General features: G+C 42.3%; 45 protein-coding genes, 4 tRNA genes and 1 pseudogene (2 of these 50 cut by a window edge). 42 read left to right on the forward strand and 8 right to left on the reverse strand.

Annotation, left to right across the window (positions count from 1 at the left end):
- Positions 1-49: the 5' end (the start) of a bifunctional 2-C-methyl-D-erythritol 4-phosphate cytidylyltransferase/2-C-methyl-D-erythritol 2,4-cyclodiphosphate synthase gene (locus tag BANH1_RS02665; RefSeq protein ID WP_083878113.1), read on the reverse strand. Its footprint begins 1,145 nt before the window's first position; 49 of the gene's 1,194 nt are visible here — the first part of the coding sequence; its start codon is at positions 47-49; its stop codon lies beyond the left edge, outside the window.
- 34 nt (positions 50-83) lie between these two features.
- Positions 84-533 carry an iron-responsive transcriptional regulator RirA gene (gene rirA, locus BANH1_RS02670; protein ID WP_015397894.1) on the reverse strand — a complete coding sequence of 150 codons (450 nt, stop codon included), beginning with the start codon at positions 531-533 and terminating at the stop codon, positions 84-86.
- 169 nt (positions 534-702) lie between these two features.
- Between rirA and BANH1_RS02675 the strand changes: the two genes are divergently transcribed.
- The 7 genes from BANH1_RS02675 (at position 703) to BANH1_RS02705 (ending at position 11,750) form a co-directional block, all read left to right on the forward strand.
- Complete coding sequence (locus BANH1_RS02675) at positions 703-2,964, forward strand: sensor histidine kinase NtrY-like (RefSeq protein ID WP_015397895.1); 2,262 nt, start codon at positions 703-705, stop codon at positions 2,962-2,964.
- Between the two features lies 1 nt (position 2,965).
- Positions 2,966-4,324, forward strand: a complete 1,359-nt coding sequence (ntrX, locus tag BANH1_RS02680) for a nitrogen assimilation response regulator NtrX (protein WP_015397896.1) — start codon at positions 2,966-2,968, stop codon at positions 4,322-4,324.
- Between the two features lie 3 nt (positions 4,325-4,327).
- Positions 4,328-5,704 (forward strand): Trk system potassium transporter TrkA, encoded by a 1,377-nt coding sequence (gene trkA / locus BANH1_RS02685; RefSeq protein ID WP_015397897.1) that lies wholly within the window; start codon positions 4,328-4,330, stop codon positions 5,702-5,704.
- Between the two features lie 825 nt (positions 5,705-6,529).
- The gene (clpP, locus tag BANH1_RS02690) at positions 6,530-7,159 is read left to right on the forward strand and encodes an ATP-dependent Clp endopeptidase proteolytic subunit ClpP (protein ID WP_015397898.1); all 630 of its coding nucleotides are present in this window, start codon (positions 6,530-6,532) and stop codon (positions 7,157-7,159) included.
- Between the two features lie 219 nt (positions 7,160-7,378).
- Positions 7,379-8,653, forward strand: a complete 1,275-nt coding sequence (gene clpX, locus BANH1_RS02695; RefSeq protein WP_015397899.1) for an ATP-dependent Clp protease ATP-binding subunit ClpX — start codon at positions 7,379-7,381, stop codon at positions 8,651-8,653.
- A gap of 162 nt (positions 8,654-8,815) precedes the next feature.
- On the forward strand, positions 8,816-11,239 hold the full coding sequence (gene lon, locus BANH1_RS02700) for an endopeptidase La (RefSeq protein ID WP_015397900.1): 2,424 nt from the start codon (positions 8,816-8,818) through the stop codon (positions 11,237-11,239).
- 232 nt (positions 11,240-11,471) lie between these two features.
- Positions 11,472-11,750, forward strand: a complete 279-nt coding sequence (locus tag BANH1_RS02705; protein WP_015397901.1) for an HU family DNA-binding protein — start codon at positions 11,472-11,474, stop codon at positions 11,748-11,750.
- A gap of 678 nt (positions 11,751-12,428) precedes the next feature.
- Here BANH1_RS02705 and trmFO read toward each other — a convergent pair.
- On the reverse strand, positions 12,429-13,853 hold the full coding sequence (trmFO, locus tag BANH1_RS02710; RefSeq protein WP_015397902.1) for a methylenetetrahydrofolate--tRNA-(uracil(54)-C(5))-methyltransferase (FADH(2)-oxidizing) TrmFO: 1,425 nt from the start codon (positions 13,851-13,853) through the stop codon (positions 12,429-12,431).
- Between the two features lie 167 nt (positions 13,854-14,020).
- Between trmFO and BANH1_RS02715 the strand changes: the two genes are divergently transcribed.
- From BANH1_RS02715 to BANH1_RS02740, 6 genes are all read left to right on the forward strand, one after another.
- Positions 14,021-14,103: transfer RNA gene (locus BANH1_RS02715), tRNA-Leu, on the forward strand.
- Between the two features lie 133 nt (positions 14,104-14,236).
- Positions 14,237-15,664 carry a trigger factor gene (gene tig / locus BANH1_RS02720; RefSeq protein ID WP_015397903.1) on the forward strand — a complete coding sequence of 476 codons (1,428 nt, stop codon included), beginning with the start codon at positions 14,237-14,239 and terminating at the stop codon, positions 15,662-15,664.
- A 127-nt stretch (positions 15,665-15,791) separates the two neighbouring features.
- Positions 15,792-17,291, forward strand: coding sequence for an Asp-tRNA(Asn)/Glu-tRNA(Gln) amidotransferase subunit GatB (gene gatB, locus BANH1_RS02725; RefSeq protein WP_015397904.1), 1,500 nt, complete (start codon positions 15,792-15,794; stop codon positions 17,289-17,291).
- A gap of 197 nt (positions 17,292-17,488) precedes the next feature.
- Positions 17,489-17,887 (forward strand): NADH:ubiquinone oxidoreductase subunit NDUFA12, encoded by a 399-nt coding sequence (locus BANH1_RS02730; protein ID WP_015397905.1) that lies wholly within the window; start codon positions 17,489-17,491, stop codon positions 17,885-17,887.
- A gap of 85 nt (positions 17,888-17,972) precedes the next feature.
- Positions 17,973-18,395 carry a DUF2155 domain-containing protein gene (locus BANH1_RS02735; RefSeq protein WP_015397906.1) on the forward strand — a complete coding sequence of 141 codons (423 nt, stop codon included), beginning with the start codon at positions 17,973-17,975 and terminating at the stop codon, positions 18,393-18,395.
- Between the two features lie 65 nt (positions 18,396-18,460).
- Complete coding sequence (locus BANH1_RS02740; protein WP_015397907.1) at positions 18,461-19,201, forward strand: rhomboid family intramembrane serine protease; 741 nt, start codon at positions 18,461-18,463, stop codon at positions 19,199-19,201.
- Here BANH1_RS02740 and BANH1_RS02745 read toward each other — a convergent pair.
- The gene (locus tag BANH1_RS02745) at positions 19,191-20,030 is read right to left on the reverse strand and encodes a TrmH family RNA methyltransferase (protein ID WP_015397908.1); all 840 of its coding nucleotides are present in this window, start codon (positions 20,028-20,030) and stop codon (positions 19,191-19,193) included. The two genes, BANH1_RS02740 and BANH1_RS02745, sit on opposite strands and share 11 nt — an antisense overlap.
- Positions 20,031-20,235: 205 nt before the next feature.
- Between BANH1_RS02745 and BANH1_RS02750 the strand changes: the two genes are divergently transcribed.
- The 15 genes from BANH1_RS02750 to BANH1_RS02820 all read left to right on the forward strand — a co-directional run bounded on the left by BANH1_RS02750 (position 20,236) and on the right by BANH1_RS02820 (position 38,404).
- A tRNA-Tyr gene (locus tag BANH1_RS02750) sits at positions 20,236-20,319 on the forward strand.
- A 32-nt stretch (positions 20,320-20,351) separates the two neighbouring features.
- Positions 20,352-20,425: transfer RNA gene (locus BANH1_RS02755), tRNA-Gly, on the forward strand.
- 171 nt (positions 20,426-20,596) lie between these two features.
- Positions 20,597-21,772 (forward strand): elongation factor Tu, encoded by a 1,176-nt coding sequence (gene tuf, locus BANH1_RS02760; protein ID WP_015397909.1) that lies wholly within the window; start codon positions 20,597-20,599, stop codon positions 21,770-21,772.
- A gap of 44 nt (positions 21,773-21,816) precedes the next feature.
- A tRNA-Trp gene (locus tag BANH1_RS02765) sits at positions 21,817-21,892 on the forward strand.
- A gap of 214 nt (positions 21,893-22,106) precedes the next feature.
- The gene (gene secE / locus BANH1_RS02770; RefSeq protein WP_015397910.1) at positions 22,107-22,319 is read left to right on the forward strand and encodes a preprotein translocase subunit SecE; all 213 of its coding nucleotides are present in this window, start codon (positions 22,107-22,109) and stop codon (positions 22,317-22,319) included.
- A gap of 20 nt (positions 22,320-22,339) precedes the next feature.
- Positions 22,340-22,870, forward strand: a complete 531-nt coding sequence (nusG, locus tag BANH1_RS02775) for a transcription termination/antitermination protein NusG (RefSeq protein ID WP_015397911.1) — start codon at positions 22,340-22,342, stop codon at positions 22,868-22,870.
- A 153-nt stretch (positions 22,871-23,023) separates the two neighbouring features.
- Entirely contained in the window at positions 23,024-23,452 is a 429-nt protein-coding gene (rplK, locus tag BANH1_RS02780) for a 50S ribosomal protein L11 (protein ID WP_015397912.1), read from the forward strand.
- A gap of 4 nt (positions 23,453-23,456) precedes the next feature.
- Entirely contained in the window at positions 23,457-24,155 is a 699-nt protein-coding gene (gene rplA / locus BANH1_RS02785; protein WP_015397913.1) for a 50S ribosomal protein L1, read from the forward strand.
- A gap of 368 nt (positions 24,156-24,523) precedes the next feature.
- The gene (gene rplJ, locus BANH1_RS02790) at positions 24,524-25,042 is read left to right on the forward strand and encodes a 50S ribosomal protein L10 (RefSeq protein ID WP_015397914.1); all 519 of its coding nucleotides are present in this window, start codon (positions 24,524-24,526) and stop codon (positions 25,040-25,042) included.
- 101 nt (positions 25,043-25,143) lie between these two features.
- Positions 25,144-25,515 (forward strand): 50S ribosomal protein L7/L12, encoded by a 372-nt coding sequence (gene rplL, locus BANH1_RS02795; protein WP_015397915.1) that lies wholly within the window; start codon positions 25,144-25,146, stop codon positions 25,513-25,515.
- A gap of 280 nt (positions 25,516-25,795) precedes the next feature.
- Complete coding sequence (rpoB, locus tag BANH1_RS02800; protein WP_015397916.1) at positions 25,796-29,944, forward strand: DNA-directed RNA polymerase subunit beta; 4,149 nt, start codon at positions 25,796-25,798, stop codon at positions 29,942-29,944.
- Positions 29,945-30,113: 169 nt separating this feature from the next.
- Positions 30,114-34,325 (forward strand): DNA-directed RNA polymerase subunit beta', encoded by a 4,212-nt coding sequence (gene rpoC, locus BANH1_RS02805; RefSeq protein ID WP_015397917.1) that lies wholly within the window; start codon positions 30,114-30,116, stop codon positions 34,323-34,325.
- Between the two features lie 301 nt (positions 34,326-34,626).
- Complete coding sequence (locus tag BANH1_RS02810; protein ID WP_015397918.1) at positions 34,627-35,013, forward strand: MerR family transcriptional regulator; 387 nt, start codon at positions 34,627-34,629, stop codon at positions 35,011-35,013.
- A 975-nt stretch (positions 35,014-35,988) separates the two neighbouring features.
- Entirely contained in the window at positions 35,989-36,678 is a 690-nt protein-coding gene (locus BANH1_RS02815; protein WP_015397919.1) for a nitroreductase, read from the forward strand.
- 343 nt (positions 36,679-37,021) lie between these two features.
- The gene (locus BANH1_RS02820) at positions 37,022-38,404 is read left to right on the forward strand and encodes an L-serine ammonia-lyase (protein WP_015397920.1); all 1,383 of its coding nucleotides are present in this window, start codon (positions 37,022-37,024) and stop codon (positions 38,402-38,404) included.
- A gap of 489 nt (positions 38,405-38,893) precedes the next feature.
- Here the strand turns inward: BANH1_RS02820 and BANH1_RS02825 are convergent, their stop codons facing one another.
- A complete protein-coding gene (locus BANH1_RS02825) occupies positions 38,894-39,172 on the reverse strand; it encodes a hypothetical protein (RefSeq protein ID WP_015397921.1) in 279 nt (92 codons plus the stop codon).
- Between the two features lie 32 nt (positions 39,173-39,204).
- Positions 39,205-40,551, reverse strand: a complete 1,347-nt coding sequence (locus BANH1_RS02830) for a D-alanyl-D-alanine carboxypeptidase (protein WP_015397922.1) — start codon at positions 40,549-40,551, stop codon at positions 39,205-39,207.
- A 614-nt stretch (positions 40,552-41,165) separates the two neighbouring features.
- Here BANH1_RS02830 and clpA point away from each other — a divergent pair.
- A complete protein-coding gene (clpA, locus tag BANH1_RS02840; protein ID WP_015397924.1) occupies positions 41,166-43,517 on the forward strand; it encodes an ATP-dependent Clp protease ATP-binding subunit ClpA in 2,352 nt (783 codons plus the stop codon).
- A gap of 7 nt (positions 43,518-43,524) precedes the next feature.
- Here clpA and BANH1_RS02845 read toward each other — a convergent pair whose 3' ends face one another.
- On the reverse strand, positions 43,525-43,947 hold the full coding sequence (locus BANH1_RS02845; protein WP_015397925.1) for an HIT family protein: 423 nt from the start codon (positions 43,945-43,947) through the stop codon (positions 43,525-43,527).
- Positions 43,948-44,073: 126 nt separating this feature from the next.
- Positions 44,074-44,538, reverse strand: coding sequence for a RidA family protein (locus BANH1_RS02850; RefSeq protein ID WP_015397926.1), 465 nt, complete (start codon positions 44,536-44,538; stop codon positions 44,074-44,076).
- 140 nt (positions 44,539-44,678) lie between these two features.
- Here BANH1_RS02850 and BANH1_RS02855 point away from each other — a divergent pair, with 140 nt between their 5' ends.
- The 13 genes and pseudogenes from BANH1_RS02855 to BANH1_RS02915 form a co-directional block, all read left to right on the forward strand.
- Positions 44,679-45,503 (forward strand): cell envelope integrity EipB family protein, encoded by an 825-nt coding sequence (locus BANH1_RS02855; RefSeq protein WP_015397927.1) that lies wholly within the window; start codon positions 44,679-44,681, stop codon positions 45,501-45,503.
- 159 nt (positions 45,504-45,662) lie between these two features.
- On the forward strand, positions 45,663-46,505 hold the full coding sequence (gene rpsB / locus BANH1_RS02860; protein ID WP_015397928.1) for a 30S ribosomal protein S2: 843 nt from the start codon (positions 45,663-45,665) through the stop codon (positions 46,503-46,505).
- Positions 46,506-46,663: 158 nt separating this feature from the next.
- Entirely contained in the window at positions 46,664-47,587 is a 924-nt protein-coding gene (gene tsf / locus BANH1_RS02865) for a translation elongation factor Ts (protein WP_015397929.1), read from the forward strand.
- A gap of 138 nt (positions 47,588-47,725) precedes the next feature.
- The gene (gene pyrH / locus BANH1_RS02870; protein ID WP_015397930.1) at positions 47,726-48,445 is read left to right on the forward strand and encodes a UMP kinase; all 720 of its coding nucleotides are present in this window, start codon (positions 47,726-47,728) and stop codon (positions 48,443-48,445) included.
- A 37-nt stretch (positions 48,446-48,482) separates the two neighbouring features.
- Entirely contained in the window at positions 48,483-49,043 is a 561-nt protein-coding gene (gene frr, locus BANH1_RS02875) for a ribosome recycling factor (RefSeq protein ID WP_015397931.1), read from the forward strand.
- Between the two features lie 22 nt (positions 49,044-49,065).
- Positions 49,066-49,785, forward strand: coding sequence for an isoprenyl transferase (locus BANH1_RS02880; protein ID WP_015397932.1), 720 nt, complete (start codon positions 49,066-49,068; stop codon positions 49,783-49,785).
- Positions 49,786-49,861: 76 nt separating this feature from the next.
- Positions 49,862-50,677, forward strand: a complete 816-nt coding sequence (locus BANH1_RS02885; RefSeq protein ID WP_041583204.1) for a phosphatidate cytidylyltransferase — start codon at positions 49,862-49,864, stop codon at positions 50,675-50,677.
- 17 nt (positions 50,678-50,694) lie between these two features.
- The gene (rseP, locus tag BANH1_RS02890) at positions 50,695-51,843 is read left to right on the forward strand and encodes an RIP metalloprotease RseP (protein WP_041583206.1); all 1,149 of its coding nucleotides are present in this window, start codon (positions 50,695-50,697) and stop codon (positions 51,841-51,843) included.
- A 199-nt stretch (positions 51,844-52,042) separates the two neighbouring features.
- Positions 52,043-54,439, forward strand: coding sequence for an outer membrane protein assembly factor BamA (gene bamA / locus BANH1_RS02895; RefSeq protein ID WP_015397935.1), 2,397 nt, complete (start codon positions 52,043-52,045; stop codon positions 54,437-54,439).
- 66 nt (positions 54,440-54,505) lie between these two features.
- Positions 54,506-55,552 carry a UDP-3-O-(3-hydroxymyristoyl)glucosamine N-acyltransferase gene (lpxD, locus tag BANH1_RS02900; protein WP_015397936.1) on the forward strand — a complete coding sequence of 349 codons (1,047 nt, stop codon included), beginning with the start codon at positions 54,506-54,508 and terminating at the stop codon, positions 55,550-55,552.
- Between the two features lies 1 nt (position 55,553).
- A complete protein-coding gene (gene fabZ, locus BANH1_RS02905) occupies positions 55,554-56,021 on the forward strand; it encodes a 3-hydroxyacyl-ACP dehydratase FabZ (RefSeq protein ID WP_015397937.1) in 468 nt (155 codons plus the stop codon).
- A gap of 22 nt (positions 56,022-56,043) precedes the next feature.
- The gene (lpxA, locus tag BANH1_RS02910) at positions 56,044-56,868 is read left to right on the forward strand and encodes an acyl-ACP--UDP-N-acetylglucosamine O-acyltransferase (RefSeq protein ID WP_015397938.1); all 825 of its coding nucleotides are present in this window, start codon (positions 56,044-56,046) and stop codon (positions 56,866-56,868) included.
- 3 nt (positions 56,869-56,871) lie between these two features.
- Positions 56,872-57,671: pseudogene (locus BANH1_RS02915) on the forward strand (LpxI family protein) (it continues 77 nt past the right edge of the window).

Consider the following 57,671-nt stretch of genomic DNA (forward strand, 5'->3'; position numbering starts at 1 on the left):
CTGTCCTTTTACCTCGCCCAGCGGCCAATATCACAGCTGCAATAGAAATACTTAATCTCCTTTCAAAATTTTATATCCGTTGGCTATCTTTCCGTTTTTTTATCATCACCAATTTTAAATGGAAGCTGCAGAGACGATTTCTGCAAATCAGCGATAGATGTCATTGATAATACATCAAAAAAAGAATTTAGTGCCTTTTTAAGTACGGTATTTAAGTTACAAAAATTCACTAATGGACAGTTACTAACTGTATTATCAAAGCATTCTGCCATAGAGAAATTATCTTCTGTTATTTTTACCACATCCGCCACTGAAATTTCTTCTGCAGGTTTAGCCAATTTGACTCCACCATTGCGTCCTCGTACCGTTTGCATAAAGCCTGCCTCAACCAATGGTTGAAGAACCTTAAATAGAAAAAGCTCGGAGATGGCATGCGCTTTGGCAATTTCTGGAATGCGACTCAAGGTATTTTGATCAGCTGCGCAATACATGAGCATCCGGAGTGCATAATTCGTTTGTTTGGTTAACCGCATCTCATCTCCTATAAAAATGTTATGAAACGCACTTTGATTTTAGGTCTATTCAAAAAATATTGAATTTCTTTCTTAATTTTCTGGATTGGTTATATTTTAAACATAGTCCTGTCAATTTTTATCATAGGGGGTTGTGCGAAAGCAGCGAGATAAGTAACGTGAGATAATTATGGATACAATGTTTGTGACCAATCTCCAAGATATAGATCAAGATGCTTATAATGATGAGCCGCGCCGTCTGAGTAGTGTGTATACATTTTTAGGCATTACGATGATAGTATCGGCTTTGCTGACGGCTTCTGCTTCATTTATTATCCTTATTGGACTGACACCTATTGTTCCCAACAGAGCTGTGACATTTGTTCTCATAGCGATTAATAGTATTTGGATTTTTGGCCTTGTAATCATTGTTTTCTATGAGATGATCCCCATCATCCGTGCATGGCGGTCAAAGCGCGCTGGTTCACGCCTCCATGTGCGCCTTATTTCATTGTTCGCGCTTGTTGCGACGTTGCCAACTGTCGCTGTAGCTCTTGTATCAGGGCCCGCGCTTAACTTAGGGCTTGATCGGTGGTTTGATACGACAACTCGCCAAATTGTGGGTTCTTCTATCGATCTAGCGAACGCTTACGCAGATGAAATGCTCCAAAATTTGAAGAATTTATCCTACGCTATGGCATTAACACTGGATAATAAAAAGCTCTTAGAGCGTAATCCAGCTGAATATCGAACGCAATTGACACGCCACGCTGCAGGCCGCAATCTTCGTGGTGCTTTTTTATTAAGCTCGAGCGGGGCTGTTTTTGTATCGAGCGAACTCGGTGACGAAGATAAATTGCCTATTCCACCACCCTATCTTATTGGCCAGGCAACGGGCAATAGACCTTTTTCTTTTCAACCGGGGGTTCATGATTATTTCGGCGTTATTTTAAAATTTACTAATATCCCAAATACGTTTTTGTACGTAGTACGTGACGTTGATAAAAATGTTTTATCTGCTTTGCGGTTAACGGAAATTAATACAGAACGTTATCGTGCTTTAAATGAAAACCGCCTTCCAACACAAATAGCGTTTGGTATGCTTTATTTGTGTCTTTTTTTGAGTTTGTTTTTATCGGCTATTTGGTCTGGTATTGCTGTCGCTGATCATTTAGTGCGTCCCATCCGACTTCTTATTGGTGCAGCTGATGATGTGGCTTCCGGGAATATGGAAGTTTTTGTGCCGGTGCGCGCAAAGGACGGCGATATTGGTCAATTATCAAAGACGTTCAATTATATGGTGAGCGAACTTAAGAGCCGACGTAATGAATTGATTGCAGTCCGTGATCAAATTGATGAAAGGCGGCGTTTTTCTGAAGCTGTTTTATCAGGTGTGACAGCAGGTGTGGCTGGAATTGATGATAACGGCGATATTACAATTATTAATCGGTCTATCGAGGCAATGTTTAATATCCGTTCTAAAGATGTTATTGGACAGAACCTCTTGTCATTGAGTACCGAAATTGACCAGGTTTTTAAGCTTGTTCGCTCATTAAGTCGTAAAAATCACAGTGAGCAGGTGACTTTAAGCGTTGCAGGGCAGGAGCGTGTTTGTAATGTGCAAATTACTATGGAAGAAGAGGATGGTCAGAGGCAATCTTGGGTGCTAACGATTGATGATATTACGGACCTTGTAGAAGCACAACGTTCATCGGCGTGGGCGGATATAGCCCGCCGTATTGCGCACGAAATCAAAAATCCACTCACGCCTATTCAGTTGTCAGCTGAACGTATTCGTAGACGCTACGGTAAAATTATTATACGAGACAGAGAAGTTTTTGATCGGTGTATCGATACAATTATTCGACAGGTCGGCGATATTGGGCGTATGGTTAATGAATTTTCTTCTTTTGCGCGTATGCCTAAACCGCAAATGTGCGCTTTAGATGTAAGGGGGTTATTGCGTGAAGCATGTTTCTTGATAGAAGTTGTTCGCCATGATATCCATTTTGAGCTAGATTTAGGAAATACACCACTTATAGGTGAGTTTGATAATCGTCTCATTGTTCAGGCATTTGGCAACGTCATAAAAAATGCAGGTGAAGCAATTGATTCAATTAGGCGAGAGAAAGGTACTGACGGCCATATTCTTATACGTTCTTACCAACGAGAAGAGCATATAGTTGTGGATATTATGGATAACGGTAAAGGGCTTCCTAAAGAGCAAAGACAGAAATTGTTAGAACCTTATATAACAACGCGGGAAAAAGGTACGGGGCTTGGCTTAGCTATTGTACGCAAAATTATCGAGGATCATGGTGGCTATATGGAATTGCATGATGCATCAGATAATTTTTATGAAGGCCGTGGTGCGATGATCCGCATGATATTTTCAGCATATATAAAAAAAGATAATGCCACACAGGCCGTAAGTCATAAGATAAGGGAATGAAATGGTGTCAGATATCTTAATTGTTGATGATGAAGCAGATATTCGTGAGCTTATTGCTGGTATTTTAGATGATGAAAGTTATGAAACGCGCATCGCGTGTAATTCAGATGAAGCATTAACGCAAATCAGTGAACGCGTCCCGAAGCTCATTTTTTTGGATATTTGGTTGCAAGGAAGCCGTCTCGATGGCTTGGCTTTGCTTGATGAAATCAAAACTAGATATCCTACTCTTCCGGTGGTTATGATCTCTGGTCATGGCAATATTGAAACGGCTGTTTCTGCTATAAAACGAGGGGCCTATGATTTCATCGAAAAGCCCTTTAATGCTGATCGTCTTTTACTTGTTGCTGAACGGACTCTTGAAAATTCGAAATTAAAGCGCGAGCTTTCGGAGTTACGGCAACGATCAAGCGAGGCGCCGGAATTGCTCGGGAAATCAACAATTATGAAGCATTTACGCCAAATAATAGAAAAAGTAGCGCCAACTAATAGCCGTGTCATGATTACTGGTCCTTCAGGTTCGGGGAAAGAAATAGTAGCACGCGCTATTCACGCGCTTTCAGCGCGTTCTAACGGACCATTTGTCGCGATAAATGCTGCAACAATTACCCCAGAAAGAATGGAAATGGAGTTGTTCGGCAATGAAATGGAAGGTGGTGAGCGTAAAATAGGCGCACTAGAAGAGGCTCACGGAGGAATATTGTATCTCGATGAAATTGCGGATATGCCGCGTGAAACTCAAAGCAAGATTCTTGAAGTTTTGACCAGTCAGACATTTGAGAGGGTTGGCGGCACAAAGCGTGTAAAAGTGGATGTCCGTGTAATTTCTTCGACAGCGCAAAATCTTGAAAAATTAATTTCTGCGAGACGATTTAGAGAGGATCTATTTCATCGTCTTTCCGTTGTTCCTATCACTGTCCCACCGCTTTCTTCACGTCGCGAAGATATTCCCGAACTTGTGCATCATTTCGTTAAGACGATATCACAGCAAGTTGGTATTAAACCACGTGAAATCGGTGATGATGTTATAGCTGTTTTGCAGATGCATACTTGGCCGGGAAATGTGCGGCAGTTACGCAATAATATTGAGCGTCTGCTTATTCTTGCACGTGATGATAACGGGCCTATAACGACGGAATTACTTCCTATTGAAGTGAGTGATTCTTTGCCACGCGTTCAGATAGATGCGGATGAGAATATAATGGACTTACCTTTGCGTGAAGCACGCGAATTGTTCGAAAAGAGGTATTTAACGGCGCAGATTGGGCGCTTAGGCGGAAATATATCGCGCACTGCTGAATTTATAGGTATGGAGCGTTCAGCTTTGCACCGTAAGCTTAAAGCGCTCGGAGTTTCATAGATCATGCGTGTTATCATTTGTGGGGCGGGACAGGTCGGTTATGGGATAGCAGAGGGTCTGGCTGCAGAAAATCATGACGTCACTGTTATTGATACTGAAGCGAGATTGGTCGAAAAAATTCGCGATACGTTAGACGTTAGAAGTCTCGTTGGCCACGGTTCACAGCCTGAGGTGCTTTTGGCTGCAGGTGCTGACGAAGCTGATATGTTGATTGCAGTAACTTTATTTGATGAAGTCAATATGGTGGCTTGCCAAGTCGCCCATTCATTGTTCGATGTCCCAACTAAAATAGCGCGTATCCGTTCGCAAGCATATTTGGATCCACGTTATAAAATGCTTTTTGCAAGGGAAAATATTCCTATTGATGTGGTTATTTCACCAGAAGTTGAAGTTGGAGAAATGGTTTTGCGCCGTATTGCTTTGCCTGGAGCAATAGATGTCCTTTATTTTTGTAACGACGATATTGTTGCATTGGCTTTGGAATGTACGGAGGATTGCCCGGTTATTAATACACCTTTACGGCAATTAACGGAGCTTTTTCCTGATCTTCAGACGACGGTTGCTGCCATTAAACGTGGCTCAGAATTATTAATAGCGCATTCAGATACACAATTACGAGTTGGTGATATCATCTATCTCATTGCTGCTCGCGATCAGGTGCGTCGCGCGCTCGGACTTTTTGGCCATAAAGAGCAGGAAGCGCATCGTATAGTTATTGCGGGCGGGGGGCATATTGGCCTTTACGTCGCTCAGGCTATTGAAAAGCGCCTGCATAAATTAAGGTTAAAAATTATAGAGTCACACAGAGAGAGAGCGTTGGCAGTCGCTGATCAACTTGAAAAAACAACTGTTTTATACGGCAACGTGTTAGATCCTGTGATCCTGCAGGAAGCTGGAATTGATCAAGCAGATCTAATTATTACCTTAACTAATCAGGATCAAGTTAATCTTTTGAGCGCTATTATAGCAAAAAGGTTAGGATGCAAGGCGAATATGGTGTTGATTAACAATATTGCTTATCAGGAGTTTAGCCGCGCAGTTGGAGTGGATGCACACCTTAATCCTCGTAGCGTTACTATATCAAAAATTTTGCAACAAATGCGTCGCGGACGTATTCGTGCTGTCCACTCAATTTTTAATGGTGATGCAGAAATTATTGAAGCTGAAGCGATGCAAACGTCTGTATTAGTTGGTAAATCGTTATCAGAGATCAATTTGTCAGATGGTTTGAGGATTGGTGCGATCTATCGCAATAAAATGATAATACAGCTTTCAGCAGATACTCGCATTTTACCTGGCGACCGAATAGTAATTTTTGCTCTTGCTGGTAGTGTTCATGATGCCGAGCAATTGTTCCGTGTAAGTTTAGAATATTTTTAATACATTGCTTGTGAATATTTATACTTTTGGGTATATAGGGACCATGAGGGTGATTATTTCGCTCGGCGCAGTGGTTGGTGCGAATCGACGGATTAAGCCGCGGCGGTGCGTGGCCGCCTGCTGCTTTTTTTAGATTTTCTAATTGTTAGGAGCGGCTATTCGGTTTTCGGCCTCTTCACGTTATGTTAATAAGGCGTTAATAAGGAGGACTAAGCATAGGTTCTTACCTCTTTAGTCGGCTTTATCTAGAGGCAACGCAAGTTTAGTTAGCAAGAAAAAGTGTCGTGGGGTTATTTTTTGCTCGGCGCTCTGTTGTGGAAGCGTTTCAGTATTAGTGATTGTTGGTCGACGTGGCTTTAAACGCCAACGCTATTTTTGGGTCCTGTCGTGGTTTATGGAAGAAGAATTATCGGTTTTATCAAGAGGATTGCAAACTATAATTTTAGCAATGATAGTGCTGTTAGGTTAGCTAAACGATATAATCCCGCGGAGAGAAACGGAATTTTATCGTTGAAGGAAACAAAAAATTGAATGAATTTTTGATATAAAACCGATAAAGCGATTTTTGTTTAGTGGGATTTTGTGTCTACAGAAAGGCAAAAATCTTTCAGAGGTTTCGGGAAGAAAATTTTCGCTATTGGGTGAATATCGTGCATTTTTGGTGTGCCGGACCCGTTTACGTATGGATTGTTATTGGCATTTTAACGATTTTTAAGTCTTATTTGAACGAATCGGTTGTGGCTTGCGTAAGAGAGTGCTGCTAGCCTATAGGTGGCGTTGTTGAATGCGTAAATAGAGATTCTTATATTGATGGAAGTAAAAACAATGAGAGATCAAACAAAAACGGCCTTGAGTCTCGTTCCTATGGTTGTTGAGCAAACTAACCGCGGGGAGCGGGCTTACGATATTTTTTCCCGCCTTTTGAAAGAGCGAATTATTTTTATTAATGGTCCTGTTGAGGACGGTATGGCAATGCTTGTTTGCGCGCAGTTACTTTTCTTGGAAGCAGAAAATCCTAAAAAAGCTATTAGCCTTTATATTAATTCTCCAGGCGGCGTTGTGACATCCGGCATGGCGATTTATGACACTATGCAGTTTATTCGCCCTCCTGTTTCGACGCTATGCATGGGGCAGGCAGCATCTATGGGATCTTTACTTTTAGCAGCCGGGGCAAAAGGACACCGCTTTGCATTACCTAACGCGCGCGTTATGGTACATCAGCCGTCAGGCGGTTTTCAAGGTCAGGCTTCTGATATAGAACGGCATGCGCGAGATATCATACAGATGAAACAGCGTTTGAACCAAATTTATGTCCAACATACAGGTCAAAGCTATGAAATTATAGAAAAGACCCTCGATCGCGATCATTTTATGACAGCAGAAGAAGCCAAACAATTCGGCTTGGTTGACAATGTTATACAATATCGCGCAGAAACTGAAGAGGGAAAAGATTAAATTTTTTTATAGAAAAAATAACTATTTGTGAGGTATGCAAGGAACACTTTTAATTAGTTGCTAGAATACCGATGTAGAGTACCGATTTTATAGAAAGCTATCGGAAAGATATCTAAAAATGTTACGGCGCTTTTAGTTTGGTATATGTCTTTGATTGTGATTAAAGAATTTTTTTTGAAAAGACGAAGCATCTGTGTCCTGAGGTGAAAGGAAAATAAAATGAGCAAAATTAGCAATAGTGGGGGCGAATCAAAAAATACTCTCTATTGCTCGTTCTGTGGCAAAAGCCAGCATGAGGTGCGTAAGCTCATTGCGGGGCCTACTGTATTTATCTGTGATGAATGTGTAGAGCTTTGTACGGATATTATTCGTGAAGAAAATAAATCTTCTGGAGTGAAAGCGCGTGATGGTGTTCCTACTCCTCAAGAGATTATAACAGTCCTTGATGATTACGTTATTGGTCAGCGGCATGCAAAGCGCGTTCTTTCCGTCGCTGTCCATAATCATTATAAACGGCTTGCGCATCAATCTAAGAGCAGCGATATTGAGTTAGCAAAATCAAACATTCTTCTTGTCGGACCAACGGGGTGCGGTAAAACCTATTTAGCGCAAACATTGGCGCGTATTATTGATGTACCTTTTACTATAGCGGATGCGACCACTTTGACTGAGGCGGGTTATGTAGGCGAAGACGTTGAAAATATTATTTTAAAGCTCCTTCAATCTGCTGATTATAACGTCGAACGTGCGCAGAGGGGCATCGTATATATTGACGAAGTTGATAAGATTTCTCGTAAAGCTGATAATCCCTCTATTACTAGGGATGTTTCGGGTGAAGGTGTCCAGCAGGCATTGCTCAAAATTATGGAGGGAACAGTTGCCTCTGTTCCTCCACAGGGTGGGCGTAAACACCCGCAGCAAGAATTTCTTCAGGTTGATACAACGAATATTTTATTTATTTGTGGGGGGGCTTTTGCTGGTTTGGAGAGGATTATTTCGGGGCGCGGTGAAAAAACTTCAATTGGTTTCTCCGCAGTAGTTAAGGCGCCAGATGAGCGTTGTGTCGGTGAGATTTTTCGTGATTTAGAGCCTGAAGACCTTATAAAATTTGGTTTGATACCAGAATTTATTGGGCGCCTTCCTATTATAGCTACCTTAGAAGATTTGGATATTTGCGCACTTGTCCAGATTTTATCACAGCCAAGAAACGCGTTAGTTAAGCAATATCAACGTCTTTTTGAGATGGAAGATGTTGAGTTATCATTCCACGAAGATGCTTTACGGGTTATTGCCAAGAAAGCGATCGAGCGTAAGACCGGTGCGCGTGGTTTACGTTCTATTATGGAGAAGATTCTTTTAGAGACCATGTTTGAGCTACCAGCTCTTGAGGGTGTCCAAAAAGTGGTAATTTCAAGCGATGTGGTTGAAGGAAAAGCCCGTCCCCTTTACATTTACTCAGAGCGTTCAGAAGAGAAAGAAAACGTATCGGCGTGATGTTATATATGGTATGAATAGCAACAGTGAGTACTGTTGCGGGGTATTATAACATTGTGCTTGATTTATACGTCTGCAATTACCACCTCATTTATTATAGGCAGGTGGTTTCTGAAAATGGTTTATGTAGGGGATGGATCGTAAGTTCCGGAAAGGAAGAGTATGCAATATATTGATGAAAAAGCAGGTGGGGTAAAAGAGGGGCTTTATGCTGTTTTACCACTGCGTGATATCGTTGTCTTCCCGCATATGATTGTTCCGCTTTTTGTCGGACGAGAAAAATCGATTCGCGCTCTTGAAGAGGCGATGTCGGTAGATAAGCAGATATTATTGGCGACACAAAAAAGTGCTTCCGATGATGATCCACAATCGGGGGATATTTACGATATTGGTACTTTCGCTAATGTTCTTCAACTTTTAAAACTCCCTGATGGGACTGTGAAGGTTTTGGTTGAGGGAATTACACGTGCAAAAATTAGCAAATTTACTGAGAATGAAGATTATCATCAGGCTTATGCATACGTCACTGAAGAGCCCAAGGGGGATGAAATTGAGATTGAAGCTCTTTCACGGTCAGTGATTGCTTATTTTGAAAATTATGTAAAACTTAATAAAAAAATTTCTCCTGAAGTTGTAAGCGCTATAAGTCAGATCGATGATCCTTCTAAGCTCGCAGATACTATTGCCTCGCATTTGGTAATTAAGCTTTCAGAAAAGCAGGAAATGTTGGCACTGTTGCCTGTGCGTGACCGTCTGGAGCGAGTTTTGTCTTTCATGGAAGGAGAAATTTCCGTTTTGCAAGTTGAAAAACGTATCCGCTCGCACGTCAAACGGCAAATGGAAAAAACGCAGCGGGAATATTATCTCAATGAACAGCTGAAGGCTATTCAAAAGGAGTTAGGAGCAGGTGATGATAGCCGCGATGAGCTGTCGGAGTTAGAGGAACGTATAAAAAAGACCAAGCTTTCAAAAGAAGCACATGAGAAGGCTGGAACAGAGCTCAGAAAATTACGTAATATGTCTCCTATGTCCGCAGAAGCGACGGTCGTGCGCAACTATCTTGATTGGCTTTTGGCTATACCTTGGGGCAAAAAATCAAAAATTAAAAACGATTTAAGTTTTGCCGAAAAAGTCATGAATAATGAGCATTTTGGTCTCGAAAAAGTTAAAGAGCGGATAGTTGAGTATTTAGCAGTGCAAAGTAGGGCATCAAAAATAAAGGGTCCCATTATTTGTCTGTTAGGTCCTCCTGGTGTAGGAAAGACGTCGCTTGCGCGTTCTATTGCAAAGGCAACAGGCCGCGAATATGTCCGTATTTCGTTAGGAGGTGTTCGGGATGAGGCTGAAATTCGCGGACATCGTCGAACTTATATCGGATCTATGCCTGGAAAAATTATCCAATCTATGAAAAAGTCTAAAAAATCTAACCCACTTTTCTTGCTCGATGAAATTGATAAAATGGGACAAGATTTCCGTGGGGATCCTTCGTCGGCTTTATTAGAAGTTCTTGATCCTGAGCAGAATGGTACATTCGTTGATCATTATCTGGAGGTAGAATACGATCTTTCAGATGTGATGTTTGTAGCAACTGCAAATACACTTAATATTCCAGGTCCATTGGTGGATCGGATGGAAATTATTCGTATTGCTGGTTACACTGAGTGTGAAAAGATGGAAATTGTTAAACGGCATCTTTTACCGAAAGCATTAAAAGATCACTGTCTGTCTAAAAAAGAATTTTCTGTTTCTGATGATGCAATAAGGTCGATTATCCAATTTTATACACGTGAAGCGGGTGTTCGTAACCTTGAGCGTGAGCTTATGAAGATGGCGCGTAAGTCGGTCACAAAAATTCTTAAGACTGGCCAAAAGTCTGTTGGAATCACAGAAAATAACATTAATGATTTTTTGGGTATCAGGCGTTACCGCTTTGGCCAAACCGATGGTGAAAATCAGATTGGTGTTGTTACCGGGCTTGCGTGGACTGAGGTGGGTGGAGAGTTGTTGACCATCGAAGGTGTCATGATGTCAGGTAAAGGCAAAATGATTGTGACAGGAAATCTGCGTGATATTATGAAAGAATCGATCTCTGCGGCGGCGTCTTACGTGCGCTCCCGTGCCGTTGACTTTGGTATTGCGCCCCCGCTTTTTGATAAACACGATATTCATGTGCATGTTCCAGAAGGTGCCACACCGAAAGACGGTCCATCAGCAGGAATTGCGATGGTGACGGCTATTGTATCAGTTTTAACAGGGATAGCTATTCATAAAGATATTGCTATGACTGGTGAAATTACTTTGCGCGGCCGTGTTTTGCCTATTGGTGGTTTAAAAGAAAAATTGCTCGCGGCGCTTCGAGGAGGTATTAAAAAAGTACTCATTCCCGAAGAAAACGCAAAAGATTTGGTTGATATTCCTGATGATGTCAAAAATAGCATGGAGATTATCCCTGTGAGTCATGTAAGCGAAGTTCTTAAGCACGCTTTGATTCGTTTCCCGGAACCTATTGAATGGACAGAGTCTTCTGCAGTATCCACAGCTGTTAGAACAGAAGGTGATAATGAGAGTATACAGATTGCACACTGATTCATTATTTTGATTCGTAATTGTGTCTTTGAGGGTAGTGATAGCTTTCTCAGAAGGTGGGGGGCCGCTAATTTTTGGAAAAAAACGAAAAATTCCGTGAATAACTGTGATTATCACTAAGAAAACAAGACTTTGAAGAAAAATAAGGCTTCTGTTTGCTGTACTTTTCAATAAACTACCCGGTGGCCGGTGAGTTTGTTTTGTCCGGCATTATAGGGAAAGGAAATATTCGATGAATAAAAGTGAATTAGTTAGCTCCGTTGCTGAAAAAGTGGGTATCTCGAAAGCACAAGCTGGTTCTGTTGTCGATGCTTTTATTGCCTCTGTAACAGAAGCTTTAGCTTCAGGCGGTGATGTTCGTCTTCCGGGCTTTGGCTCTTTTGAAGTTTCTCATCGCGCTGCTACAAAGGGCCGTAACCCTTCGACAGGCGCTGAAATTAATATTCCAGCACGTTCTGTACCCAAATTTTCTGCGGGTAAAAGTCTTAAAGAGGCCGTTAATAATAAGTAATTGGAATTGCGTTCAAAAAACCCGTTTACAAACAAATGGGTTTTTTAGGTGTGCTTTATGAGTTTTTTGTGTAAGGTTTTGTGGTTCACGGTAACTTAGGAAATTTTTTAAAGATCTTTATCAGGCGCCCGGCCCGTACGTGTGTGACGTGTTTTATTTAAATGTTTTGAATGAAATAGTTGACTGTGGCGATGGACGTTCGTTGTGAATCGCGTCTTGCGATGTCGGTTAGGCTCAAAGCGCGCGGTAGTCGATTTACGCAGCTGAAATCTGTAGTTCGTGATCGGGGTGGTGGGATTTACGGTCAATCAGGGTATTTTCTTTGCCATTTTCCGTAATTATGCACCGGAGTTTGAGATATCTTTAGTACCTCTGGGCTATTTTGGTGGTAGTAGGCTGGGTGTAGGGGCGTTAGTATCGTTATCTCAGGGACACAAAGATTGACTTGGTGTTTTAAGAATTTAGACTGCCGGTAAACAAATTTGCTGGGAGGCTTTTCGTTTGCGACGTTATAACTAAGACAGGGGAAGTTATTAAATTTATCATTTAATATAATCTTCATTCTATCTCAAAGAGATAGCAAATGTTGTAAAGCAGAATAAGTTCTTTAATTTTTGTAAAGAAGCGGATCGAGCTTCTTGATAGTCCCTAAAAAGGATCAATGAGTATTTTTCAAAATCAAGGGTAATGATCGGTTTTGGGATCATTTCGTTTCCCATTTTTTAACCACTGAATACAGTCATTTAAAGCTCGGGCGGTTATAGCTTGTTTTTTTGCTAGCTTCCTCTCTTTGCTTGATAAGCGTTGTTTTAGATGATCAGTAAAGTCGATAGGTGGGAAAAGGCCGAAATTAATATTCATCGGCTGGAATGATTGCCCTCCTGCTTCTTCAGTAACAATATGTCCGCCGGTAATATGGTTCAAAAGAGCTCCAAATGCGGTTGTTAGTGGGGGCAATGAAGGGCGAGTACGGTTATATTCAGCGGCAGCAAAACGTCCAGCTAGGAGTCCTATCGCAGATGATTCCACGTAGCCCTCGCAGCCCGTGATTTGTCCAGCAAAACGTAATTGAGGCTTTTGTTTTAAACGGAGAGTTTTATCAAGAATAATCGGTGAATTGAGATAGGTATTGCGATGCATTCCACCAAAACGTGCAAATTCTGCTTGTTCGAGACCAGGGATCGTTCTGAAAATGCGAATTTGTTCACCGTATTTTAGCTTTGTTTGAAAGCCGACCATGTTATAAAGGGTACCAAGCTGGTTGTCTTGACGCAGTTGCACGACGGCATAGGCTTTAACCGCAGGGTTATGAGCATTAGTGAGCCCCGTAGGTTTCATAGGGCCATATCTCAGGGTTTCGAAACCGCGTTCGGCCATAATTTCGATTGGTAGGCATCCATCAAAATAGGGAGTGCTTTCGAATTCACGAAATTCCGTTTTTTCCCCGCTCCTCAATGCTTGGACGAATGACTCGTATTGTTGTTTATTAAGAGGGCAATTAAGATAATCTTTTCCAGTTCCCTCGGGGCCGATTTTGTCGTAGCGAGATTGGTACCAACAAATATCCATATTAATACTATCGGTGTGAATAATGGGCGCAATGGCATCAAAAAAAGAAAGCGCTTTTGTGCCTGTGATTACTTGTATCGCTTGAGTAAGCGTCGATGAAGTAAGGGGACCGGTTGCGACAATAACGTTTCGCCAATTTTCAGGGAAATCCCGGACTTCTTCGCGTTTTATAGTTATGAGGGGATGATTTTCAAGCGCTTCCGTAACAGTTTGGGAAAATCTATCGCGGTCAACAGCGAGCGCGCTTCCGGCGGGTACTTTATTAGCGTCTGCAGCTTTCATAATCAACGATTCTGCTAATCGCATTTCGGCATGCAGAAGTCCCACAGCATTCGCTGACGAATCATCTGAACGGAAAGAATTTGAACAAACAAGCTCCGCAAGCTTTTTCGTTTTATGAGCGTCGGATTTTTTTTCCGGCCGCATTTCATATAAAATAACGGGAATCCCCGATTGAGCGATTTGCCAGCTCGCTTCGCTTCCTGCAAGTCCGCCGCCGATAATATGAATCGGAGTATTTAATTCATTTAACATGCTTCACTTTTAGCGAAAACGTCACTCTCTGAAAAGCACGAATTTTACGTTTATAATTCGTCAGGAGGTCGTTAAAAATATATTTACTCGCTTTTTTTCTTTAATTGAGTGGAATTGAGTGGTATAGAAACGCCGCTTATGTGAGGTTTCTAGCTTACAGGCTCTGAGCGGACGTGGCGAAATTGGTAGACGCACCAGATTTAGGTTCTGGCGGGAAACTGTGGGGGTTCGAGTCCCTCCGTCCGCACCAAAAGTTTTTAAAAATATCACGGATTCTCGTATGTGCTAAAGTCCGTTTTATGTGAACCCGACATTAAATGTTAGGGCATAATTATTACCGGGGTAGATTTATCCACCCCCCCAGAAATAATGAAGGTTATTCGATGCAGGTTACCGAGACGCTTAATGAAGGGCTGAAGCGCGAAATTGAGATCGTAGTTCCGGCGAAAGATTTAGAGATAAAATTAAATAAACGGTTGGATGATACTAAGAGTAAGATCAAGCTTAATGGCTTTCGACCTGGTAAAGTGCCTTCTAGCTATTTACGAAAAATGTACGGCAAGTCTTTTATGGCTGAAATTTTGAATGAGATTATCAGCGGTTCTTCTCAATCTATTCTGGCTGAACGCAACGAGCGCTCAGCAATGCAGCCGCAGGTCGATGTCAAGGAAAGTGAAAAGATTTTAGATGGTCAAGTTGATCTTATTTTCAGTTTAAAATATGAAGTTTTGCCAAGCTTCGAAATTAAAAATTTTGACAATATTAAGATTGTCCGTGAAATTGCTGATGTTCCTGAACAGGAAATTGGTGAGCAAATAGAGCGCATCCTAGCATCTGCCCGTAATTATTCGGAAAAAGGCGGTCTTTCCGAAGAAGGTGACCGCCTTACGATCGATTATTTAGGTAAGATTAACGGTATTCCATTTGACGGCGGAGCAGATAATGACGCGCAATTAGTTCTTGGTTCGAAGCAGTTTATTCCCGGTTTTGAAGAGCAGTTAATCGGCGTGAAAGTGGGCGATACGGCGGTAATTTCTGTCAAATTCCCTGATGATTATAGCGCTGCTCATTTGGCTGGCAAGGATGCAGAGTTTGATGTCACTGTTAAGGCTGTGTCCAAACCTGATGAGTTGAAGATTGACGATGAAGCAGCTAAAAAAGTTGGCTTGGAATCTCTTGATCATTTACGTGAAGTTGTTCGCGAGCAGATTGGGAGTCAGTATGGCCTAGTGACACGTCAAAAGATCAAACGCCAAATTCTCGACGCTTTAGATGCTGACTATAGCTTTGAAATTCCTGAATGCCTTTTAGATATTGAATTCAACAATATATGGGCCCAGATTAACGACGATTTGAAGAAGATCGGTAGTAGCTTTGAAGACGAGAATACAACAGAAGGGGAGGCAAGGGAGGAATACCGCAAGCTCGCGCAGCGCCGTGTTCGTCTTGGTTTAGTACTTTCTGAGATCGGAACAAAAGCTGGTGTGAAAATAAGTGATGATGAATTACAGGCTGCGGTTCTGGAACAGGTTCGTCAGTATCCTGGTCAAGAAAAAGAAGTTATGGATTTTTTCCGTCGTACACCAGAGGCTGTTGCGAATCTTCGCGCACCGATTTTTGAAGAAAAAGTCATTGATTATTTGCTAGCGCAAGTGGAAATAACAGATAAGAAAGTGACAGTTGCAGAGTTAATGAAAGAATATGATGAATCAGATTCAACTGAAAACAAAGCTCCTAAGAAAAAATCAGCAGTAAAAAAGAAGGATGTAAAAAAGGCTCCGGCCAAAAAGAAAACGCCCAAAAAAGATTAATTTTCGCGCCGATAGGACAGCTTCAGTGGGCGTGGGCTTTTTTTTCGCTTGTATTCTAGGCTTGCACTTATGGCTATTTTAGATTAGCCAGTGAGTGCGTTTTCGAAATATTGATGGTGGGTTGGCAATGGAAATCACCGATACTCGTGCTCCTGATCCTAGACGTTTTATTTCTGGAACTACAGGCGATTGGGAAGTTGTTATTGGCATGGAAGTTCATGCGCAAATTATATCAGATTCAAAACTTTTTTCAGGTGCGTCAACCAAGTTTGGTGCCGAACCGAACGATCATGTGTCACTTATTGACGCAGCTATGCCTGGTATGTTGCCTGTTATTAATCGCGAATGTGTTCGCCAGGCTATTCGAACTGGTTTAGGATTAAAGGCGAAAATTAATCTAAGATCTGTCTTTGATCGTAAAAATTATTTTTATCCAGATTTACCACAAGGGTATCAAATTTCACAATTTCGATATCCGATTGTAGGTGAAGGAAAGGTTGCTATATCAGTAGGGCCAGACTTTAATGGCCAATTTGAGGACGTTGAAATTGGGATTGAGAGGTTGCATCTCGAGCAAGATGCGGGGAAATCTATGCACGATCAGCACCCAACAATGTCTTTCGTGGATCTTAATCGTTCTGGTGTAGCTCTTATGGAAATTGTTTCTAAGCCAGATATACGCTCATCAGACGAAGCTAAAGCTTATATGACAAAATTGCGTACGATTGTTCGTTATTTAGGAACCTGCGACGGCAATATGGATGAAGGCTCTATGCGCGCAGACGTAAATATATCGGTTCGCCGTCCTGGAGAGGCTTTTGGGACCCGTTGCGAGGTCAAAAACGTTAACTCCATTCGCTTTATTGGTCAAGCGGTTGAATATGAAGCGCGCCGTCAGATCGCAATTTTAGAAGATGGCGGTGTGATAAATAAAGAAACCCGGCTTTTTGATTCTGCTAAAGGTGAAACGCGATCTATGCGTTCAAAGGAGGAAGCATACGACTATCGCTATTTCCCCGATCCTGATCTTTTGCCATTGGAGCTTGATCAGGCATTTGTGGATTCTTTAATCTCAGAATTGCCAGAATTGCCTGACAGTATAAAAGCCCGTTTTATTAATGAAATGGGATTGGCTGCGTATGATGCTTCTGTTCTTGTAACGGAAAGAGCGGTTGCCGGCTATTTTGAAGAAGTAGCACGTGGGCGCGATGAAAAAATAGCCGCTAATTGGGTAATCAACGATCTTTTGGGTGCTTTAAATAAAGATAATCGTGAAATCGAGGATATAGCAGTTACACCAGGTCAATTAGGAGCGATTATTGATCTTATCAAAGAAGGGACCATTTCAGGGAAAATTGCCAAAGATTTGTTTGAGATTGTTTGGAATGAAGGGGGGGATCCTCGTCAAATTGTGGAAAAGCGCAATATGAAGCAGGTGACTGACACAGGGATTATTGAAAAGGCTGTTGATTCGGTTATTGCAGATAATCCTGATAAAGTCGCTCGAGCGAAAGAAAAACCCGCTTTAGTTGGTTGGTTCGTCGGGCAGGTTATGAAAGCAACAGGGGGTAAGGCGAACCCTCAAACTGTCAATGAATTGATTAAGAAAAAACTTAGCATAGATTAACATCATAGGGCGGAAAAAAGACTGCAAGTACGATATTTATTATATTGGGGCGAATTAGGAGTCCTTCGCGTGTTGTGTAGATGAGATCAAAACTGGGTTTATCGATAAATTTCTTGCCTTTGATAGCGTTGGGTATCATAATCAAATTTGGTTTCAGCGGTTGGTCTCTTAGGTGTGCCAAAGAAGTGAAGTAAAAAATGGCCGGTTTTTTTAAGCAAATTTTTACGTGGTGGAATGGTAATACTGTCGGTGTGCGCTTTTTCACGTGGCGCAAGGGTAGACGTGTAGGAGAAGACCAGTTTGGTAATGTTTATTATGAGGGCGGTTACCATAAGGATGGTTATCCGCGTCGCTGGGTAATTTATAAAGGTTATTCAGAGGCTTCTACTATCCCGCCGGGTTGGCATGGTTGGATTCATCACCGTTATGATACACCCCCTCCAGAAGAGGGTTATCGGCCTTACAAGTGGGAGAAGCCCCATATCGCAAATATGACAGGAACAAGCGGGGCTTATCGGCCGAAGGGAGCTATTGCCTACGATGGTGAGCGTTCCGGTGTGCATGAAGATTATGATGCGTGGTCGCCTGAAAAATAAACTGTTTCTATGGGCATATACATTTTGCCCTTTATTTTTTACGGTGCGTGTTTAAAGTTTCTTTTTAGGTATATCGGTTTATATCATGAATTTTGTTTTACTGTCGGGGTTGGGGCGTTTTTTTTGCGTCTGTTTACTAGGGGCTATGACGGCCTTATCTTCGGTTTGCGGCGTTCAGGCTCAGCGTGTTAGCAACGGTATTGTTGTTTTTTCAGGTCTTGATAAAATTACTGGGCGGATCACTCGTTTTGAAGTTTATATTGGCGAAGTTTATCAATATGGTGCTTTTCAGGTGACACCTCGGGCGTGTTACACAGGCTCTGAGGATGAGCCTGCCCGCGCCAGTGTTTTTGTTGAAGTTAATGAGATAACGCTTGGGGAGGAAGCACGGCGTATTTTTACAGGGTGGATGTTCGCAGATAGCCCTGGTTTGAATGCAGTAGAGCACCCTATTTATGATGTGTGGTTGAAGGGTTGCAAGCGAGGCCCTCATAACCCCCAGCCGTAATGATTTTTGGGTAGACCGTCCAGTGCATTTAATTTTGTTGTAAATAGTGCGAGATTTTATGAACAATGAAAGATATGAATTCTCGACATAACGGCGCTTTATCGTCGTTGCCACAGTCTAAGGAACCTCTGTTAAATGCTCCGCCTGTCGTAGTCATTTTAATAATGTTCTGTTTCATTATTTATTTTATCCCGTGGTATTTTTTTTCGAGTCAGCTATACGCTAAAAGCTTTGTGTTTTTTTCATTTATCCCGGCGTTTTTTAAAGATGATCCCTCAGCATTTTTTTACACCGCTGTTAGCTATTCGTTTGTGCATGGTAGTTTTGGACACATCGCTATTAATATGGTTTGGCTTTTGGCTTTTGGGTCTCCTTTAGCGAAGCGTTTTGGCACTTTACTTTTTTTATTTTTTTGGGTGTTTACGGCGGTTATTTCTGCGCTGACTTATTTTGCGTTTCATCAAGATAGTTTGATGCCACTTGTCGGGGCATCGGGGGCGATTTCGGGAATGATGGGCGCTGTCGCACGTTATGATTTTTCTCATGGTTATTTTAGTTTCGATAAACAGAGTGGAGGGGGAGTGGGCTCTTTACAACCTATCAGAAAAGCGCTCTGTTCGAGGACTGTGCCTGTTTATATCAGTGCGTGGCTTATCGTTAATTTTATCACAGCCACGCTCCCGCCTCTATTCGGAGAAGAGGGGGCTTTAATAGCATGGGAGGCCCATGTTGGCGGGTTTATTTCGGGTTTTTTATTGATCGGCTTTTTTGATACTTTATTGCGTAAATTGAAAATCATAATCTAAGATATTTATGAGTCGCGTAGAGCGCAATTGTCGCAGCATTCGAGACATTTAGTGATTTAATATCTCCAGGTATATCAAGGTGCACTAATGCATGGACTGTTTTTCGTGTTTTTTGTCGCAAACCTCTACCTTCTGCCCCTAAAATAAGAGCGATTTTTTCACCTGTTAACGTTTTTTCTAAAGATAATTGGGCTTCTGAATCTAGTCCAAAGCTCGTAAAACCCACCTCAGAGAGTTCTTGGAGTGCTTCAGAAAGATTTTGGACGATAATATAATCAATAAGTTCTAGGGCTCCGGAAGCGGCTTTAGCAAGTACTCCGCTTTCTCGTGGTGAATGGCGATTAGTCGCTATTAATGCTCCGGCTTTAAATGCAATTGCAGAGCGCATAATGGCTCCGACATTGTGTGGATCAGTAATTTGATCCATTATAACAACAAGATTTGTATTTGTAAGTTCAGATAGACGGCGTGGTTTGAGAGGTTCTGTTTCTAGAACGATACCCTGGTGAACTGCGCCGCTTCCAACGAGAATATCAAGCTGTTTAGGTGAGCATTGTTTTACAGGGCAAGGTAAATCTGATTCGACTATATTTAATCGTTTCAAGGCGTTTGGTGTGATATAGAGGGCCTTCAAAATTCTGTTGGGGTTTTTTAAAGCCGCATTAACAGAATGAATACCGTAAAGGTGGAAAGTTCCTTGTATCGACGGGGTTTTCCCTTTTTGTATGCGTTGTGAAGGCAAAGAAGCAGAGCCTTTTTTATCGTAATATCGACGACAAAGGTGTGTGTGACGTGTGTAATGAGAATTTTTAGATGTTTTTTCTTTCATGATTTTCTTATAGCGTGTTTATAGAAAATGTAGACAAAAAATATTGAATCTGAATTTATCAGCAGGAAATTTGTACAAGATTGTATTTATTTTGTTGACAGATACGATACTAATCGTCATAACCGCCTCGCGGTCGGCTTCGGTTTATTAGATAGTCGGAGGTGGCTGTAGTGATGCCTCACAGCATGACTCTACAAGGTGTAATGGAGGGGTGCCCGAGTGGTTAAAGGGGGCGGACTGTAAATCCGTTGCGTATGCTACGTTGGTTCGAATCCAACCCCCTCCACCATTCGCCGGATGTGGAGAGTAAATGTGCGATAGGCGGGTATAGCTCAATGGTAGAGCAGCAGCCTTCCAAGCTGAATATGCGGGTTCGATTCCCGCTACCCGCTCCAGACGATCTGAATAATAAGGGAAGTGAGCATAGTCAGGGCGTTCTTCCGTCATAAATTGAGTGGGTGTATCCGATTAATGATTGTGGTAACCGGACTGATGTATTAGGCCGGTTGGGTTTAGTTCTTCATGCCTGTTTTATGGGCGTTAACAAAAATAAGAGATTAATGGCTATGGCAAAGAGCAAATTTGAACGCACGAAGCCGCACGTTAATATAGGTACGATTGGTCACGTTGACCACGGTAAGACCTCATTGACAGCGGCAATTACGAAATATTTTGGCGAATTTAAAGCGTATGATCAAATTGATGCAGCACCTGAGGAACGTGCTCGCGGGATTACTATTTCTACGGCGCATGTTGAGTATGAAACAGAGAAACGTCATTACGCACACGTTGATTGTCCTGGGCACGCAGATTATGTTAAAAATATGATCACAGGAGCCGCGCAGATGGATGGTGCCATTTTGGTTGTTTCGGCTTCTGATGGTCCAATGCCTCAAACACGGGAGCATATTCTTTTGGCGCGTCAGGTTGGGGTTCCGGCGATTGTCGTGTTCTTGAATAAAGTTGATCAAGTTGACGACGCTGAGCTTTTGGAGTTAGTTGAGCTTGAGGTTCGGGAGCTTCTTTCGAAGTATGATTTTCCTGGCGATGAAATTCCTATTGTTAAGGGGTCCGCTTTGGCTGCTCTTGAGGATACAAATAAAGCCATTGGTGAAGACGCGGTCCGTCTTTTGATGAGTGAGGTTGATAATTATATACCAACACCTGAGCGTCCGGTTGATCAGCCATTTTTGATGCCGATAGAGGATGTTTTTTCAATTTCGGGCCGTGGGACAGTTGTTACAGGTCGAGTCGAGCGTGGGCTTATTAAAGTTGGTGAAGAAATAGAGATCATCGGCATACGCCCAACTTCTAAAACGACGGTTACAGGGGTTGAGATGTTCCGCAAGCTTCTGGATCAAGGGCAGGCAGGTGATAATATTGGCGCATTGCTTCGTGGTGTTGATCGTGAAGGGATTGAACGTGGTCAGGTTTTGGCGAAGCCCGGTTCTGTTACACCGCACACTAAGTTTAAAGCTGAAGCATATATTTTGACGAAGGATGAAGGGGGTCGTCATACTCCGTTTTTCACTAATTATCGCCCGCAATTTTATTTCCGTACTACGGATGTGACGGGGATTGTTACTCTTCCTGAAGGTACAGAGATGGTTATGCCAGGTGATAATGTTGCAATGGATGTTTCTTTGATCGTTCCGATTGCGATGGAAGAAAAGCTCCGCTTTGCAATCCGTGAAGGCGGTCGCACCGTCGGAGCAGGAATCGTTTCTAAGATCATTGAGTAGAGGAAATAATTAAGATATATCTCTTCAGGAGATTTTCAAAAGTTAGGGGTATAGCTCAGTTGGTAGAGCGGCGGTCTCCAAAACCGCAGGTCGCGGGTTCAAGCCCTGCTGCCCCTGCCAGGGAGTTGTTGTTTTTGTTTGCGTATTTAATTAAGGAGGTAGATTTAAACTACCTTCTCCGCTTTTTTTTGTATAGGGCTTGTTTTTTTGTATGTGAATCGGTATTGAATAAAAATGAGGAAATTGCGCAGGGTTTGTGGTAAGTCCTTCGCGTTTTTCGTTGTCCGTTTTGTGTGCGATTTATAGTGAGTCTGGAAAGAATATAGTGTGACCGATGGCGTCTAAAACCAATCCGATTACTTTTTTGAAACAGGTTCATGCGGAAGCGGCCAAGGTAAAGTGGCCTACTCGTCGTGAAACGGTGGTCTCCACCGTTATGGTGCTGGTTGTGACGGCGTTTGCTTCGGCCTTCTTTTTTGTTGCAGATCAGATTGTAAATTTTTGTGTGTGGCAGGGTATTGATCTCCTAAGATATCTTTTTGGTTGATGGTGCAAGGAAGTGTGACTGTGGCTGCTCGGTGGTATATTGTTCAGGCGTATTCGAATTTCGAAAAAAAGGTGGCGGAGGCCATCGATAAGGAAGCGAAGCAAAAAGGGCTTGACCATTTATTTGAAAAAATTTTTGTTCCGACGGAGCGCGTTGTTGAAGTTCGTCGGGGCCGCAGGGTTGATTCCGAGCGTAAATTTTTTCCTGGTTATGTGCTTATCTGTGCTGAGTTAACGGATGAGGTCTACCATCTTATTAAAAATACTCCTAAAGTGACAGGTTTTTTAGGTTCGGATTCACGACCTGTCCCTATTTCTGACCGTGAAGCAGAGCAAATTCTTAAGCAGGTTCAAGAGGGCGTTGATTCTCCAAAATCTTCTGTGTCGTTTGAAGTTGGCGAGCAGGTCCGTGTGGCTGACGGTCCTTTTGTTTCATTTAATGGTGTTGTTCAGGAAGTTGAAGAAGAGCGCTCTCGTCTTAAGGTTGAGGTATTGATTTTTGGGCGTCCTACGCCCGTTGATTTGGAATTTGGTCAAGTTGAAAAACTTTGATCGGAGTCGGAGGCGGTTTTTGATCGCTTTTGGTAAAAAGTGGGAGGTGATTTAATGGTTTTTGCCGGCCTAATGATCCAGACCACGCAGCTGCAGCGCGTATTTGGCACGGCGAATTATCGGCGTGTTGGTATAAATTAAAGGCAGGTTCTTATGGCAAAAAAAAGTATAGGTCAGTTAAAGTTACAGGTTCCGGCAGGGGCGGCTACTCCTTCTCCTCCGATTGGCCCCGCTCTCGGTCAGCGTGGTATTAATATCATGGAGTTCTGCAAAGCGTTTAATGCGGCTACGCAGGAAATGGAAAAAGGTGCTCCGATTCCAGTTATCATTACTTATTATCAAGATAAGTCTTTTACATTTTCTTTGAAGACGCCTCCTGCTTCATTTTTCTTAAAAAAAGAAGCAAATTTAAAGTCTGGCTCAAAGGAGCCGGGCAAAATGTCTGCGGGGACCATTTCTCGCGATAAAATCTATTCAATTGCGCAAGTGAAGATGAAGGATCTTAATGCGAATGATGTTGAAGCGGCGGCGCGTATGATCGAAGGTTCTGCTCGCTCTATGGGTTTAGAAGTTGTGGGCTGATGTTATGGCAAAAGTAGTAAAAAGAATAAAAAAAATCCGAGAAGGTGTTGATTTTGATGAGCTTTATGCCTTAATGAATGCCGTTTTAATGGTTAAAGAGCGTGCAATTGCTAAATTTGATGAGACAATAGAGGTTTCGATGAATTTAGGTGTTGATCCTCGTCATGCGGATCAAATGGTTCGCGGTGTTGCTTATTTACCGAATGGATCAGGGCGGAATGTTCGTGTCGCCGTTTTTGCGCGCGCTAACAAAGCTGAAGAAGCTAAGGCTGCGGGTGCAGATATTGTTGGTGCGGAAGATTTATTTGAGAGCATTAATGGTGGAGTAATTAATTTTGACCGTTGTATTGCAACACCAGATATGATGCCGCTTGTTGGTCGTCTGGGTAAAATTCTTGGTCCACGAAGCTTAATGCCTAATCCGAAGGTTGGTACTGTAACATCTGATATTGCCGGTGCTGTTAAAGCTTCTAAAGGGGGTGCCGTTGAGTTCCGTGTTGAGAAAGCTGGTATCGTGCACGCTGGTATCGGTAAGGCTTCTTTTGATGTTGAGAAGATAGTAGAAAATATAAAAGCTTTTGCTGATGCGGTTATTAAAGCTAAGCCACAAGGAGCAAAAGGCGAGTATATCAGGCGCGTTGCGGTTTCTTCGACTATGGGTGTTGGGATTAAAGTTGACCCTACGACAGTTCGCTCAGAGTAGTGAGGGGGAAGGCTTGTTGTTTTTTTTGTGGGATACGTAATTATTGAAAGTGTATTCGGGGTGTTGGTTTTTTTCAGCACTTGTTCATCTGAGCTTTATTAAGCTCAGGTCATACCGGAAGAAATTCCGGAATGTCCTGTCCGAGATTGTGGGTGGTACTTTGGGTATCTTAATTAGAAAAAAGCCTGCATGAGACTGGGGTGAGAGCTTTGGAGTTATTAGACTTAAAAGGTTTGAGCCAGGGTTACCTTTGATCGTTTATGCGTGAAAAAGGGGGCAGGATCCTCGTCGGTAGCATGAGATATTTTCATGCCATCAAAGGTAATCAACAGGTTTGTTTTAGCAAGTCTGTTAAGTGGAGAGAGACAGTGAATAGAGCAGAAAAACGTGAATTCGTCACGTGGCTTAATAAAGCTTTTCAAGAGTCTGGTTCTGTTGTTGTTGCACATTATTCCGGTTTGACAGTTTCGCAGATGAACGATCTTCGTTCGAGGATGGGTGAAGTTGGCGGCGCTGTTAAAGTTGCTAAAAATCGCCTTGCCAAAATCGCTCTTCAGGGCACAGAAGCTGAGTTTATGACGGATCTGTTTACTGGGCAGACGCTTATTGCTTATTCAAAAGACCCAATTACGGCGCCAAAAGTTTCTGTTGATTTCGCAAAAATCAACGACAAATTGGTCATCCTTGGTGGTGCGATGGGCGCAACGAGTTTGAATGTTGATGCTGTGAAGTTTTTAGCTTCATTGCCTTCATTAAATGAGTTGCGCGCGAAGCTTTTAGGCACAATTTCTACTCCTGCGACTCGCATCGCCCAAGTCATCACCGCGCCTGCTAGCCAGGTTGCTCGTGTTGTCGGTGCGTATGCTCAGGAAGGGAAAGCGGCTTGAAGCCGTTTCGTATTCGCGTATACAGAGAAATTTTGGTAATTATCTGTTTTTTGGATAAATTTAAATAATGATGCAAACCTTTTAATTGAAGGAATTTTAAAATGGCTGATCTAGCAAAGATCGTAGAAGACCTTTCTAATCTTACTGTTTTGGAAGCAGCAGAGCTTTCAAAATTGCTTGAAGAAAAATGGGGCGTTTCGGCTGCTGCTCCTGTAGCGGTTGCAGCTGTTGGCGGTGCAGCTGCGCCAGCTGCTGAAGAAAAGACTGAATTTGACGTCATTCTCGTTGATAGCGGCGCTCAAAAAATCAACGTCATTAAAGAAGTTCGTGCTCTCACAGGTCTTGGTCTTAAAGAAGCGAAAGACTTAGTTGAAGGAGCACCTAAGCCTCTTAAAGAGGGGGTTTCTAAGGATGAAGCAGAAAAAATTAAAGCTCAGCTTGAAGCAGCTGGCGCTAAAGTCGAACTTAAGTAGGTTTAATTTAATCGGTGGGCGTTCACGTTCACCGATTTTATCTCTCCAAAGAAGAGCTTTGTCGATAAAGCTCTTTCTTTAACGGTTCGATAGCCATAGGCGATTTGATCCGTGAGTATTCTAACAGCAGAAATTAATGAGTGGGTGATTTGTTGTTAGATATGTGGGGTAAGTAACGCTCATTATAGGGCGTTAAGTAAACTGGTCTGCATGCGCAGATTAATGACATAAAACTTTCAAGGTTTAGTGTGCCTTGGATAGTAAAGATCAAGGAACGACGATGGCTCAGACCCTAACGATGATGTCTCAATTCAATGGTCGTAAGCGCGTACGCAAGTTTTTTGGAAAAATCCCCGAAGTAGCGGAGATGCCAAATCTTATCGAGGTTCAGAAAGCTTCATACGATCAATTCCTTATGGTTAATGAGCCCGAAGGTGGGCGTCCGGACGAAGGCTTACAGGCTGTTTTTAAATTGGTGTTTCCTATCTCGGATTTCGCCGGAACAGCCATGCTCGAATTTGTTCGTTACGAATTTGATTCGCCAAAATTTGATGTTGAAGAATGCCGTCAGCGTGATTTGACTTACGCGGCGCCATTAAAAGTGATATTGCGTCTGATTGTATTTGATATTGATGAGGATACTGGTTCAAAAGATATCAAAGATATCAAAGAGCAAGGCGTTTATATGGGCGATATGCCTTTAATGACGAGTAATGGTACTTTTATCGTCAATGGTACAGAGCGCGTTATAGTTTCACAAATGCACCGCTCTCCAGGTGTCTTTTTTGATCACGATAAAGGAAAATCTCACTCATCAGGGAAGTTTCTTTTCGCAGCTCGCGTAATTCCTTATCGTGGTTCTTGGCTTGATATTGAGTTTGATGCGAAAGATATTGTTTATGCTCGTATTGATCGGCGGCGCAAAATTCCAGTTACCAGCCTTTTGATGGCGTTGGGTATGGATGCATCGGATATTTTATCAACATTTTACAACAAGATTACTTATGAGCGGACCGATAATGGATGGCGTATCCCTTATTCTATCGACCGTTTTAAAGGGGTAAAATTGGTTTCTGACCTTATAGACGCAGATACGGGCGAGGTAGTTTTTGAAGCCGGTAAAAAGCTGACAGTTCGTGCTGCAAAACTTTTGGCAGAAAAAGGTTTGAAAGCAATTAGAGTCAGTGAAGATGATTTATTAGGTTCTTACCTCGCTGAAGATGTTGTTAATTATCAAACAGGTGAGATTTATCTTGAAGCTGGTGACGAACTTGACGAAAAAGCGTTAAAGATTTTGTTTGAAGTTAGTGCAGATCAAATTAATATTCTTGATATTGATCACATGAATATTGGTGCGTACATACGCAATACCTTAAAAACAGACAAAAATGAAAGCCGACAGGACGCACTCTTTGATATTTATCGGGTGATGCGTCCAGGTGAGCCTCCGACGATGGATACGGCGGAAGCCATGTTTCATTCATTGTTTTTTGATTCTGAGCGTTATGATCTTTCAGCTGTCGGACGTGTTAAGATGAATTTACGTATGGGGCTTGATTGTCCAGATACGGTTCGTGTCTTACGTCAAGAAGATATTCTTGCTGTCGTTAAGATGCTGGTTGAATTGCGCGATGGTCGTGGAGAGATTGATGATATCGACAATCTCGGTAATCGCCGTGTCCGGTCGGTCGGGGAATTGATGGAAAATCAATATCGAATTGGTCTGCTTCGTATGGAGCGTGCGATAAAAGAACGCATGTCATCAGTCGAAATTGACACTGTTATGCCCCAAGATTTAATTAACGCGAAGCCGGCTGCCGCGGCAGTTCGTGAATTTTTTGGGTCTTCGCAATTGTCGCAATTTATGGATCAGACTAATCCTTTGTCGGAGATTACTCATAAGCGCCGTCTTTCCGCTCTTGGTCCAGGTGGTTTAACTCGTGAACGTGCAGGTTTTGAGGTGCGCGATGTGCATCCTACGCATTACGGTCGTATTTGCCCAATCGAAACGCCGGAGGGTCCGAATATTGGTCTGATTAATTCTTTAGCCACATTTGCGCGGGTTAATAAATATGGTTTTATTGAAAGCCCCTATCGCAAAATTGTCGATGGTAAAGTGACGACGGAAGTTATTTATCTTTCTGCTATGGAAGAATCTAAGCATTATGTGGCTCAGGCTAATTCTTCGTTAGATGTAGAAGGGCGTTTTACGGAAGAATTTGTAGTTTGTCGGCATGCAGGTGAAGTTTTGATGGCTCCACGTGATCATGTAGATTTGATGGATGTTTCGCCAAAGCAGTTGGTTTCTGTGGCTGCCGCTCTTATTCCATTTTTGGAAAATGATGACGCGAACCGCGCTTTGATGGGGTCAAATATGCAGCGTCAGGCAGTTCCGCTTGTACGCGCTGAGGCGCCGTTTGTTGGTACAGGTATGGAGTCGATAGTTGCTCGTGATTCGGGAGCTGCTATCGGTGCAAAACGTAGTGGCATTGTTGATCAAGTCGACGCTACACGTATTGTTATTCGTGCGACAGAGGATTTAGATCCATCAAAATCTGGTGTGGATATTTATCGTTTACAAAAGTTTCAACGTTCCAATCAGTCCACTTGTATTAATCAGCGTCCTCTCGTGCGTGTTGGTGATCGGATAGAAAAAGGTGATATCATTGCTGATGGTCCGTCAACTGACCTTGGTGATTTAGCTCTTGGCAGGAATGTTTTGGTGGCGTTTATGCCCTGGAATGGTTATAATTACGAAGACTCTATTTTGCTTTCTGAGCGTATTGTTGCAGATGATGTATTTACTTCAATTCATATAGAAGAATTTGAAGTTGCTGCGCGTGATACAAAGCTTGGGCCAGAAGAGATCACCCGTGATATTCCTAATGTTGCAGAAGAGGCATTAAGGAATCTCGATGAAGCTGGTATTGTCTATATCGGTGCCGAAGTTCAACCAGGGGATATTTTGGTTGGCAAAATAACACCGAAGGGCGAAAGTCCTATGACGCCGGAAGAAAAGCTTTTGCGTGCGATTTTTGGTGAAAAAGCTTCAGATGTTCGTGATACTTCTATGAGGATGCCTCCCGGGACTTTCGGGACGGTTGTAGAAGTTCGTGTTTTTAACCGCCACGGTGTGGAAAAAGATGAGCGCGCAATGGCGATTGAGCGTGAAGAAATTGAACGTTTGGCTAAAGACCGCGATGACGAGCAGTCGATTCTTGACCGAAATGTTTATGCGCGCCTCGCGGATATGCTGAAGGGCAAATTTGCTGTAAAAGGTCCGAAAGGGTTCTTAAAGGGCAAGAATCTTGATAGTACAGTAATGGGGCATTACCCACGGTCGCAGTGGTGGCAGTTTTTCGTTGAGGACGAGAAGCTTCAAAATGAAATTGAGGCTTTACGTAGGCAATATGATGATTCTAAAGAGGCTTTGCAGCGTCGCTTTATGGATAAGGTTGAGAAGGTCCAAAGAGGCGACGAGTTACCACCTGGTGTCATGAAGATGGTAAAAGTTTTTGTGGCTGTGAAGCGTAAGATTCAACCTGGTGATAAAATGGCGGGGCGTCACGGTAATAAGGGCGTCGTATCGCGTATTCTTCCAGTTGAAGATATGCCGTTCCTTGAAGACGGAACACACGCCGACATTGTGCTGAATCCGTTGGGTGTGCCTAGCCGTATGAATGTTGGTCAGATTCTTGAAACACACCTTGGTTGGGCGTGTGCGAATATGGGCAAAAAGATAGGCGATTTAGTGAATTTTTATCAAGAAACTGGGGATATACTTCCTTTGCGTCAGCGTATCGAAAATCTTATTCCTGACAATGATCGCAATGAGCCAGTGCGCCAATATGATAATGAGAGCCTTTTTAAATTAGCGCTTCAAATGAGGAAGGGTGTTTCTGTCGCAACGCCTGTTTTTGATGGAGCTCACGAAGCCGATATTAACATGATGTTGGAAGACGCAGATTTGGATAGTTCAGGGCAAGTCGTACTTTATGATGGTCGTACCGGAGAGCCTTTTGATCGCCCAGTAACAGTGGGTTATATTTATATGCTTAAATTGCACCACCTTGTTGATGACAAGATACATGCCCGTTCGATAGGGCCTTATTCGCTTGTTACGCAGCAACCATTAGGTGGTAAAGCGCAATTCGGCGGCCAGCGTTTTGGCGAGATGGAGGTTTGGGCGCTTGAAGCTTACGGTGCTGCGTACACTTTACAGGAGATGTTAACGGTTAAATCAGACGATGTAGCTGGTCGAACGAAAGTTTATGAGGCAATTGTGCGTGGTGATGATACGTTTGAAGCAGGAATACCCGAAAGCTTTAATGTTTTGGTGAAAGAAATGCGTTCGCTTGGCCTTAATGTAGAGCTTGATGATGTACGTGAATTTATTGCAAAACAGGCACCATCTGATATAGCGGAATGATAAATCAGAGGGGCGCACTTGAAGTGGTGCGCTCTAATTTTGAGAGGCTAGAACAGAGAAATTTCTACCAAGATAGCACAAAAAGTTCAAAAAGTAGAAACAGGTTTCGAGAAGCTGTAGCGAAAAGGGCTATTGCGGTAGGTTTAAAGAATCTTTGAAGGAGAACGGCATGAACCACGAGGTCATGAATCTTTTCAATCCTCAGGCGCCAGCACAGACATTTGACTCTATTCGTATTTCAATTGCGAGTCCCGAGAAGATTCTGTCTTGGTCATACGGTGAAATCAAAAAACCAGAGACTATCAATTACAGGACATTTAAGCCGGAACGTGATGGCCTTTTTTGTGCGCGTATATTTGGCCCTATTAAAGACTATGAATGTCTATGCGGTAAATATAAACGTATGAAATATAAGGGTATTATTTGTGAAAAATGTGGCGTAGAGGTCACCCTTTCGCGTGTGCGTCGTGAGCGTATGGGGCACATTGAGCTCGCGGCACCAGTGGCTCATATTTGGTTTCTTAAGTCATTACCGGGCCGTATTTCTACTCTTCTGGATTTAACTTTGAAGGATATTGAAAGGGTTCTTTATTTTGAAAATTATATTGTAACAGAACCAGGTTTGACATCACTTAAACTACACCAGCTTCTTTCTGAAGAAGAATATATGCTTGCCGTTGATGAATTTGGGGAAGATCAGTTTACGGCTATGATTGGTGCCGAGGCTATTTATGAGCTTCTTGCCGGAATGGAATTAGATAAAATTGCGAATGATTTGCGCGTTGAGTTAGCCGAAACGACTTCCGAGTTGAAACAAAAAAAGCTGATTAAGCGGCTTAAGATTGTTGAAAATTTCCTTGAAGCTGGTAACAAACCTGAGTGGATGATTATGAAGACGATTCCGGTTATTCCGCCGGATTTACGTCCGTTAGTTCCACTTGATGGTGGCCGTTTTGCGACGTCGGATTTGAATGATCTTTATCGGCGCGTTATAAACCGTAACAATCGCCTAAAAAGGCTGATTGAATTGCGTGCCCCTGGGATTATTGTGCGCAATGAGAAGCGTATGGTACAAGAGGCTGTTGACGCATTATTCGATAATGGTCGTCGCGGGCGTGTGATTACCGGGGCAAATAAGCGTCCGCTGAAATCGCTTTCAGACATGCTGAAAGGTAAGCAAGGGCGTTTTCGTCAAAATCTGCTTGGAAAACGCGTTGATTATTCTGGCCGTTCTGTCATCGTGACGGGTCCTGAGTTAAAATTGCATCAATGTGGTCTTCCGAAAAAAATGGCTCTTGAGTTATTTAAGCCGTTCATTTACGCACGGCTTGACGCAAAGGGTTATTCGTCAACCGTGAAGCAAGCGAAAAAGCTCGTTGAAAAAGAACATCCAGAAGTTTGGGATATTTTGGATGAAGTGATCCGTGAGCATCCTGTGTTGTTGAATCGAGCGCCGACACTTCACCGTTTGGGGATTCAAGCCTTTGAGCCTATCTTGATTGAGGGAAAAGCTATACAACTTCATCCGCTTGTTTGCACAGCTTTCAATGCGGATTTTGACGGTGATCAGATGGCGGTTCATGTTCCGCTTTCTCTCGAAGCACAGCTTGAAGCCCGTGTTTTAATGATGTCAACCAACAATATTCTCCATCCAGCTAATGGTGCCCCAATTATCGTTCCGTCTCAGGATATGATTCTTGGTCTTTACTATCTCTCGATTATTTCTGAGAAGGAACCAGGAGAGGGGATGGCTTTTGCTGATATGGGTGAGCTACATCATGCCTTGGAAAATAAAGTTGTGACTCTTCATACAAAAATTAAAGGCCGTTTTAAGAATATTGGTAAGGACGGTGAAGAAGTTGCCAAACTTTATGATACGACGCCTGGCCGTTTGATTATCGGTGAGCTTTTACCAAAAAATCCGAATATCTCATTTGAGATTGTTAACCAAGAAATGACCAAAAAGAACATTTCCAAAATGATTGATCAAGTTTATCGACATTGCGGACAAAAGGAAACGGTTATTTTCTGTGATCGTATTATGCAGCTCGGCTTTTCTCACGCTTGTCGTGCAGGGATTTCATTCGGCAAAGACGATATGGTTATTCCTGATAGCAAGTCACGTCTAGTTGCGGAAGCGGAATCTTTAGCTAAGGAATATGAGCAGCAGTATAACGACGGTTTGATTACGCAGGGTGAAAAATATAACAAAGTTGTGGACGCATGGGGTAAATGTACTGATCGTGTTGCTGATGAAATGATGAAGCGTATTCAGGCGATTGAGTTTGACCCTAAAACGGGTCGTCAGCGTCAGATGAATTCGATCTATATGATGTCACACTCTGGTGCGCGTGGTTCTGCCAATCAGATGAAGCAGTTAGCTGGCATGCGTGGATTAATGGCAAAGCCGTCGGGTGAAATTATCGAAACGCCAATTATTTCAAATTTTAAGGAAGGTTTGACCGTTAACGAATATTTTAATTCGACGCATGGTGCTCGTAAAGGGCTCGCAGATACTGCGTTGAAAACCGCTAACTCTGGTTATCTAACTCGGCGTCTTGTCGATGTTGCACAAGATGCCATCATTTCGGCAGTTGATTGCGGCACTACGAAGGGCCTTACTATGCAGCCGATTGTTGACGCAGGACAGATTGTTGCATCGCTTGGTCAAAGGATTCTTGGTCGTATAGCACTTCTTGATATCCTACACCCAGTTTCTGGAGAGGTCATTCTTGAAGGTGGTGCGATGATTGAAGAGGCTGACGTCGCTAAGATTGAAGAAGCTGGGATTCAGTCTGTTCAAATTCGTTCTGCTTTAACGTGTGAAACGCGTCTTGGTGTTTGTGCGAAGTGTTATGGTCGTGATTTGGCGCGCGGGACACCAGTTAATCAAGGTGAAGCGGTTGGTGTTATCGCAGCTCAGTCAATCGGTGAACCAGGAACACAGCTGACAATGCGCACTTTTCACTTGGGTGGGACGGCGCAGGTTGTTGATTCTTCGTATCTGGAAGCATCTTATGAAGGTAAGGTGGAGATTCGTAACCGGAATGTGGTACGCAATTCTGAAGGTTATCTGGTTGTCATGGGACGTAACATGGCCGTTCTTATCAAGGATGAATCCGGGAAAGAGCGCATTGTGCATCGTGTTAGTTACGGTGCGCGCATTTTCGTTGACGACGGTGATATTGTCAAACGTGGCCAGCGTATAGCAGAATGGGATCCTTATACACGCCCTATCCTAACTGAAGTTGATGGTTATGTAGGTTTTGAAGATATGATTGATGGTTTATCAGTTACTGAGACAGCTGATGAATCTACGGGTATCACAAAACGTTTGGTTATTGATTGGCGCGCTAATCCACGCGGTTCTGAACTAAAACCAGCGATTATCATCCACGCGGATAAAAAGGGTGAGAATATTGCCAAATTGCATAAAGGGGGAGAAGCCCGTTATATGATGTCTGTGGAAACTATTCTTCCCATTGAGCCTGGTGCCTACGTTAAGGCAGGAGACGTAATCGCGCGTTTACCAATGGAAAGTGCCAAGACCAAAGATATCACGGGTGGCTTGCCGCGTGTGGCTGAGCTTTTTGAAGCGCGTCGCCCGAAAGATCACGCTATCATCGCTGAAATTAGCGGTACGATTCGATTTGGGCGTGGTTATAAAAATAAGCGCCGTATTATCATTGAGCCAAATGATGAATCTCTCGAGCCGATAGAGTATCTAGTACCAAAAGGTAAGCTATTTCATTTTCAAGAAGGTGATCAGATTGAAAAAGGAGATTATATCCTTGATGGTAATCCGGCGCCTCATGACATCTTGGCGATTAAGGGTGTTGAGGCTTTAGCATCTTATCTCGTTAATGAAATTCAGGAAGTTTATCGTCTGCAGGGTGTTTTAATCAATGATAAGCACATCGAGGTTATCGTCCGTCAAATGCTGCAAAAGGTTGAAATTACCGAATCTGGAGACTCTGGTTATATCCCGGGCGACCATGTCGATCGTATCGAATTAGATGAAATCAATGATAATCTGATTGCGGAAGGAAAGAAGCCTGCAGCTGGTAATCCTATTCTTCTTGGAATTACAAAAGCGTCTCTGCAGACGCCATCTTTTATTTCAGCAGCATCGTTTCAAGAAACAACTCGAGTTCTTACTGAGGCAGCGGTGTCCGGAAAGATCGATACTTTGCAAGGGCTTAAGGAAAATGTTATTGTTGGTAGGCTTATTCCTGCGGGTACGGGCGGGACGATTGCTCAAATTCGCCGCATTGCTATGGTCCGCGATGATTTGATCGTTGATGAGCGGCGCAAGTCTAGCAGTGGTGGAGAATCTAAAGCTATGTTGACCAATATGACAACTGGGGCAGCTGTTGAATAATTTAAGTATAAGCGCACTATATGAGACGTCCGAGTAGATATTCGGACGTTTTTTATTGAAGTTTGAAACATAAAATATAATGGTTATTTTAAATAAATGTATCTGTAAAAACAAAACTGTAAACTGACTACGGTTTTGAGGAATTTTTGCGATGATCATTTTAGTGAAGTTTTTTAATCAAGCTATTGGAATCTTTTGTCGCTTGATAAGTAGACTTTAAGATTCACATGACGGGGTAGAGGTTTTATAAAGGATATTATAGCTTTCTGATATAGTATAGTTTATTGGGATAGAATGATAGATGTACGGGTATTATTCGATTAGTGAATTGACACGCGAATTTTCAATAACTGCTCGGACTCTGCGTTATTATGAAGAAAAAGGGCTTATTGTGCCTTTTCGACGTGGAGGAATAAGGCTTTATACGCAGGGTGACCGCCAAAAATTAAAGCAAATATTGCGAGCTAAAAGAGCCAATTTTTCTTTATCCGAGATATATGATATGCTGGCGACAGTCGGTAAGCCACCTGATGATGAAAAAAAACTTAAAGAATTGATTGCGGGGATTAATAAAAAACGCGCTGATTTACGACAGATGCGATGCGACATCGACGAGCTTTTGCACGATCTAGAGCGTACAGAGGAGGCTTTTTTCGAAAGTTTAGCTGAATTGGGGGTTAATCGCTGATCTTAATATTTATTTTGGGTCAGTACCGGTTAAAAAGTAAACTATAAAAAGTTATTTTTTTTGAAGTGTATTCATGGAATGTCGGGCGAGCTGAAAATCGCAGTGTATTACGTATCGTATAGGATATATACGGGGATACTTATCTGTATACCCCATCAAAAAAGAAAAGTAATATGATACTCTAAAAGACAAGCTAATCTTTATTGATAAATCAAATACATATAATATTTTTTATATTCATTTTATTAAAAATGCTGATTTTATTAATATAAAAAATCGTTATGTTAATAAACTAAGTTAGCTGTAGTTACAGGGGTTTAAAAAAAGGGCTGAGCTTGGTACAGTAGCAGAGCACTATAGAAGAGGTGGCGTGCACAATTGGAAGAAAACTGATAATCGTGATCAAAAAAGAAAATGACTAAAAGGCTAGCGTGATAGGGAAATTTGAATAAAGACAAGGAAGGAGGAACATATAAATACGCTGATTGGTATTATGGGCTGGCTTTGATATGTGCAAGAAAGATGTTTTGTTAAAAAATTAAAGAAATTTTCTAAAATATTGAAGTATATGAAAAATTTCATTGCTTATCTATAAATTAACTATTTTTCTCCTTTTGGAAAAGAACTTTAATAAATGCAGCAAGAAAATAAAAAACGAAACTCAAGCACTACAACAAAAAAATGCTACGGCGTTGTGCGCAAAGGAACGTGATTGTCGTGATTAGCGATAACCAAAAGAATTACAAGGGGGTAGCATAGTGAAAAGGATGATGAGGGGGAACTCAAATTTTAAATCAAATAGCAGATATCCCACGCTAGCCTGAACGATTAGGTAACAAAAAAAGCTGTTAGGAATGGGTATATTTTGTTTAAGTTTACTCTATCGCTCTCCTTACCGTTATTTACCATAGTGGGCTTTTTTCACTAAAAAGCAGCAGCGTACCGATTTATTTTTTTACAAAAAAGGCGAAAGTAATGACAAACTCTACTGCTGATATCTTTCAATCTGTTTTGTCGCGGAAGTCAATACGAGCTTTTACTGACCGTCCAGTTGAACAGGAAACAATAGAAAAAATCTTAAAATTTGCAGCGCGAGCGCCATCTGGGACGAATATCCAGCCTTGGCAAGTGATTGTGTTAACGGGGGAAATGTTACAAAAATTAGGGCAAGAACTTTCGCAACTCGCACTGTCAGGCGTGAAAGGAGAGCGTGAATATAGTTATTACCCACTTCAATGGCGTGAACCTTATATTTCTCGGCGCCAAAAAATTAGCTTGGATCTTTACAAAAGCCTCGGAATTCAGAAGGGCGATCAGGAAAAAATGATTCGGCACCGTGCGCGGAATTTTTCATTTTTTGGCGCACCTGTTGGGCTTTTATTTACAATGGACCAAGATATGGAAATTGGCAGCTGGCTTGATTTAGGTATGTTCATGCAAACTATTATGCTAGTAGCGCGCGGGTTTGGATTAGACACATGCCCTCAAGCTGCTTTTGCTGATTATCATAAACAAATTCGCATATCTTTATCAGTGCCTTCTGAACGGCGTATTATTTGCGGTATGGCACTTGGTTATCGCGACGAAAATGCTCCAGAAAACAATTTCGACACCGAGCGTGAGCCAATCGAAAATTTTGTACGTTTTGTTAATTCCTGCCCATAGAATATTTTGGTGCCTTTATAGTCTGACATTTTAAAAATTTGAGCGTTAAAAAAGATATTTTAGTGAGAATCTGCATTTTCATTTAATTTTGATATTGCATGTTAAGACTCATTTTATTAAATTCGCCAGGTCAGGTCGATGATTATTTTGGGTTGCCGTCAATTCCTCAAAGGTTATATATGGAAAGCGCTGTAGAAAGAAACTGCTGGGTCGTGGCAAGGCGCGCGACGTTTGTGTTTGTTGCTGTTATTTTTTTTGTTTATCTTACAGTTTGATTTTAAGTGGTACAATGAGGAGGGGAAGAATTTATGCTCAAAGTCTGTGTGTGGTTTTGAGGTGAGTCGTGTTTCTGTCTGTCTTTGAGCTTTTTAAAATTGGTATTGGCCCCTCTAGTTCGCATACAATGGGACCAATGGTGGCCGCTAATATGTTTTTGCGGGAAATTGTAGCGCAAAATTCTTCTTGGCCGTCTCATATTCGTGTTTATCTTCATGGTTCGTTGGCTTTTACAGGAATTGGTCACGCTACGGATAAAGCTGTCATATTAGGGCTTTTAGGCCAGGAGGCCTCTATTCTTAATCTTGATCGCGTAGAAACGCTTTTAGAAAAAGTAAAATGCGAAAAAAAAGTGCGACCAGAAGGCCATCCCGCTTATCATTTTGATTGGCAATATGATCTTGTTTTCGAAAGAAAAAAAATCTTACCGGGACATACCAATGGGCTTGCGTTTGAGGGGCTTGACGCTAGCGGCAACGTTCTTTTAAGGAGAATTTACTATTCTATCGGGGGGGGATTTGTTGTAACTGAAGACGAATTAGATCGCGTGAATAATAGCGCAAAGTCAGAGGCGTCTGCGGTCCCGTATCCTTTTGACTCAGCGCATGATATGTTGTTAATGGCGAAGAGTTCAGGCCTTTCAGTTGCTGAAATGAAGCGTATTAACGAAGAAACAAAGATGGAGCGCTCTGCCCTTGATACTGCGCTCGATAGGATTTTCTCGACCATGACAGACTGTATCGATAGGGGGCTGTCGCAAGAAGGTGAGTTACCAGGTGGGCTTCGTGTTGTAAGGCGCGCTAAAAAACTGCATGATAAACTTTTGGAAGACCGAAAAAAAAATCGCATTCACCCACTTTGGATTAATGATTGGCTTTCTGTGTTCGCCATGGCGGTGAACGAAGAAAATGCAGCGGGTGGTCGCGTTGTCACTGCGCCGACGAATGGTGCTGCCGGTGTTGTGCCCGCTGTTTTACGTTATTATCTCCAATTTAATAATGATTCAGATCGGGAGGGAGTGCATAATTTTTTGTTGACGGCGGCAGCTATTGGTGGCGTTATCAAGCATAACGCTTCTATCTCCGGTGCAGAAGTTGGTTGCCAAGGTGAAATTGGAACAGCATCTTCAATGGCAGCTGCAGGGTTGGCCGCTGCGTTGGGCGGCACACCGGCTCAAATTGAAAATGCGGCTGAAATTGCTCTTGAGCATCATTTAGGGATGACATGTGATCCAGTTGCAGGTCTCGTGCAGATACCTTGTATCGAACGCAACGCAATGGGCGCTGTTAAAGCTGTTACTGCTGCTTCCCTTGCTTTGCATGGTAGTGGGGATCATTTTGTTTCTCTCGATGTTTGTATTGAAACGATGCGTCAGACAGGGCGTGATATGAGTGAGCGCTATAAAGAGACGAGTGAGGGTGGCCTCGCACTCAATGTTATATCTTGTTAAGTTGTACAAGAATATCCTGTCTTATAGAGTGACGTGTTGATTGTTCATTTATAAAGAATGGTCTTTTTAAGTCACTTCGCGTGCTGAAAAGCGCAAGTTCGGGGGAGGACTGAATAATACCGCGCGGGGGTATACAGCCTGGACGCAGTTGCGTATTACAGAAAAATGGCCCCTTATCGAAGCCTTAAAGAAAGTAATTGATATTAGTGCTGATGTTAAAAAGGGTATTGACTTTCTTATGATAACGAAAAATTGAAAAATCCTGAATCAGTGATATTGTTTCAGCATCTGCAAACGTTTTTTGGGAAGCAATTATATTCGCTGAGAAGCTGAAGATGCGCTGTCAAATCATAAAGCGAGATCTTCAGTGATAATTTTAACGGGTTTAAGATACAGACTCGCTTATTTTAGCGTTTTCCAAAACTCTAGGCGATAGATAAATATTTTTATCGACAAGATGACTTCCGCGAAGATTGCAGAGCTCAGAATTTAGATATTCGTCGCACCTAAACGAATTTTAATGGGTACAACCCCGGTCCTACTTGCAACACGTAAATGGATGGATACAGGGGGCATGATTAAGCGACGATTTCGAGTCGTTTGGCAAATAAGAAGGCTGACAAGTGAATGCGTATTTAGCGCAGTTGGGGCGTATTTTAAATTAGAAAATTTAGCCACAGCATCATGAAGAGAACGCAACGATAAGAGGGAAGATTGCCGCAACAGTTCTTCTCGTTCAAGAGACGAGATAATAGTGTTATGTTTCATGATAGCACCTTTACGCAGAATTCAAAAAATTTTTAGTAAGCTACAATATAGCAGTTAAAATTTGCTTTCTTTAAAGCGGAACAAGCGTCCAGCGCGGCTTTTTTCGATTCAAAACCGACGAATCTAGCACGGTAATAGAGATGTCCGCTTTTTTCAAATGGTTGCATACGTGAAGATGCACGCTGCAAAGCTGAATAAGCCGCATTTTTGGCCTTTAAAAGCGTAGATTCCGCTTGCTTTTTATTTGGAAGAGAACCAATTTGAACGGCCCATCCCTTTTTTGTGGACAAAGAGGCAGGCGTAATTTTAACAGCGGTATGTGCGGTTTTATGAGGGGCAGGGATCGGTATAATTACCTGATTTACAGCGGCTATTGCGGCATTAGAAGCGTTAGGTTGTTCTGCAAGTGCTGTTAAAATGGCAGAAGATTCGTTGTTAGAATTAGCCCGATTTACTTTTATAGTAGGTATAGGAGCGGTTACACCAGTAGGCAAATTATAGCCGGGAGAAGTTACGAAACGTCTATCTGTTTTCTCGGGACTTGCTTTTTGCAAATATCGATTCAGTAAATTGACCATATGAGCGTCACGTGCGGCAGACGATTTTGCTCCCATGACAACAGCGACAATAGAGCGTCCTTGGGAACGTACCGATGTGGCTAAATTAGAACCTGACATTTGCGTGTAACCTGTTTTAATTCCATCAACGCCCTTCATTGTTTTGACTAAGTTATTGTGAGTATTAATTGTTCGTCCACGGAAAGTGAAGGCTGTTATTTTAAATAGTTTATACCGCTGGGGAAAATCTTTGCGTAGGGCTAATGATAAAGTAGCAAGATCCCGCGCAGTGGAATAATTGCGTACATCTGGAAGGCCTGAAGCATTCGCAAAATGCGTGTGTGTCATGCCAAGCTGGCGCGCTTTCGCTGTCATCATTTGAGCAAATTTTTGTTCACTTCCACCAAGATATTCAGCGATAGCAGCAGCAACGTCATTCGCTGACTTTGTAATAAGGGCTTTAGCTGCTGCCTCTGCAGAAATCGTTTGTCCCGCTTTAAAGCCGATTTTCGATGGTGGACGTGTCGCAGCATGATTTGAAATTGGGATAGGCATATTCGGTGTCACTTGACGTTTTTTCATGGCTTCAAAAAGCATATACAACGTCATTATTTTTGTCAGAGAAGCCGGGTAACGTCTCAGGTCTGCGTTAGCTTGGAACAGGATTTTTTCCGTGTTTGCATCAATAACGATAGCCGCATATTTATCTGGGTAGACTCCTTTAGGAGCAGAGGCTACTTTAGAGCAAGAAACGACCAACATAATGAGGGCAACGGCCACTTTTTTATAGCGATAGGCGATTTTTCGACACTTAATATACAATTGTAATACCCTAATTAATGCTTCAGAAATTTTACCGAAATTCTTTAATTGCAGCTTATTTAGCGTAGTGTAGACGAATGGCGTTACCAATTTATTTATGAGGATCACCCTCTGAGTCGATATGTCAGGCTTATTCTGACCATAAAAGGAAGTTTTTTTATTTTGATGTAATCAGATATTGCAATAGCGGTGAAAGGACTTAAAATTGACGAAGGGTGCACCACATGGAAAATCATGACAATGCAAGATTCACCTATAAAGCCCACCCTCTGTATTATGCTCAATGAAAAGGGCAAGAGTTTGGATAAAAATAGGCATAGCGCTGTTATTATATTCCAAATAAAATTAAAATTGCAAAAGTCCGAGCTATATTGTGTTCTTTTGCTTAATTACAATCGTGCACCTATGAATTTAGTTATTTTTATTTTGGGGAATTTTTTTTTAAAAATTCGAAGAAGCAACCAGTATTATGTTAAGTATTCACAAAAACGGGGTGAGTGAATGCAGCCGCTTACACTTACAAAGCGGCTGAGGTGGGAGTTGTGCAAAGTATGGGGTTTGCACATCACAATGAATATCCGTTACAATATGTGATGGAATAGAAGTGAGGGGTTATGCCGTCTTTTACGCCCAGTCTTGAAGAAGTTTTGCAACGTGCATTAACAATTGCTACTCAAGCACAGCATGAATACGCTACATTGGAGCATCTTTTGCTCGCCTTATTAGACGATGCTGATGCAAGCTCAGTTATTCGTGCTTGTAAGGTAGATTTAGAAGAGTTGCGAGAGCGTCTGACTCATTACATCCAGTCAGAATTAGATATACAAATTAGAACAGATGAGGACACAAAACCGACGGCATTTTTTCAGCGTGTTATTCAACGTGCAGTGATCCACGCTCAATCAGTGGGAAAGGATGAAGTGTCAGGGGCAAATGTCCTCGTGGCGATTTTTTCTGAGCGCGAAAGCTATGCAGCGTATTTTCTTCAAGAGATGGGGATGACTCGCTATGATGCTGTGCGTTTCATTTCGCACGGTATCATGCATGATGATGGGTTGTCCTTACTGCTTGAAGATCTCGAAGAACAATTAGAGCAGCAGGTTTTTGACAGGGGCGAGAAAGTGGCAAGCGCGCTTTCTGTTTATTGTGTTGATTTAAATCGCAAAGCACGTAGTGGCAAAATTGATTTATTAATAGGCCGCGACGTGGAAATTTCGCGAATGATTCAGATTTTATGTCGAAGATCAAAAAATAATCCACTTTTGGTTGGTGATCCTGGAGTTGGAAAAACGGCTATAATAGAAGGTTTGGCCAGACGCATTATTGACGGGCAAGTACCCGAGGTCTTATCAAATACAACGATATTTGCTCTTGATATGGGGGGGCTCGTCGCGGGCACACGCTATCGTGGTGATTTTGAAGAACGTCTGAAGCAAATTATTAAAGAATTCGCGCAGCATCCTGGTGCCGTTTTATTTATTGATGAAATTCACACATTAATTGGAGCAGGGGCCACGTCAGGGGGCAATATGGACGCGGCGAATCTTTTAAAACCTGTGTTATCTTCGGGTGTTATACGGTGTATTGGTTCGACGACTTACAGAGAATATCGCAAAATTTTTGAACAAGATCGGGCTCTGGAGCGCCGTTTCCAGAAGGTCGATGTTAACGAACCGTCTATCGCAGATGCAATTAAGATTTTACAAGGACTGAAACCCTATTTTGAAGATTTTCACCAGCTTAAATACACCGATGAGGCAGTAAAAGCGTCAGTAGAGTTGTCTTCGCGTTATATGGCTGATCGCCGGTTACCAGATAAAGCAATTGATGTCGTCGATGAAAGTGGTGCAGCGCAGATGCTTTTACCTAAAAAGCGGAGGAAAAAAAGTATAGGTGTTAAAGAAATTGAGGCAACCATTGCAACTATGGCGAGGATCCCGTCAAAAACAATTTCTGGTGATGATCAGAAGCTTCTATGTAATCTCGAAAAAGAGCTCAAGCAAGTTGTTTATGGGCAAGATCAGGCAATTACAGCTTTAGTGTCATCGATTAAATTAGCGCGGGCGGGGTTGCGCGAGGCAGAAAAACCAATAGGCAGTTATTTATTTTCGGGCCCGACAGGTGTCGGAAAAACAGAGATTGCGAGACAACTCGCGTCTTCTTTGGGGATCGGGCTGTTACGTTTTGATATGTCAGAATATATGGAACAGCATACAGTAGCCCGCTTAATAGGGGCCCCTCCGGGCTATGTGGGGTTCGATCAGGGTGGTCTTCTCACAGATGCTGTTGACCAAAAGCCCCATGCGGTTGTTTTGTTAGATGAGATCGAAAAAGCCCACCCAGAATTGTTTAATATTTTACTGCAGGTGATGGATTACGGCAAATTAACGGACCATAATGGGAAAAAAATTGATTTTCGCAATGTTATTTTAATTATGACAACTAATGCGGGTGCTTCGGATATGGCGAAGTCGGCCATAGGGTTTGGCAAGGTCCTTCGTGATAGTGATGATGTAGAAGCTATCAACCGATTATTTACGCCAGAATTTCGTAATCGGTTGGATGCTATTATTCGGTTTGCGCCTTTATCTCGATTAATGATTAGCCGGGTTGTACAAAAATTTATTTTTCAGCTTGAAGCACAGTTAATTGATCAGGAGATTACTTTTGACGTAAGTGTTTCCGCGATGGCGTGGCTAGCTAATAAAGGGTACGATGTCCAGATGGGCGCGCGCCCATTAGGATACGTGATACAAGAATATATCAAGAAGCCATTAGCCGACGAAATTTTATTCGGGAAGCTTCGTAACGGCGGTACGGTTCGTGTGTCAACGCACAAACTAAACGAAGGGAAAGAGACGCTAAAATTACAAATTTCACCTTCTAATATACCTATTCACTCAAAAAATAGAAAAGCTGAAAGTTCTGTAAAGAAGCGTATAGCGAAAAAAAATTCCGCCACTTAAAAACGTTTTAAAGGGCTGTGCGGATTTTTTGTGCGTTTTCTTCGAGTATTTCTGTGGGCGTGGCCGTATTGTTATGAGGGGTAAGCTCTATTCCCTTCATACGTGGTATGACGTGAAAATGGAGATGGTAAACTGTTTGATTGCTGGCTGCTTCATTGAATTGCATAACCGTTACGCCGTCCGCGTGAAAAGCTTTTTTAACAGCATTGGCGATTTTTTGAACAGCTTTAATGAGCGGAAACAATGTTTCAGCATCTGCGTCTAGCAAATTTCTGGAGCCTTTCCGAGGGATGACCAGCGTATGACCCGGTGCTTGTGGCATGATATCCATGAATGCGATAACATCATCATCTTCATAAACACGGACGGAAGGAATTTCGTTACGAATTAATTTAGCAAAGATGTTATTATTGTCATAAGTTTTTTTCATCCAGGACTCCCTTTTTGGTAGTACTTGTTTGAGGACAGCGCACGCTCAAAGTCGAAATTTTTACTAAATGAAGTAATTTTTACCATTTTTTTTTACTTTAACCCAAGCGCTTGCGTTGATTAAGAATTATATTTCCACGATCGCCTCAATTTCTACTGGAGCATCCATAGGAAGAGCGGAGACACCGACAGCGGAACGGGCATGTCGGCCCGGGTCGCCGAGGACGTTTACGAATAAGTCAGAAGCTCCATTAGCGACGAGAGGAATATCGGTAAAATTAGGATCTACGGCGACAAAAACGGTGATTTTGGTTATTTTTTTTATTTTATTCAAAGCGCCAAGAGTTGCTTTTGCTTGGGCAAGAATATTGATAGCACATATTTCAGCTGATTTTTTTGCTTTTTTGGCACTGACGGTTGTTCCGACTTTCCCAGCAGCTATCAGTTTTCCGTCAAAAAATGGCAACTGACCAGAGATAAACAGTTGGTTACCACTCTGTGATGTTGCTGTGTAATTTGCGATGGGTTGTGTTGCTGCAGGAATGATGATACCGAGCTTTTCTAAACGGCCTTCAATTGAGTTGTCTGTCATGATTTAAACCCCATAATCATTCTACGCGTGCAGTTTTATAGAGCATTTTCTAGATTAAGGAAATGTATGGTTCACAGAGTATACGCGTTTTTTATTATTTTGATAATACACGAATGAGAAGAAGAAGTCAGAAATTTTGAATGATAAAGTTGTTATTTATATCGGGTTTATGTAGCGCCTTTCTGTGCAGTGCGGAAGCGAAGGAATCTGTTTTTCTAGCACCCCATCGAGCGATTTATGATCTTCAGCTTGATGATATTTCCAATGGAACAACAATTTTGGGAATGTCTGGGCGGATGGTTTACGAATTTACTGGTTCAGCATGTCAGGGATATACAACACGTTTCCGTTTCGTGAACCGCCTTTACCTCGAAAATATGCCGACGCGTTTAACCGATCAGCAAATAACCAGTTATGAAACAGGTGACGGTCGTGAGTTTCGTTTTAGCGTTATAGAGAAAATTGGGCAGAGTCTTTCAAATGACGTCAGAGGAGCAGCTGAGCGCACTGAAGATGGAATTATAGTTGAGCTAAAAAAGCCCAAAAAGGGCGTATATAAGCTTGCTATGGCTGACTTTCCAATTATGCACTTGAAGGCCATAATTCGACAAGCAAAAGCAAGCCGTTATTTTTATTATGGTGCTATATTTGATGGGACAAATAATGCGAATAAAGTAAGAACAGAAAGTGTAGTCATCGGAGAAAAGAAAATATCGACATCTCACGCTGAAACGGAGAATTTGAGAAAGTTAGATGGAAAGAGTTATTGGCCTGTTACAGTTTCTTATTTCGATGATGAAAATAATAAAGGTGGTTTACCTGGTTATCGTACTAGCTTCCTTCTGTACGAAAATGGCGTTATGCGCGATTTGCGCATCAATTACGGAAATTTTTCAGTACGCTCAAAATTAGAAAATTTTGAATTGTTTGATGCTGTAAAAGATCTCGGTAATTGTGAACATTGAATGATGCGTAGAAAATGACTTGAAAAAAAATCAAATATTAGTATGGTAACTTTATTCCACACGCGGAATTTGGGCGTTTGCGGAGAAATTCAGCAAAAGTCCGCCGGTAGTAAGTTCACTTGCTTTTTCCGCGGAGGTCAAACCGGAAAGGATAGGACTATGGCATTGCCAGATTTTACTATGCGCCAGCTTTTAGAGGCGGGCGTGCACTTTGGCCATCAGACACATCGTTGGAACCCGAAGATGGCTCCTTACATCTATGGTCAGCGTAATGATATTCATATTATCGATCTTGCTCAGACTGTTCCGCTCCTGCATCAGGCGCTTAAGCTTGTTTCTGATACAGTTGCGCGTGGCGGACGTGTTCTGTTTGTCGGTACTAAGCGGCAGGCGTCCGATATTATAGCTGATGCGGCTGGTCGTTCGGCACAGTATTACGTGAATGCGCGCTGGCTCGGTGGTATGTTAACGAACTGGAAAACGATTTCTAATTCGATACACCGCTTGCGTAAGCTTGATAAAATTCTTGCTGCTGAAGCGCAAGGTTTCACAAAAAAAGAACGCTTGAACCTTGAACGTGATCGCGAGAAGCTGAATCGTGCGCTTGGTGGTATTAAGGATATGGGATCTGTCCCAGATCTTATATTTATTATTGATACAAATAAGGAAGGCATTGCTATTCAAGAGGCGAAACGTCTAAATATTCCAGTTGTGGCTGTTATTGATACTAACTGCGATCCCGATGATATCGACTATCCGATTCCGGGCAATGACGATGCTTCGCGTGCAGTTGCCCTTTATTGTGATCTTGTAGCGCGCGCTGCTCTTGACGGTATCGCTCGCCAGCAGGGTGCGATGGGTGCCGATTTAGGGGCTCAGGCTGATGTGCTTATGGAGCCTGTTTCAGAAGATGTGGCTCCGGATACTGATTTGGGAGGCCCTGCCGGTGCACTTGTTGAGCCTATTGTGAAAGATGCAGCTCCGGTAGCTGAAGGGGTTTAGGTGGGTATATCCTATAACCTGTTTCAGAGGACAGGGCTCTAGCTGCTGAGTAGTAGTTTGGAAGGCTTTTTGAAGCTTTATTTTATGGGGGGAATTGCGAGCGTGCACGGGGGCTATGCGCGCTCTTACTGTTGTAGAATTTAAAGAGGCAAACAAATATGAGCATTAGTGCTGCACAAGTAAAAGAACTTCGGGAATTATCGGGTGCTGGTATGATGGACTGCAAGGCAGCTCTGGAAGAAAGTAACGGTAATATGGAAGCCGCGGTTGATTGGCTTCGTAAAAAAGGGATAGCTAAAGCAGATAAAAAAGCTGGACGTATAGCTGCTGAGGGGTTAATTGGCCTTGCATCAAGAGGCTGTAGTGCTGTTTTGGTTGAAGTTAATTCTGAAACGGATTTTGTTGCGCGTAATGATATGTTTCAAACAATTGTACGTAACGTGGCTTTTGCCGCTTTGAATATAGAAGGTGGCGTTGAATCTGTTTCTGCATCTCTTTATCCAGGTTCCGAGAAAAGTGTTGAGGCAACAATTAAAGATGCAGTTAGTACAATTGGCGAAAATATGACGTTTCGTCGTTTAGCTAAGCTGTCTGTTAAGGATGGTGTTGTCGCCACTTATATCCATAATGGTGTAGCTGATGGCCTCGGTAAGCTCGGGGTTTTGGTTGCGATCGAAACTTCTGGGGATAAAGAAGCTGCTGCCGCTTTTGGTCGTCAGATTGCGATGCACGTGGCTGCAACTAATCCACTAGCATTGAGAGCGGAAGATATTGATGCGAGTGTTGTTGAGCGCGAAAAAACAATTTTTTCAGATCAAGCACGCCAATCTGGAAAGCCCGAAAATATCATCGAGAAAATGGTGGAAGGGCGCATGCGTAAGTTTTACGAAGAAGTTGTTTTGCTTTCTCAGGCCTTTGTTATGAATCCTGATATTATTGTTGATGCTGCTTTAAGGGATGCTGAAAAATCGATTGGAGCGCCGGCGAAGATCACTGGTTTTGTTCGTTTTGCGCTAGGTGAAGGTGTGGAGAAGGAAGAATCTGATTTTGCTGCACAGGTTACGGCGGCGGCAAAAGGGTAGCTATTTTTGAATTGTTTGGTGAAGATTTAAATTGTCTGTGAATATGAAAATGTAATTGTTTAAAGGGCATCACGTGGCAAGGTGGTGCCCTTAGTGTATCAAAAATAGAAAGTAGATACGCTTTTTTGGAGATTATTAATGACATTAGCTTCTAGATATAAACGCGTACTGTTGAAAGTGTCTGGTGAGGCATTAATGGGAGAACAAAATTTTGGAATTGATGTTTCAGTTGTAGATCGTATTGCCGCTGATATTGCTGAGGTACGGGCAATGGACGTGGAAGTAGCTGTTGTTATAGGGGGAGGCAATATTTTTCGCGGAGTTGCTGTTGCTTCACGTGGTGGAGATCGCGTAACTGGCGATCATATGGGGATGCTTGCAACTGCTATTAATTCTTTAGCATTGCGAACATCATTGACGAAATTAGGGATTGAGGCAGTTGTGTTGTCTGCGATTGCTATGCCGCAAATTTGTGAAAGTTTTTCGCAGCGTAAGGCTGTAGCTTATATGAATCAAGGAAAAGTCGTTATATTCGCGGGTGGCACAGGTAATCCATTTTTTACTACTGATTCTGCCGCTACTTTACGCGCAGCAGAAATTGGCGCAGATGTTTTATTAAAAGGAACTCAAGTAGATGGTATTTATTCCGCAGACCCAAAGGTAGATCCTACGGCCAAACGCTTTGATCAATTGACGCACGTTAAAATTTTACAATGGGGATTATCCGTTATGGATACAACAGCAGTGACTTTAGCGCGTGAAAATAATGTACCAATTATTGTATATTCTATTCATGAAAAGGGCGGTTTGGCTAAGGTATTGAATGGGACCGGACGATTCACAATAGTATCGGAATGAGTATAATCTGGGGGGCATAATTAAAGGAGACGGGAATATGAGTGTTACATCGATTATGGATGATCTGAAACGCCGTATGGATGGTGCTATTTCAGCTTTTAGACATGAATTAGGTGGTTTGCGGAGTGGGCGAGCATCAGCTAATTTATTAGAGCCATTGACGGTAGAGGCTTATGGCTCTGTTGTACCTATAAATCAGGTTGCAAATATTTCTGTTCCGGAAGCGCGGATGCTCTCAGTTTCTGTATGGGACAAAACTATGGTAGGAGCCATAGAGCGTGCTATTCGCGATTCCGGTCTTGGTTTAAATCCTATTGTTGATGGCGTGAATTTGCGCATTCCTTTACCTGAATTGAATGAAGAACGCCGCAGAGAATTAACAAAAATTGCACATCAATACGCAGAGCAGGCCCGTGTCGCTGCCCGCCATGTTCGTCGTGATGGTATGGATAATTTAAAAAAATTAGAAAAGGAAGGCGAAATCAGTCAAGATGAAGCCTATAATTTGTCTGAGAAAGTTCAAAAACTTACAGACGAAACGATTGCTTATATCGATAAAATTTTGGTTACGAAAGAAACTGAAATTATGCAAGTGTAAGGCCATTTTGTCAGGAAAAAGAATGTCGTATCCACGTCATATTGCCATTATTATGGATGGAAACGGGCGGTGGGCCCGCGCACGCGGTTTGCCCCGTGTAGCAGGACATAAGGCCGGAATAGACGCATTTCGCCGTATCGTGCGTTACACAGATAAGGTTGGTTTGGAGTGGCTAACAGTTTTTGCGTTTTCATCTGAAAATTGGACGAGGCCGCGTACTGAAGTAAGTTATTTAATGGGGTTATTGAAAAAATTTATTAAATATGATCTCGCTGAGTTGCATGATAGGAACGTTCGTATCCACGTTATTGGTGACCGGTCGAGTATCCCAGAAGATGTTTTAGAAGGGCTTGTGAGCGCGGAACATATGACGCGAAATAATGATGGTCTTAATCTCGTCGTTGCTTTCAGTTACGGGGGACGTAATGAGATAAGCCGGGCGGTACGTTGTCTTGCGCAATTAGTTTTCGATGGCCTTTTATTTCCTGAACAAATTACTGATGGTCTGGTGGCAGACTACCTTGATACGAAACAAATGCCAGATCCAGATTTAATTATTCGTACCAGCGGTGAACGACGATTTTCTAATTTTCTCTTATGGCAGGCAGCTTACTCTGAATTGTATTTTTCTTCCTGTTTTTGGCCTGATTTTGATGAAAAAGCTTTTGAAGCTGCTGTGGCTGATTATCGGTCTCGCGAACGTCGCTTTGGTGTATTAAATCATCACAATAATTGTAAATAAATTCGCGAGGGTGTGGATGTGAAAATATTTGTGTGGCAGGTTTTTTGTTTCTTTATTGTTGGTGTTGGGTGTAATTTTGTCTAATTTTGCTTTACGCGTTCTGACAGCTCTTATTTTTGGCACGATCGCCTTGTATTTAACATGGTTAGGGGGAGAGGTATTTTCTTTATTTGCGTGGGGAATCGGCGGTTTTATCCTTTATGAATGGGTCAGTATAACAAAAGGAAAATGGAGTATTGCACAAAGAATATTGGCTGGCGTTTTTTATTGCGTTTTTGGCGTATTTTTGATTTTTAGTGCGCCCGCTATGTTGGTTTTTTGTGTTTTGATAGTTTTAGCGGTGATATTAAGCATCGGGCCTATTAAAAACACTGGCTGGGTTTTTTTCGGTTTTTTGTATGCATCTTTTCCGGTTGTGGCTTTGTCTTTTTTACGTGGTTGCGAGATATTAGGATTCTGGGTTGTCCTTTTTTTATTTACGATAGTATGGGGGACAGATATAGCGGCGTATTTTAGTGGTCACACGTTCGGTGGTCCCAAATTAGCACCACAATTTTCTCCTAATAAAACGTGGTCAGGAGCAGTTGGGGGCGCTCTCGCCGGGATTTTTGGGGGTATGTTAATTTCTTTTTGTGTTTTTAATGTAAATTCAAGGAGTTTTTTTGTATTTTTCCTTTCTCTTATTTTATCAATTATTTCGCAAATAAGTGATCTGGGGCAGTCGTGGCTAAAAAGGAGATTTTCCGTCAAAGATTCTGGCTTTTTATTGCCTGGACATGGCGGGTTTATGGACCGTATGGATGGATTGGCCGGTGCTGCTTTCTTCCTTTATTTAGTTGGCTCATTTAATTCTGGTATGGACGCACCTTTTAATCTCTTTTGTATGATCTAATCGGGGGAAAAGATATTTTGGAATTCTTGAATTATATATCTGGTATAGATGGTCTATTTTTACGGGGGGTAAGCGTCGTTTTTATCATTATGCTCGTCATTTTTGTGCACGAAATAGGGCATTATCTTATTGGGCGTTGGTGTGGTGTTGGGGCGTCAATTTTTTCTCTTGGGTTTGGGCCAAAAATACTAAGTTATATAGATAAGCACGGCACACAATGGCGTTTGGCGCTTATTCCTTTAGGGGGATACGTAAAATTTATCGAAGATGAGAATGAATCGCGTGTACTATCTTCTCAGTCTCCTTCTTCTATGCATCGTTCATTCGCACGCGCTCACGCTTGGAAAAGAGCAGCGACTATTTTCGCGGGTCCTTTATTTAACGCCTTTTTTGCTGTAGCTATCTTAACGTTTTTTTTCTTTTTTTATGGACGCGTCGCGATCGAGCCTGTTGTTGGTTCTTTAGTGGAAAATTCTCCTGCTGTTCAAGCGGGTTTAATGCAAGGTGATCGTTTTATTGAAATGGATGGTAAACGAATCGACAGTTTTGAAGATTTGGTGACTTATGTGGCCTTTCGTGGTGAAAATCCTATAGAATTTAAAATGGAGCGTATGGAAAAAGTTTTTAAGGCAGTGATTACGCCGATAATAACTGAAAGGAGTGATGGCTTCGGTAATCGGATTCGCATTGCTATGATTGGCGTAAGGGCGCCTACTGATCCAGGTAATTCTGGGCATTTAGACCAAACTTACGAAAAACGTATTTTCTACAATTTGGGGGGAGCGGTGAGAGAGGCGTTAAAACGCACGACATTTATTGTCAGTCAGACGGTTTTTTTTATTGACCGTTTAATGAGGGGGCAAGGAGATCGCTGTCAGCTGAGCGGTCCTTCCAAGATTGTTAAGACTGCTTGGGAGTTTAGTGAAACAGGTTTTGTCTCTTTATTGAATTTTGCAGCTCTTTTTTCAATTAGTGTCGGGCTGATTAATCTTTTTCCGATTCCGCCACTTGATGGTGGGCACTTGTTATTTTATGTTATTGAGGTTGTCGTTGGGAAAGCAGTGCCCGCTAAAATTCAGGCGATTATTTTCCAGATGGGTTTTTTCGTTGTTTTTGTATTTATGCTCTTCGCATTATTAAATGATTATTTTTGTTGGTTTAGCTAATAAAGTATGGAAAACATTTCGTAAATTAGGTAGTAATAAAAGGATACAAATTGGGGTTGTTTACCATACTTGCAAAATCTTGTGGCGCCGTGTGCTGCAGCTAGTATTTAAGTAGGTTAAACATCTCGGTAAAAAGTTGTTATGGCGGTTGACTTTTTGAGGAATTGTGTCCAGAGGATAAAGTAAGGTAGTGAAGCCAATGACTGCGAACTCACGGTTTTTTAGTGCAACGTCTGTATCGGTGTCAGCCATGATTGTGGCTGCCGCTGCGGTGGCCATTATGTCCATTTCAGTGGTTGAAAGAGCGCAGGCATCTGTCGTCCGATCCATTGAGATTCATGGTAACCAGCTTGTTGGTTCCCGGGCGATTCAGGATAATATAGGGATTAGAGTTGGGGAAAATTTTTCCAGTGGCGATGTCGATGCTGCGGTGAAGCGCCTTTTTGGATTGGGTTTATTTTATGATGTTAAAATAAATCAGGTAGGCAATAAGCTGGTTGTGGCGGTTAAAGAATATGAAGTAGTTAATCAGGTATTATTTCAGGGGAATAAGTCTATCAAAGAGCCTGACCTTAAGCGTTTTATTTCTCTAAAACCTAATGGGTCTTTCAGTTCTGCTAAGCTTTCAGCTGACGTTAAGGTGATTCGCGAGGCTTATAAGACTATTGGTCGCGATAATATTTCTGTCACGACTCAGATTATCAATCTGGGAAAAGGGCGTGTAAATGTTGTTTTTAATATTGTTGAAGGGCGGAGAACGAAGGTCGCTGATATCGCTTTTGAGGGAAACAAAGTGTTCGGAGCGCGGCGTTTACGTGATGTAATTTTAACAAAACCTTCAGGGATATTTGCATCATTGATGAGTGGCGATGTTTACAGTGAAGAGCGTTTAGCTGCGGATAAAGAAGCGTTGCAACGCTTTTATCGTGATCGTGGATACGCAGATTTTCGGATTGTTTCGTCTGAAGTAGTTTTCGACAAAGAAGGTGATGCCTATAAAATTAATTTCGTTCTTGATGAAGGGGCGCGTTATAAAATAAGCGATATTCAAGTTGAAAGCGATATTGATGGGATTGATACTCAGTCTATAAGGAATGCGCTTAAAATTCGCCCAGGTGATATTTATAATGCGAAATATATCGAGAAGTCTGCCGCGATTATTAATGACAGAGTTGCTGATTCTGGGTATGCTTTCACTAAGGTTGATATACGAGGAAATCGTGATTTTGTGAATCATACGATTTCAATTCTTTACAACATCGAGCGAGGTCCGCGGGCTTATGTTCAGCGGATTGAAATACGTGGCAATGAAAAGACTCGCGATTATGTTATCCGCCGCGAGATTGATTTGAATGAAGGTGATGCGTATAACCAAACATTGGTGCAACGAGCTAAGAATCGTTTAGAGGGCCTAGGTTTTTTCAAAGCAGTTAATATTTCGGTAGTCCAAACTGACACGCCCGATAAGGTCGTATTGGTTGTTGATGTAGTAGAAGCTCCGACGGGGGATATTTCTCTATCTGGGGCGTATACAACGGGTGGTACGAGTCCCGGTATGTCGCTTGAATTATCTGTTGCTGAACGTAATCTGGGGGGACGCGGCCAGTATGCTCGCTTAGGTTTAGGTGCTGGGCAACAGAAGTCCCGTAATTATAATTTGTCATTTATTGAACCTTATTTTTTGGGTTACAACTTGTCTTCTGGTGTTGATATTTTTCGTAGTACTTATCGCTCTGATGGAGCGTATGACGTCCGGCAAACAGGCGGTTCCCTTCGGTTTGGGGTGCCAATCAATGATCAATTGTCCGCCAGTTTATCTTATTCTTATGTGCAAGAAGAGTACGATTTTGGTGGGGATTATGACTTAACTAATGATAGTGATATAAGGAAGCTGTATGGAAAATATTCTGGTGCGATTGTTCAGGCTGCGAGGCACAGTCCTTGGCATCGTTCGTCAATTGGCTATGCTCTGACGTATAACACTATCGACAATATGAGAAATCCGCATGATGGTGTGTATGCTCGCTTTTTTCAGGAATTTGCGGGACTTGGTGGGGATGCAAAATTCTTGAAGACGACTGGTAAGGCGATAATATATAAGACATTTTCTGATCAGATGGACCTCGTCGGCTTATTTTCTTTCGGTGGCGGTTATATTCACAGCGTAGGGAAAGATGGCGTTCGTATCTTTGATATGTTTAAAAGCAATATAGATATGATCCGCGGTTTTAAATACAATGGAATAGGTCCGCGTCAAAGTTCCAGCGATGGTGGAGCGTCCTTCTTAGGGGGGACTACGTATATAAATGCAACAGCTGAAATGCAGTTTCCTGTGCCCATTGTGCCTGCTGATTTAGGGTTTCGTGCTGCTTTATTTACGGATGTTGCGACTATTTATGGCAATGATTATAAACCTGCTTTTGAGGGTGAAGCGCCTGTTACTGGTACTAAAAGTGCGTGGCGTGCTTCTGTAGGAGCTAGTTTGATGTGGGAGTCGCCATTTGGCCCGCTGCGTTTTGATTATGCTTGGCCGATAGTCAAACAGGAAGGGGATAATGTGCAGAAATTTAATTTTGGTATTTCTACTAAGTTCTAATTTGAATTTCTTCCGAAAGGAAGGATTTTAAGAATATAGGTTAGGGCCAGAAGGGAGAAGGTTCTGATGGCGGGTGCGTCTTTTTTTACACCGTCTCAGCAATTAACGGTCGCTGATATTGCGGAGTTAACGGGTGCAGAGCTCCTTAACCCGGAGTTTTCTGGCGTAGTTATAAGTGCCCTTTCTTCTATTAAAAGTGCTAGAGAGGGTTCTCTCGTTTTTGTAGAGAATCAGAAATTTTCTGGTGCTTTATCGGGGAGCTTAGCTGCTGCTGTTTTTTGTACGGCTGATGTTGTTTTTCAAATTCCCGAATCTATGGCTATATTAGTGACGTCTACTCCGCGGCGTGATTTTGTTCGAATCGGGCACATTTTATTTCCTGATTCTGTTAAGCCGATGCCTTGGTTTAGTCAAAAAGGAATTTCGCTGCATGCCCATGTTCATTTAAGTGCTATATTTGAAAATGATGTATGCATCGAAGCGGGGGCTGTGATAGGAAAAAACGTGGAAATTGGTTCAGGTACTCTCGTTTCGTCAACTGCTGTTATTGGTGAAAATTGCCGTATTGGACGTGAGTGCTACATTGCTCCTGGGGTGACAGTTCAGTATTCTTTAATAGGCGATAGGGTTCACCTCCATCCTGGTGTTCGCGTTGGGCAGGATGGTTTTGGCTATATTAGTGGTGTTTCCGAGGTTGAAAAAATTCCGCAGCTTGGTCGTGTGATTATCCAAGATAATGTAGAAATTGGCGCGAATACAACAATCGATCGTGGAACGCTTGAAGATACAATTATTGGCGAAGGTAGTAAAATTGACAATTTGGTGCAGATTGCCCACAACGTTAAGATTGGTCGTTACTGCTTCATTGCTGGTCAATGTGGGATTGCTGGGAGTACATCTATAGGCGATATGTCTCAGCTCGGCGGAGGAGTCGGGATCGCAGATCATATCACAGTAGGTAAGGGCGTCTATATTGCCGCGCGCAGCGGTGTTATGAATGATATTCCAGATGGTGAAAAATGGTGCGGCAGTCCAGCACGACCGTTTAAGCAGTGGTCTCGTGAAGTATTGGCGCTGCGTCGTATTAGCAAAATTGAGAGGGAGAAGTGCTGATATGATCGATACCGGCAAAGCTAACAGTCTAGAAGATGTAGATATTGATAAATTATTGTCGATATTACCACATCGTTATCCATTTTTATTGATTGATCGTATAATCGAAATTGATGGTGACCAAAAAGCGATTGGTATTAAAAATGTGACAATCAATGAGCCGCATTTTACGGGGCATTTTTTTGAAAAACCGGTGATGCCTGGTGTCCTGATTTTGGAAGCTATGGCGCAAACAGCAGGAGCAATTTCACTTTTAAGATCAGGCGATAAGAAAACAGGCTTAGTTTATCTTATGACTGTTGATAATGCAAAATTTCGTAAGCCAGTTTTACCCGGCGATCAGTTGAAGATTCATGTTCGTCTGTTAAAAAAACGGTCTGGTATTAGACGTTTTTCGTGTATTGCAGAAGTGGAGAACATCCGTGTTGCTGAAGCAGAAGTCGCTGCGATGATTGTCGAATCAGAATAAATAATGAAATAGGAATTGAGAAATGTCTGGTACAAAAATTCACCCGACTGCCTTTGTAGAAAAGGGCGCGCAGCTCGGTGAGAATGTGTCAGTCGGGCCGTTTTGTCATATTGGTTCGAAGGCTATTATTGGTGATGGGTGTAGCATAATGAGCCACGTTGTGATATTAGGTAAGACAACGTTAGGGGCGAATGGCAAAGTGTTTCCGCATGCGGTTTTAGGTGCAGATCCACAAAATAATAAGCATAAAGGAGGGGGTACAACTCTTTCTATTGGTGAGAACTGTTTAATTCGCGAAGGGGTAACGATGCATAAAGGATCTGATTCCAGTATGGGGGCAACGGTTGTTGGAAATAATTGTCAGTTTCTTTCTTATGCTCATGTTGCACATGACTGCCATGTAGGTAACCACGTAACGTTCGCAAATAATGCTATGATTGGTGGACACGTTACAATCGGGGATTGTGTTATTATCGGTGGTGGCGCCGCTGTTCATCAATTTGTTCGTGTTGGGCACCACGCATTTATAGGTGGTTTATCTGCGTTAGTCGGTGATCTGATCCCTTATGGAACAGCCGTCGGGGTGCAAGCGAAACTTGCTGGATTAAATATCATTGGTATGAAACGCGCCGGTCTTGAGCGTAAAGAAATTCATGCGCTACGTCACGCTGTTTCTATGCTTTTTGATCGGAGTAAACCTATTAGAGAGCGTTTAGGTGATGTTTTTTCTTCCTATTCTACTTCTCAGTCTGTGACTGACATGATTAATTTTATTCGGGAAGAAGGAAAACGCTTTTATTGTACACCTAAGTTTGAAGGTGGTGCTATACCTTTAAGAGAGGACTGAATAATGCCCTCCTCTTGCGCTGGGAATTTTCTTTCTGGCCGGACTGCTGTCATAGCAGGGGGAGGCACTCTGCCTGTTACTGTCGCTCGAGTGCTCGAAGAGCGCGGACAGGAACCTTTTCTTGTGCTTTTGCGCGGCGAGGCAGATTCCCCCGCGCTTTACGGCTACGAACATTGCGAATTATCGATTGTAGAGTTAGCGAAGTTATTCAAGATCTTAAAAGCGGCAGAAATTTGCAATGTCATTTTAGCAGGTGGCGTGAAAATACGGCCGAATCTTTTACAATTGCGACTCGATTGGGTAACTTTTTTAGCTTTGCCTAAATTATTTAAGGTATTAGGAAGCGGCGATGACGCGTTATTAAAAGCTTTTATACGAGTTGTCGAAGCGCGTGGCTTTCGTGTTATAGGTGCTCATGAAATTGTACCAGATTTATTGGCTCCGGCGGATTTTGATTTAACATTGCGGCGTGCTACCCGAAAGCAGAAAGCCGAGATTTTGTTAGCTACTAAAGCCGCAAAGCTTTTAGGTCAATTAGATATCGGGCAAGCAGTTGTGGCTGTTGGTGGTCGGGTGGTTGCAGTAGAAGGGGCAGAAGGAACTGATAATATGCTGCGGCGAATTTATGAAATGCGGGAAAGAAAGCAAATTCCATCTAAAGGTGGTGTCCTCGTGAAATGTGCAAAACCGCAACAAGATAATCGGGTTGATTTGCCCTCAATTGGGCCTATGACGGTAATTAATGTTGCAAAAAGCGGGTTGGTTGGTATTGCCGTGGAGGCGAACAGGAGCCTGATATTGTC

It is taken from the genome of Bartonella australis AUST/NH1, from assembly GCF_000341355.1.
In the GTDB taxonomy this organism is placed as follows: Bacteria; Pseudomonadota; Alphaproteobacteria; order Rhizobiales; family Rhizobiaceae; genus Bartonella; species Bartonella australis.

Bases quoted from the DNA above. Each gene is read 5' to 3' on its own strand.
- rirA (WP_015397894.1), bottom strand. From the start codon at position 533: ATGCGGTTAACCAAACAAACGAATTATGCACTCCGGATGCTCATGTAT.
- BANH1_RS02675 (WP_015397895.1), top strand. From the start codon at position 703: ATGGATACAATGTTTGTGACCAATCTCCAAGATATAGATCAAGATGCT.
- ntrX (WP_015397896.1), top strand. From the start codon at position 2,966: ATGGTGTCAGATATCTTAATTGTTGATGATGAAGCAGATATTCGTGAG.
- trkA (WP_015397897.1), top strand. From the start codon at position 4,328: ATGCGTGTTATCATTTGTGGGGCGGGACAGGTCGGTTATGGGATAGCA.
- clpP (WP_015397898.1), top strand. From the start codon at position 6,530: ATGAGAGATCAAACAAAAACGGCCTTGAGTCTCGTTCCTATGGTTGTT.
- clpX (WP_015397899.1), top strand. From the start codon at position 7,379: ATGAGCAAAATTAGCAATAGTGGGGGCGAATCAAAAAATACTCTCTAT.
- lon (WP_015397900.1), top strand. From the start codon at position 8,816: ATGCAATATATTGATGAAAAAGCAGGTGGGGTAAAAGAGGGGCTTTAT.
- BANH1_RS02705 (WP_015397901.1), top strand. From the start codon at position 11,472: ATGAATAAAAGTGAATTAGTTAGCTCCGTTGCTGAAAAAGTGGGTATC.
- trmFO (WP_015397902.1), bottom strand. From the start codon at position 13,853: ATGTTAAATGAATTAAATACTCCGATTCATATTATCGGCGGCGGACTT.
- tig (WP_015397903.1), top strand. From the start codon at position 14,237: ATGCAGGTTACCGAGACGCTTAATGAAGGGCTGAAGCGCGAAATTGAG.
- gatB (WP_015397904.1), top strand. From the start codon at position 15,792: ATGGAAATCACCGATACTCGTGCTCCTGATCCTAGACGTTTTATTTCT.
- BANH1_RS02730 (WP_015397905.1), top strand. From the start codon at position 17,489: ATGGCCGGTTTTTTTAAGCAAATTTTTACGTGGTGGAATGGTAATACT.
- BANH1_RS02735 (WP_015397906.1), top strand. From the start codon at position 17,973: ATGAATTTTGTTTTACTGTCGGGGTTGGGGCGTTTTTTTTGCGTCTGT.
- BANH1_RS02740 (WP_015397907.1), top strand. From the start codon at position 18,461: ATGAAAGATATGAATTCTCGACATAACGGCGCTTTATCGTCGTTGCCA.
- BANH1_RS02745 (WP_015397908.1), bottom strand. From the start codon at position 20,030: ATGAAAGAAAAAACATCTAAAAATTCTCATTACACACGTCACACACAC.
- tuf (WP_015397909.1), top strand. From the start codon at position 20,597: ATGGCAAAGAGCAAATTTGAACGCACGAAGCCGCACGTTAATATAGGT.
- secE (WP_015397910.1), top strand. From the start codon at position 22,107: ATGGCGTCTAAAACCAATCCGATTACTTTTTTGAAACAGGTTCATGCG.
- rplK (WP_015397912.1), top strand. From the start codon at position 23,024: ATGGCAAAAAAAAGTATAGGTCAGTTAAAGTTACAGGTTCCGGCAGGG.
- rplA (WP_015397913.1), top strand. From the start codon at position 23,457: ATGGCAAAAGTAGTAAAAAGAATAAAAAAAATCCGAGAAGGTGTTGAT.
- rplL (WP_015397915.1), top strand. From the start codon at position 25,144: ATGGCTGATCTAGCAAAGATCGTAGAAGACCTTTCTAATCTTACTGTT.
- rpoB (WP_015397916.1), top strand. From the start codon at position 25,796: ATGGCTCAGACCCTAACGATGATGTCTCAATTCAATGGTCGTAAGCGC.
- rpoC (WP_015397917.1), top strand. From the start codon at position 30,114: ATGAACCACGAGGTCATGAATCTTTTCAATCCTCAGGCGCCAGCACAG.
- BANH1_RS02810 (WP_015397918.1), top strand. From the start codon at position 34,627: ATGTACGGGTATTATTCGATTAGTGAATTGACACGCGAATTTTCAATA.
- BANH1_RS02815 (WP_015397919.1), top strand. From the start codon at position 35,989: ATGACAAACTCTACTGCTGATATCTTTCAATCTGTTTTGTCGCGGAAG.
- BANH1_RS02825 (WP_015397921.1), bottom strand. From the start codon at position 39,172: ATGAAACATAACACTATTATCTCGTCTCTTGAACGAGAAGAACTGTTG.
- clpA (WP_015397924.1), top strand. From the start codon at position 41,166: ATGCCGTCTTTTACGCCCAGTCTTGAAGAAGTTTTGCAACGTGCATTA.
- BANH1_RS02845 (WP_015397925.1), bottom strand. From the start codon at position 43,947: ATGAAAAAAACTTATGACAATAATAACATCTTTGCTAAATTAATTCGT.
- BANH1_RS02850 (WP_015397926.1), bottom strand. From the start codon at position 44,538: ATGACAGACAACTCAATTGAAGGCCGTTTAGAAAAGCTCGGTATCATC.
- BANH1_RS02855 (WP_015397927.1), top strand. From the start codon at position 44,679: ATGATAAAGTTGTTATTTATATCGGGTTTATGTAGCGCCTTTCTGTGC.
- rpsB (WP_015397928.1), top strand. From the start codon at position 45,663: ATGGCATTGCCAGATTTTACTATGCGCCAGCTTTTAGAGGCGGGCGTG.
- tsf (WP_015397929.1), top strand. From the start codon at position 46,664: ATGAGCATTAGTGCTGCACAAGTAAAAGAACTTCGGGAATTATCGGGT.
- pyrH (WP_015397930.1), top strand. From the start codon at position 47,726: ATGACATTAGCTTCTAGATATAAACGCGTACTGTTGAAAGTGTCTGGT.
- frr (WP_015397931.1), top strand. From the start codon at position 48,483: ATGAGTGTTACATCGATTATGGATGATCTGAAACGCCGTATGGATGGT.
- BANH1_RS02880 (WP_015397932.1), top strand. From the start codon at position 49,066: ATGTCGTATCCACGTCATATTGCCATTATTATGGATGGAAACGGGCGG.
- bamA (WP_015397935.1), top strand. From the start codon at position 52,043: ATGACTGCGAACTCACGGTTTTTTAGTGCAACGTCTGTATCGGTGTCA.
- lpxD (WP_015397936.1), top strand. From the start codon at position 54,506: ATGGCGGGTGCGTCTTTTTTTACACCGTCTCAGCAATTAACGGTCGCT.
- fabZ (WP_015397937.1), top strand. From the start codon at position 55,554: ATGATCGATACCGGCAAAGCTAACAGTCTAGAAGATGTAGATATTGAT.
- lpxA (WP_015397938.1), top strand. From the start codon at position 56,044: ATGTCTGGTACAAAAATTCACCCGACTGCCTTTGTAGAAAAGGGCGCG.